Here is a 57,671-nt window from a genome sequence, read left to right as displayed (position 1 = left end):
ATCGGTTCCTAATTTATCGATGTGAATGATGTCGTTATTAGCAAAAGTTCCGATAGCTTCTGTTTCTTTTAAAACACCGAACTTTTCAGGATACATTCCCACCGGACTGTGAGCTGTCATTGCAAATTGATGCCAAAAACCAGATTGTAAAATACCTATTTCGAATAATTGACGGACCATTTCTAAAGAATCAATTGTTTCTTGTGCTGTTTGCGTCGGAAAACCATACATCAAATACGCGTGAACCATAATTCCGGCTTCAGTGAAATTTCGGGTCACTCGGGCAACTTGCGCTACGGTTACTCCTTTTTGAATCAGTTCCAGCAATCGATCAGATGCTACTTCCAAACCTCCAGAAATGGCAATACATCCCGAAGCTTTCAATAACAAACACAAATCCTTTGTAAAACTTTTTTCAAAGCGAATGTTCGTCCACCAAGTCACTGTCAATTTTCTACGAAGAATTTCCAAAGCCAAAGCTCTCATCAAAGCCGGAGGCGCCGCTTCATCTACAAAATGGAATCCGTTTTGGCCGGTTTGCTCAATGAGTTCCTCCATCCTATCGCACAACAATTTGGCGGCAACTGGCTCATATACTTTTATATAATCTAAAGAAATATCGCAAAAAGTACATTTTCCCCAATAACATCCGTGCGCCATAGTGAGCTTGTTCCAACGTCCATCGCTCCACATTCGGTGCATTGGATTTACAATTTCTATAACCGAAATGTATTTATCTAAAAGCAAATCAGAATAATCTGGAGTTCCCACTTCTGACTGTTTGTAATCTTTTTTTGTTGAATTATTTTTATAAACTATTTTTCCGTTTTCAAGAAGAAACGTTCTTTTAAATTGGCCATAATTCGGATTTTGAACATTAGAAATTAATTCTTCTAACGGAACTTCTCCGTCATCAAGCGTAATAAAATCGAAGAATTCCATCACACGAATATCTGCCAAAGAACGCAATTCGGTATTTGGAAATCCGCCTCCCATTGCAATTTTACTCTTTGGAAAATATTTTTTTATAAATTGTGCACTTCGGAAAGCACTGTATAAATTCCCTGGAAAAGGAACCGAAAAACAAACCAATTCAGGTTGCAAATCGCTCATCTTTTCGTTCAAATTTTTTAAAAGAATTTCATCAATATACGTCGGTTCGTTTTGAAGCATTCCATAAAGTTCATCAAACGAATTTGCCGAACGCCCCATTCTTTCAGCATAGCGGCTGAAGCCAAAATTTTCATCAACACATTCGATGATCAGATCCGAAATATCTTCAAGATATAAAGTCGCCAAATGTTTTGCTTTATCTTGAGTTCCCATCGTTCCAAAAGCCCAATCTAATTCTTCCAATTGCGAGAAACGAGAAGCTTCTGGAAGAAAATCTTCCTGGCAGATCAAATGGGAAAGCGTGGGATTTTTTCCTTGCAAAAAAAGAATTACAGAATCAATTGTTTTAAAATATTCTTCTTGCAAAGCCAAAATTCGCTTGGCATTATCTGATTTTTCTATCGTATTTTTTTCTGCTTCCGCAAATAAATCGACCAACCCTTTTTTTGAAAACAATGACAAAATCACTTCAATACCCAAATCAGATTGAAAACACGAAATATTTTTAGTATTTAAAAAACCTTTGATATAAGCCGTCGCCGGATATGGCGTGTTCAGCTGTGTAAAAGGTGGCGTGATGAGAAAAACTGATGTCATTTGCATTTCATAAAGATTGTAAAATTACTCCATATTTTTGATGAAGTCGCAGATTTGCTAATTTTTTTGAATTTGCAATCTGCTTTAAAAACACTTACTTTGTACTCACTTAATTTATAAGAGGAATTTTAAATTATGAAATCAATTATTTTCAGTCTTTTCTTATTGCTTTCGGTTTCCGGTTTTGCCCAAAAGAAGAAGGAAATCCGATTTCTTTTTGCCAAAAATCCTTCAGAAATTAATTTTGAAATTTCGCCAGACAGCACAAGATCTTCGTTTTCGATAAAAACATTTGGAGAAATTTCTACAGGAAAAACCGATTCTGAATCGTCAACTTACTTTGGATTCAGTCATCGAAAAGCGACAACGATTCGATCTTTGCCGTCAGTTGCTTTAGAAGAGTATTATGCTGATCCTTCAAAATATGTCTTGAGCCAACGCATCTATTTGATTGTTCCTTTTACTGACAAAATTTTTGCCATTTGGAAATGCAGTGTTCTGGGCGCAAAATAAAAAACTCCCGATTTCTCAGGAGCTTCTTTTAAAAATTTATTAGAATTCTTCTTTTGAATAAAATTCTTCAACAGATTCTTCTCTTATTTGCTGTTCTTCTTGATACAATTTTTTCAAATATTTTACCATTGCAAAAAATAGAATGACAATTAAGAAAAATATCGTGGCTACAAAATAGGCATTTCCTAAATTAATCGAAATCATTCCAGCGCCAATTCCATCGCCCAGGGATGAAAGCAAATTTACATCACCTGAAGATTTGATCATAATTCCGTAGCTCAAAAGAAAAATAAAACCGACCGTTGAGAATATAATATGAAAAAGTCCTTTTCTTTTTGATTTTGTAAAACTGATGACTAATCCCGAAAGCGCCATTAACAATGGAACTGCCAAAATCACAAAGAATAAAATCTTAGCTGTTTTTTCATCTTTTGTTTGTTTTCCTAAATTCCCTGTTTCTTCGCCCTCTTGAGAAGCATTTTCTTCACTGTCTTCTGACAAAGAATCATTTTCTATTTTGTTATCAAACAGATCTTTGCCCATTTTTTCTTTGATGGTTTTTGCCATTTCGCTTTTTTCCATCTTGTCTTTGACATCGTTTCCAATAACATAATCGAAACCGGTCACTGAAACCAACTCAGTCGTATTGCATTTTATGGTCAAAAACGGAAAGAAAAAACAAATGATAATGACTGTATAACCTGGAATTGGAAGCAGGTCAGAGATTATTTTTAATGCTTTCATAGTTTCGTTTGTAGTTGCTGAAATTTTGATCAAACTTACTAAAAATTTTTATATTAAATTTTCACTAAAGCATCTGTTTGAATGCTGTCTGAAATTGTAAAAAGCCTATTCATTCATTGCTTTTGACTTTATGACTTATTTATAAAATTTTGCCTTTATTTTCTTTATTTTTACAAAAAAATTCAACTATGCCAACCGACTGTATCAGTTACCAAAACTCTGGTTATTTTACTTCACTAATCAATGATTATTTAAATCAGAAACCAGACTTACAGTCGCTTTACAATCGATTTCCTTCTCCTGAAAACTTTAAAAAACAGCTGGTTGAAAAAGCAGAAAATTTCAATTTGGATGCGGATTCCAATAGAAAAACATTGGTTGCAGTTTTAGAAAAACAATACTCCAATTTGAATGTTTCTGACTTGACAAATGTAAATATCAAGTCGCTTTCAAGTTCCAAAACGTTTACGATCACCACCGGACATCAGCTGAATTTGTTTACAGGTCCGTTGTATTTTTTGTATAAAATAGTTTCCACAATTAATCTGACAGAGGAATTAAAACGGAAATATCCCGAATATAATTTTGTTCCTATTTATTGGATGGCGACGGAAGACCACGATTTTGAGGAAATAAATTATTTCAATCTTCACGGAAAAAAAGTGCGCTGGAATGCCGAAAACGGCGGTCCAGTCGGAAGATTATCAACCAAAGGTTTGGATGAAGTTTTTGAAGTTTTTGCTTTAGAATTGGGAATTGGAAAAAATGCAGACTATTTGAAGAATTTGTTCCAAAAAGCCTATGTTGGGCATTCTAATTTGGCAGAAGGGACTCGTTTTTTGGCCAATGAAATCTTTGGAAAATCTGGATTGGTTATAATCGATGCTGATGAATCTGAATTGAAAAAACAATTTGTTCCTTTTGCGAAAGAAGAACTTTTAAAACAGACTTCGCACCAAAAGGTTTTGGAAACTTCTGAACATTTAAAAAACTACAATATTCAAGTAAATCCAAGGGAAATAAATCTTTTTTATATCGAAGATTCTTTCCGCGAGCGAATTATTTTTCAAGATGGATTTTACTATGTAAATAACACAAAACTGAAATTTTCGGAAACTGAAATCTTAGATTCATTAGAAAATAATCCAGAAAAATTCAGCCCGAATGTGATTATGCGTCCTTTATATCAAGAAGTTATTTTACCGAATCTTTGCTACATTGGCGGTGGCGGTGAATTGGCGTATTGGCTGGAATTAAAATCTTATTTCGAAGCTTCCAATGTCACTTTTCCGATTTTGCTTTTGCGTAATTCGGTACTTTTGGCTACTGAAAAACAGGCTAAAAAAGCAGATAAATTAGAATTGTCTTGGGCTAATTTATTTTCAAAACAAGAAGCTTTGATGAATGAGAAAGTCAAAACATTTTCTGAATTTTCAATTGATTTCACATCGCAAAAAGATTTTTTAAGAAAACAATTTGACGATTTGAATGTGATGGCAACTGCGACCGACAAATCTTTTATCGGCGCTGTAAAAGCACAGGAACTGAAACAAATCAAAGGTTTAGAAAATCTGGAAAAACGTTTATTGAAAGCGGAGAAGAAAAAACACGAATCCCAATTGGAGCGAATTGCAGACTTGCAGAACGAGCTTTTTCCGAATCAAAATTTGCAGGAGCGCGTTGTAAATTTTTCAGAGTTTTATTTGGAAAACGGATCGGTTTTGATGGATAAACTGTTTGAAAATTTAAAACCTTTGGAACACGAATTTTTAGTGATTGTCTTGTGATTTTTCAGATCCGGTTCAGAGATTTTTTTTATATTTTTTAAAAAAAATGGGAGTTCTAAATTTTGGCGAATTTATTTGGTACTATAACTAGAGACTGCATCGACAAAGATAGGGTGACGATGCAAAAAAATCACTGGCCTTGCCCGCTAACCCCGATTGCAGGGGAAATCAAAAAAATTTCTTCTTTAGAAATTTTTTATTGAACCGAAAAGCGGGACTGTCTTTTGCTGATAATTCGTGGATTTTCTGTTTCTAAATCTTCTGAAAATTTTCGTATTCTGTTAAAAAACACTACTTTTGCGCCAAATCTAAAAAAAAAATATAATGGCAACGAACAGAACATTCACAATGATTAAGCCTGATGGCGTGGAAAACGGACACATCGGTGGAATTTTAAACATGATCACTGAAGGTGGTTTTAAAATTGTTTCTTTGAAATTGACGCAGTTGACTGTGGCTGATGCTCAGAAATTTTATGAAGTACACGCTGCTAGACCTTTCTACGGAGAGTTGGTGGAGTTTATGTCAAGAGGTCCGATCGTGGCTGCCATCTTGGAAAAAGAAAACGCTGTTGAGGATTTCAGAACATTGATTGGCGCTACTAATCCTGCTGATGCTGCTGAAGGAACTATCCGTAAAAAATATGCAAAATCTATTGGAGAAAATGCTGTTCACGGTTCTGATAGCGACGAAAATGCTGCGCTAGAAGGTGCATTTCACTTTGCTGGAAGAGAGCAATTCTAATTAGAATGGTTTTTTGAATTGAGTATTGAGATTGCTATTGCAGTCTGAAATATATAAAAAAATCCCGATCACTTATGCGATCGGGATTTTTTTATGCTTTTTATTGCGAACCATAAGTTATCTGAAAACGATTTCTTTGACGACATCGCGACGGAATTCTTCGTTGATCATGCGTATAATTTTTTCTTTTCCGTAGCTTAGTTCCTGGCGCAAAACGGCTGAAGTCAATTCAACATACAGGGTGTTCTTTCGAAGCGTCACTTCTTTGGTGTAACTGTTCACGCCGTTTCCCATCAAAGAAATCCACGCCTCTTTAACGGTAATCTGGTCGATGCCAGTTTGCAATTTGTTGGATTGAATAATGTGTTTTAAAACATCGCCAACCGAGTTTTCGTTATTTAGTCTCTTCGCCATCTATAAGGTTGATTGGTGTTGCTTTTTTATAATGGTATTCGATGTTTTGCTGGTTTAAAACAACCATTTTTTCATCAGAAATTGATTTTAATTCTTCTTTCCAAGTGGCATAATCAGTTTTATAGCTCAAGACAATTTTACCGTCATTATCAATCACCTCAAGTGCTTCAGACGAATCATCGGCCAGAAATTTACCGTCCAACTGCGGACTTACTTTTTTACGGAAGCCTTTGTAATCTTTATCAATCTTGAAGAAATCATAAGTCATGTTGATTTTATAGTCCTTTTCAGAACCGTCTGCCAAAATTACTTTTTCAATTTCCCAATACCCGTTTAATTTCTGCGTTTCTTCTTTTGAAACTTTTGCACAAGAAACTAATAATGAGGCCGTAAACAATAAAATCGCTATCTTTTTCATATTCATTTTTAAAAAAATAAATTTACCATTTATTACCTTGATAAAAAAGTTTCTGAATTAAACAATTCACAATTTTTAAAGTGTAATTGGAAAACGAATTTTTATGAAAAAATGACACTTTCAGTAGCATTTGGTTTCTTTTTTTCGAATGCCGTTTTTTGAATTTAAAAATGGGAGAAAACATGAAATTGCTTTCGAAAAAATGCCCAAAACGCACATGGATTTACAATAAGGAGATGGTTGTAATTCGAATACGAAAAGTTGCTGACATTGCCATTTTAGTCTAATCTGATTGCGAGGAATGTTTCGCAAAAAAAAATGCGCTAATCCATTAGCACATTTATTTTTTTATCTTTTTTACTGGAGTCTTTTTCTTTGTTTCCAACTGCTTTTTTTGATTGAAGAAATTCTTTACCGCTATAAAGAAAACCACCCAGCCTAAAAGCGCAAAAAGGTAATATAACGGCTGGATTGTACCTTCGCATATTCTTGCTGTCAAAATTAAAACCACAAACAAGATATAAAGATGTAGCGGTTTTACATTGTATATTGAAAATGCCATTTAACTTTTAGTTTATAGTATATTTCAAACCTAAGCTAACTCTACTAAAAGTTGCTTTATCTGAATTTAGAAGCAAATCTCTATTAGTATCCTTTCTTATTTCGATTCCAAATTTATCATTAAAAACATATCCTACTCCAAAATTTAAAAAAAAGCTATTACTTATTTCAAATAGAAATGTCTCTGTTAAGTATTGTCCGGTACCGTTTGGATATCTTAAATTGTATTTTATATCCCCAGATGGAGTACTGTAACCCATTGAAGCATCTAAAAATATTTTGTTTTTTGAGCTTATAAAAAAATTGTGCCTATATCCTAGATTAAAATTTAAGAAAGTAGATTCTAAAGTAAAATCGCTTCTTTCATTCACAGGATTATTTTGATTTCCAATATGTTTAGAGCTCCCAGAATATTGTTCTAAATCACCTCGAAAAAACACTTCAGATTTCCCATAAGAAAAAACCATTGCTATCTCAGCCCCACCACCAAAATTAGTTTTTGTTAATTTTTCAGAATCTTCATAATTATAATAAACTGAAAAATTTGATTGATTTGCTAAAGCAAATACACTATACTTAAATTTAATTTTTTCTGTTTTTTCTCCAAAAACTTTACTAGATTTCCCTTGACATAAATTAAATCTTTGCACGATTTTCTCAATATCATTTCGAACATATTTTAATTTGATAAAATCATTAAAAGTTAGTTCATCACACTTTAAAATTGTATTTAATTGATTTCGAAATTCGTTATTTTCTTTAATTACATTAGTTTCATTCAAATGGAATTTTTTGTATATAAGTTGCACAATTTCCGTACCTTCACCTACCTGATAAAAAAATCTGGTTTTATTACCATCATAATGTGAATACAAATTACAAGGACCTTCAACTATTACATTTAAAAAAAGAACTTTACTTATAAATATCGGGTCTTTAGAATAACTTTCATAATTTAAACTTTCATCTATATTTACCTTTTTTTTAATAAATTTACTATCTCCCTCAATCCCAAATTCAATTATATCATCAACTTTTAATAATTGAAAATCAGAATCTTCATTAAATTTAAATTTAACTAAAGAAGGATCTTTGAAACTCATATTTTTAAAATAAACTGTGGGTTTTTTCATCATTTTTATTGATGTAGTAACCTGCATTTAAATCTTGTGAATGCAATTGTAAATTTATAAAAATTGTGAATAGAGCTACTAAGTAAATTTTTAATTTCATAAGTCTTTATTTGTTAATTTATGCTAAAGTATTAAATTTAATTAACATTTTTGAATTAAAAAACTTTTATAAAATCATTTAAAGAAAGAATCCACAAATTCATGCTTGTTAAATACTTGCAGATCATCTATTCCCTCGCCTACTCCAATGTATTTAACTGGAATTTGGAATTGATCAGAGATTCCGATAACAACACCGCCTTTTGCAGTTCCGTCCAGTTTTGTTACAGCCAGCGAAGTCACTTCAGTTGCCGCGGTAAATTGTTTTGCTTGCTCAAATGCATTTTGGCCTGTTGAGCCATCCAAAACCAATAAAACATCGTGTGGCGCGTCTTCAAGGACCTTTTGCATCACGCGCTTTACTTTTGTCAACTCGTTCATCAAATTCACCTTGTTATGCAGACGGCCTGCGGTATCAATAATCACCACATCTGCATCTTGAGAAACGGCAGACTGCAACGTATCAAATGCAACGGATGCTGGGTCGCTGCCCATTTGCTGTTTCACGATTGGCACGCCAACTCGGTCAGCCCAAATCTGCAATTGGTCGATTGCGGCGGCGCGAAAAGTATCGGCAGCACCAAGAACGACTTTATATCCGGCTTTGTTGAATTGGTGGGCTAATTTCCCGATGGTGGTGGTTTTACCAACTCCGTTTACACCGACAACCATCAAAACATATGGTTTTTTATCTTTTGGAATTTCAAACTCCGTGGCTTCACCTGAATTGGTTTCTGATAGAAGCCCGGCGATTTCTTCCCGAAGAATTTGGTTCAGTTCGTCAGTTCCCAAATATTTGTCAGCGGCAACGCGTTCTTCGATTCGGGTTATGATTTTTAAGGTGGTGTTCACGCCAACATCTGAAGAAACCAATATTTCTTCAAGATTGTCTAAAACCTCATCATCTACTTTTGATTTCCCGGCAACTGCTTTGGTCAGTTTTGAGAAAAAAGATGTTTTTGATTTTTCAAGACCTTTGTCTAAGCTTTGTTTTGCTTCTTGGCTAAGGTTTTCTTTTTTTTCTGATGAAAATATTTTTTTAAAAAAGCTCATTTTTAATGATTGTTAGATTGTTAGACTACAAGACTTTTTAGACAATCTGAGTCCAGAAGCTAAAAGAAGGAGAAAGCGTTTTTAAATAGGCCCGATTGCAGCGAAAATCCTTTTATGCCGGGGTTCGGCATAAAAGATTGTGGCGGAAAGCAGGAACTACGTTTAAAAATGCCTTGTGTTTGGCTTCTGATAAAACTTGGGACAAATATAAAAATAAAAAAGCTACTTTCGAATGAAAGTAGCTTTTCTATATGCTGTTTTGGTTGAATTATTTCTTTTTCAAGAATTCGTCAACTAATTCAGGAGCCATAACGCTTTCTACGAAAGTATATGCACCAGTTTTTGGAGATTTTACCATTTTGATAGCTTTTGTCAATCTCTTAGAAGCTGTCTGTAACGTTGCAACGGTTTTCTTTGCCATGATTCAAATGTTATTTGATATTTTAATAAAATTCAAATGGGACCATCTGAATTTTTAAAAATCTCTAATTATTACTTAATTTCTTTGTGAACAGTTACTCTTTTCAAGATTGGATTAAATTTCTTAATCTCTAATCTGTCTGGAGTATTTTTTTTGTTCTTTGTTGTGATGTATCTTGATGTACCTGGTTGACCACTTGTTTTGTGTTCTGTACATTCTAAAATTACCTGGATTCTATTACCTTTCTTTGCCATCTTGCTATATAGTTTTTAGGAAGGATTATTTAATAAATCCGTTAGCTTTAGCTTCTTTCAAAACTGCAGCGATTCCATTTTTGTTGATCGTTTTTACTGTAGATGCAGCTACTCTAAGAGTAATCCATCTGTCTTCTTCAGGAAGATAAAAACGTTTTTTAACTAAGTTTACAGAAAATTTTCTCTTAGTCTTGTTCATCGCGTGGGAAACGTTGTTTCCAACCATCGCTCTTTTACCCGTAAGGTCACAAACTCTTGACATTATGCTTATCTTTTATCGTTATTCAAAATCAGGGTGCAAAGAAACGAAAAATAAACCTTTGTTCAAAATAATTATTGTACATTTTTTAAAATTTCTTTCTGAAGCATCTCGAACGCCTTATTTACCGCTCTATCAATGACTTTTTCTCGTGGCTGCCCAAAATTAAATTCTTCAATTATTGTCTCTTTTAGAGAAGAAATTGCGATAAAAACGGTTCCGACCTCACAATCGGTATCGTCTTTTGTCGGACCAGCGTTTCCGGTGATTCCGATGGAATAATCGGTTTTCATGATCTTTTTTACACCTAAAGCCATTTCTTCTGCCACTTGTGCGCTCACGACAGAAAATTCTTCTATTGTTTTTTCAGCAACGTTAAGCACTTCAATCTTCGCTTCTTTGGAATAACTGACCACGCTTCCCTTAAAGTATTTTGACGAACCTGGAATGGACGTAAGCATCTGCGCAATTTTTCCGCCGGTGCAACTTTCCGCCGTTGAAATGGTCTGGTTCTGCTGGGCAAGCATTTTTCCCAAAACAAACTCTAACGTTTCGCTTTCATCAAATCCAACGATAATATCGCCGATAATTTTGGTCAATGAAATGATATTTTCTTCGATCGCTTTCTTCAAGAGCTCTTCGTCGGATCCTCTGGCTGAAAGCCTCAACCGTACTCTTCCTGGGTTCGGGAGATAGGCCAATTTGATAAATTCAGGCAGGTTATTTTCCCAATCTTCAATTCGTTCAGCAACCAGGCTTTCACCTTGCCCGTATGTCAAAATGGTTTTATGGAGGATAAACGGACGTTCGTATTCTTTAATAACTTTTGGAAGAATTTCATTTTCAACCAAGTATTTCATTTCATAAGGAACGCCGGGCAAAGAGACAAAAACAGTGTTTTCTTTCTTCATCCACATTCCTGGAGCGGTACCAACCTGATTGTGCAAAACCGTAGCTTTTGAAGGAACAAGCGCCTGATCTTTATTCATTTGCGAAGCAGGCCGTTTCATCACCCTTTCAATCAAGTCAATGACGTGTGCCTCGACTTTTTTATCCACGATCAATTCGTCTTCAAAATAATCGCAGAACGTTTTTTTAGTCACGTCATCTTTTGTCGGACCCAAGCCTCCGGTAATTATCACCAAATCTACTTGGTTCTGCAACCTTTGAAATGTTTCTAAAATATGATTTCTATCATCCGAAACCGAAAGCACCTCGTGAATTTCAATACCAATCTTATCTAAAGATTTTGCTATAAAAGCCGAATTGGTATCTATAATTTGGCCGATTAAGATTTCGTCGCCAATGGTAACTATTGTTGCTTTCATAGCATTTTTACTTGCAGCTTTTTTTAAATATTAAAATCCTTGCTGATTTCTTTTACTGCTTTTTCTATTTTATCAGCAATACTTTTGTACGTTTCTTTGATTTCCTTCTTTTTCCCTTCGCGTTTTGTCCAATCTTCTACCAAAAGAATTTCTTCAAAAGCGACCGTCATTCCCAATAAATCCAAAGTCGGTTTTATCTTGTGGGCATAACTGTAAGCCAACTTATAATCTTTTTCTTTGATTCCTTTTTTGACATTTTTTAAATCTGCAGGAACTTCAGTCACAAACAAATTAATGATGTCTTGCACGAAGTCACTGTCATTGTCTGAGATTTCGTAAACTTTTGCGAGGTTGTAATGTATAGCCATTATTTTACTTGTATTCTAAATAATTTTTGTCCTTCTAAAAAACCTTCCAAAATATCATCCGGATTTACTTTTGCAACCCCTTCAGGCGTTCCTGTAAAAATAATATCCCCAATTTTTAATGTAAAATATTGCGATACATAAGAAATCAGCTCGTCAATTTTCCACAACATGTGAGTTGCCGTGCCTTTTTGCACAGAATTTCCATTATTGGTCAATTCAAATGTAAGATTTTCTAATGACTTGAATTGCGATTTCGGCAAAAATTCTCCGATAACCGCCGAACCGTCAAACGCTTTCGCTTTTTCCCACGGAAGTCCCTTTTCTTTTAATTGCGCCTGCACGTCACGTGCCGTAAAATCAATTCCCAGGCCAATTTCATCATAATATTTATGAGCAAATTTTGGATCAATGTGCTTACCTACCCTATTTATTTTCACCAAAATCTCCACTTCATGATGAATATCACTACTGAAATCAGGGATAAAAAACGGAAAATTTTTAGGCAAGATTGCTGTATCGGGCTTCAAAAAAATCACAGGTTCCGTTGGTTTTTCGTTCTGTAATTCCTCTATATGTTTGGTATAATTTCTACCGATGCAGATTATTTTCATTTTCTAAAGTTTTCAGGATTCAGCGTTCAGTGCTCAGACATTTCAGTTGCGTCACTGCCAGCCAAAAACTACTTTGTATTTAATTTCCTCAATTTAATTGCCGTCAAAACTTTTTTAGTGTACAACGGAAAATCAGCATTTTGAATCCATCCAAAATAACCTGGTTCAGTTTCAAGAATCTTGTCAACTTTTGCGCCTTTGTGCTTTCCGAAGGCAAAAATCTCCTCGTTATCCTTATCCAAACCAATGAAACCGGCAAAATCTACCGATTTTTTTCGTGTCGTATACTCTGAAAGCGATTTCATATCGTGTGGCAAATCTTCATAACGGTCCAATTGCGACTTCAAAATCTCATAGGTAGCCATCGTATCTGCTTCTGCAGAATGGGCGTTTTCAAGACTTTGTCCGCAATAAAATTTATAAGCCGCACTTAAAGTCCGTTCTTCTTTTTTATGGAAAATGGTTTGGACATCTACCGAAACGCGATTTTTCATGTCAAAATCCACTCCGGCACGCAGCAGTTCTTCCGCCAATAACGGAATATCAAACCGATCTGAATTAAATCCTGCCAAATCAGAGTCTTTTACCATGTTATAAATCGTCTGGGCCAATTCTTTAAAAGTCGGTTCGTTAGCCACTTTTTCGTTGGTAATTCCGTGGACAGCGGTCGTAGCTGCCGGAATCGGCATTTCTGGATTTACCAGCCAAGTCCTGCTTTCTTTGTTGCCGTTGGGAAAAACTTTAAAAATTGATATTTCAACAATCCTGTCCTTACTGATGTCGATTCCTGTAGTTTCAAGATCAAAAAAGCAGATTGGTTTTGTAAGTGTAAGTTCCATTTTATGGGTTTTTGTATGGACTACAAATATAAAAGGTTTTGCGTTTACAATACTTAAATAACCCTTTTTTTATAATCCCTTTAAGACTAAAACAGTAGGGAATTATTTTATATAAGAAGCCAAACTCAAGGCTTTATTTACTTCATTTTCCCGCTTTCTGCAGTAGCTTTTCTCCGAATAAAAATCGGAAGAAAAGGCTACTCCTGACAATCGGGGCTATTTAAAAACATTAGGCTTTCTTTTTACTTTTGGACCAAAATTCTCTCTAAACGATTCTTCTATTTTTTCAGTTGCAGTGTACCACAATAAAGTAAGTCTTAAAAAAAGCCCGAAGATTGAAATTTAACCCCGATAGTGACTTTTTTTTGAGGTCGTTACTTTACCAATAAATAAAAGAACAGCGAGTGGCACCAGCGGGAATTTCATTTAAAGAATGCCTAAAGTTTGGCTTCAAAAAAATTATTCAAAAAACGTTTTCACTTTTTCGGTTTCCAATCGCTTTTTCAGCCAGTCATTGATACGTTTTCGGGCATCGGCAGAAAGTCCTTTTTTATTGGTTTCCATTACCACAATTTTCACCTTATCCCTTTTTATACTGTCTTGAAAAGACACAGTTTCAGAATACGAACACGACTTGATTTCAGGAAAAATTGCCTGGACTTCTGATAAAATTTGCTTCCCAATTTCAGGTTTTGAAATAATGCTGTCGGTCGCTTTTTGTTTTTCTTTCAGCGCCAAATTCAGCCGGTTGATTTCTGTTTTCAACTTATCAATTTGATTTGTATTTTCCTTTCCATCATTTAAAGAAAACCCTTGCTTAAAGAGCAGCTTGGTATTCTCTAAAGAATAAGCATTTGCCCTTTTGGCGATTTCTCGCTTTTCTTTATCCGTTAAACTGCTTCCTCCATAAATTAAAGAAATTTGTCTTTTTTGGGGATCAATTTCATTTTTCAACAGATAACTGCCTTCAAAAACACTGACATCAGCAATAAATTTATTGGCTCTTTCCGTAAATCTTTCGGCTTGCACTAAAGCATATCCAAAATAAATACTAGGAATCAAAGTGACCGCGATGATGAAAGAAGTCCAGCGCACGACTTTCTTTTTCTGGTCTTCCTGAACCAAATTGGTGATCGGAAATTTTAAAAACCGTGAAATCAAAACCGAGGAAATTCCGATAAAAACCGTGTTGATGGTAAACAGATAAAACGCCCCTAAAAAGAAATTCAAATCGCCATTTGCCAAGCCAAATCCTGCCGTACAAAGCGGCGGCATCAACGCCGTGGCAATGGCAACTCCCGGAATTACATTTCCTTTTTGGCGGCTGCTGATGGCTACAATCCCGGCCAAACCACCGAAAAGTGCAATCAAAACATCATAAATAGTTGGACTGGTTCGCGCCAAAAGCTCGGAATGTGCTGTGGACAACGGACTCAACAAAAAGTAAACGGTAGAAGCAAACAGGCTGGCAATTACAGCAAAGACAAAATTCTTGAGAGCTTTTCGGAACAATACAAAATTGTATGTAGCGATGCTGTAGCCCATTCCGTTGATGGGTCCCATCAGCGGCGAAATTAACATCGCACCGATAATTACGGCTGTAGAGTTCATGTTCAAACCGATGGAAGCGATGAAAATGGCAAAGACCAAGATCCAAAGATTGGTTCCTTTAAAGATAATGTCTTTTTCAATATTTTGGTGGATGACGCTGTAATCATCCATTTCTGAAGTCAAGTTGGTATAGGTCAGGAATTTTCTAAGCAAGTTCATTTTTCACTTCTTTAAACAGTTCCTTTAAATGTACGTATTTTTCCTAAAACAAAAAACTCCCGAATCGCTTCGGGAGTTTTTTTATGGATTTCAAATTTTAATAATCTCTGTTTACATCAAACGCTTCCAAGTATTCGGCAACGCGTTTCACGAAGCTTCCTCCTAATGCGCCATCGACAACTCTATGGTCATACGAATGCGAAAGGAACATTTTTTGGCGGATTCCGATGAAATCGCCTTCTGGAGTTTCAATAACTGCCGGTACTTTTCTGATCGCACCCAGCGCCAGGATTCCCACTTGTGGCTGGTTGAGGATTGGAGTTCCGAAAACGCTTCCGAAAGTTCCAACGTTTGTAACCGTATATGTACCGCCTTGCGTATCGTCTGGCTTTAGTTTTCCTGCTTTGGCACGGTTTCCTAAATCGTTAACAGCTTTCGCCATTCCCACCAAGTTCAATTGGTCCGCGTTTTTGATAACGGGAACAATCAAGTTTCCGTTTGGCAAAGCGGCCGCCATTCCAAGGTTGATGTTTTTTCTTTTTATGATATAATCTCCGTCAACAGAAATGTTCATTCCCGGGAAATCTTTTAATGCTTTCGCAACCGCTTCCATCATTATTGGCGTGAAAGTCAGTTTTTCACCTTCGCGTTTTTCGAAAGCATCTTTTACTTTAGTTCTCCATTTTACGATGTTCGTTACATCCACTTCGATGAACGACTGGACGTGGGCCGAAGTTTGAACCGAAGCCACCATATAGCCCGAAATCAGCTTGCGCATTCTGTCCATTTCCACAATTTCGTCACCACCGTTTACAGAAACGGGTGCTGGAGATTGCGCTTTTGGTGCAGGAGCTTGCGCAACTGGCTGTGCTTTTGGAGCCTCCACTTTTTGCTGTTTCCTATCGGCAACATAACTAAGAATATCATCTTTTGTCACTCTTCCGTCTTTTCCAGAACCGCTGATTCCTTCTAATTCAGCTACCGAAACCGCTTCTTCTTTAGCGATATTTTTCACTAAAGGCGAAAAGAATTTTTCTGAATTTGAAAAATCTTGTGGTGTTGCAACTGCTTGTTGCGCACTTTCAACTGTTTTTTCGATTGTGGCCGCAGCTGCCGGAGCGTCGTCTTTTGGCGCTTCCACCACTACGCCGCCTGAAACTTCGATGTAAGCAATGGTCTGACCTACTTTTACGACGTCATCGACATTGAAAAGTATTTCCGACAAAACACCTGAAACTTCTGAAGGCACTTCTGAATCTACTTTATCAGTAGCGATTTCAAGAACTGCTTCATCGGCTTCAATTGGGTCGCCTACTTTTTTTAACCAATTGGTAATTGTTGCTTCTGCAACGCTTTCTCCCATCTTTGGAAGTTTCAATTCAAATTTTGCCATATTGCTAACCTAATGGTGGATTTTTATTTTATCGATGCAAAATTAGTGATAATTTCTAGGTAATACTACGAATTATATAATTTTACAGGATTATATTTTAAATACTTAAACCACAAATTTAATATAATTTTAGGCGATTAAATAGCACGAATCATTAAGTTTTTGCTAAAATTCTTAATGCTAAAAAAATACGCTTAAAATTGCACTACTTCTCCCCTATCATTGCTGCTGTTGCTCCCGATGATGAAATTGGAATTGCCAGGCAGTATTTTAAAGGTGGTGTGCTTGCTTTTTTGTGTTTCTAAAATCGAAATGCATTCTTTAAAGGAGAGCTGATTTTGATCTAAAATCAGTTCGGTTATATTCCTACTCGAAAACGTTTGCGAAAATAATGCTTTTTGGTTTTCTAAATTGTGAAATTCTATGTTTTTTTTAAGTGTATTTTGCAATTTTTCTTTTAAAACAGAATCATTCGAGCAAAAAACAAACTTTTCAGGAATTGATCGGCTTGCTTTTTTTCCTTGGAACATTTTGATGAAAGAGAAAAAAACAATTCCGATTTTCATAAATAACGAGAAAAAGAAGGATGTCCTGAAATGTTTTTTATAAAAGAAGTTCATCGCTTCCTGAAAACGTTTCATATAGGTTCCGTCTTTGACAGTGCTTTCTCCTTTATAATGTATGACCGTGGTTTCATGGAAATAATAGTTCTGTTTTCCGGTTTTCAAAACCATATAGGACAGGTCAATATCATCAGAATACATGAAACAGTCTTCGTCAAAACCGCCTACTTCTTCATAGGTTTCTTTTTTCATTACCATAAAAGCGCCGACCAAAATCTCCACTTTTCCGGTTTGGTTTTCGGTGAGATGCGAAGCATAATATTTTCCGAAGGATTTTATTGACGGAAAAATTTTATACAGACTGCATATTTTGGTAAAAGCCACGAATGGCGTTGGAACGCCACGTTTTGATTCGGGCAGAAAATTTCCGGTCCCGTCGATTAACTTGCAACCTACGATTCCTAAATTTTCTTGTTTTTTGGCAAACGCCAAGACTTTTTCGAAGGTATCTTCGCCAACAACGGTGTCTGGATTTAAGATGCAGATGTATTCACCACGCGCTATTTTTACGCCAATATTATTGCCTTTTGGGAAACCTGAATTTTCTTTGTTTTCAATTAAAATGACTTCCGGAAAACGCTCTTTCATCATCTGGCAACTATCATCTGGCGAATTATTATCGACCACAATAATTTCGGCATTGAAGTTCTGAGTCGCTTTTTGGACACTCAAAACGCATTGCTCTAAGAAATGGCGCACATTATAATTCAGGATAATAACAGATAATTGCATTGGACAAATATAATTGGAAAATGTGTCAAAAGGAAAACTTAGTGTCTTTGAGAATTATCTTTATTTCTCTAATCTGTTTCTAGATAAAATCTTTCTTTAACTTCCTTGCTCGAACTTTCGTCGGTTCCTGAAAAATCGATAAATTCTATTTTTGGCTTGAGGCTTCCTTTTTGCATCGACAGATACATTTTGTGCAAGATAATTTTCTTCCCGTTTACCATAGTTTTCACTTGTGACTTCCCATTTTTATGGATTTCTAAGTACATTTTCTTGTCAGGATAAGAAACCAGGCAGAATTCATAATGGTTTTCTTTTTGCTTTTTTATATCGATTCCGTAAGCGAGATTGCGTTGCATTTTTGTGAGTTCTTCTTTGGCTCCGCCTTTTGTGTACGCTATTTTGTGGATTTTTATAGGCTCAATGCTATTGATTTTTTTATGTTCAAAATTAGCTTCATAAACAAAGGTGTTGTGGTTTTGGGAATGCTGGATGTAAAAAAGATGCGTTGCCGATTTTTCAGGAACCGGATATCCTTTTTGGGCAAAAGCGCTTATTGAAATGCAAAGTATGAGGAAGTAACTATTTTTCATATTTACCTATTTAGCTTTTTACGAATTTACTAAACAATTGCAATTGTAAGTTTTTATTTATGTTAAAGATTATTTACCCAAAATAAATCAGCAACAGACCAAAACTCACTAGCGTTTTTTCTTTTGCTGTCCTGGCGCGTAAGCTTTTGCACTTTTACTTCCAGACATTTTTTTTGCGTGCCCAGGCGATATTTTTCCTGATCTCGATGATGAAATGTGAGTATTGCAACTTACTATTAAAAGGGATATTACTAGCAAAACCGCTACTTTTTTCAATGCCATACAAGTTTTCATAATTTTACTTTTTTTTTCGAATTTACAACCTTTATTCCGTGAATCAATGAATTTATTATTAGTTTATTGAATGCTATCTGCCCAAATATTATAGAAAGTACCCGTCAAAAATTTGAAAGTCAAAAAATTGGCATTAAAAAGCTTACTTTTGCAGAAAAATTACCGCAGTGAATTATTTATCAGTAGAAAACATATCAAAATCCTTTGGCGAAAGAACGCTTTTTAAGGACATTTCGTTTGGAATCAACAAGGACCAGAAAATTGCTTTTATTGCGAAAAATGGCTCTGGAAAAACGTCGATAATGAAAATTATCAATGGTGAAGACGAGTCAGACACGGGCCAAGTAGTGATTCGCAAGGATATTAAGATGTCTTTTTTGTCTCAGGATAATAATTTGCAGGAGGAATTGACGATTGAAGAAAGCATTTTTGCGAGTGATAATGAGACTTTGGACGTGATCCATCAATATGAAAAAGCATTGGAAAATCCGGAAGATGAGGAAGCGTACCAACGTGCTTTTGACCGAATGGACCAATTTAATGCATGGGATTTTGAGACGCAGTTTAAGCAGATTCTGTTTAAATTGAAGCTGGAAGATTTTAGCTTAAAGGTGAAAAATCTTTCGGGTGGACAGAAAAAAAGATTGTCTTTGGCGATTATCTTGATCAACCGCCCCGATCTTTTGATTTTGGATGAACCTACGAATCACTTGGATTTAGAGATGATTGAGTGGCTGGAAAGTTATTTTGCAAAAGAAAATATTACGTTGTTCATGGTGACGCACGACCGTTTCTTTTTGGAACGCGTCTGCAACGAAATCATTGAATTAGACAACGGGAAATTATACCAATATAAAGGAAATTACTCGTATTATTTAGAGAAAAAAGAGGAACGAATTGCTTCGGAAAATTCAAGTGTCGATAAGGCTCAAAACCTTTTCAAAAAAGAATTGGAATGGATGCGAAGACAGCCGAAAGCGAGAACGACAAAGAGCAAATCGCGCCAGGATGATTTTTATGTAATTAAGGAAAAAGCCGAAAGCCGACGTAAGGAAAACAAGGTCGAGCTGGAAATCAATATGGAACGAATGGGAAGCAAAATTATTGAGCTTCACAAGATTTCGAAGAAATTTGGCGACAAGGTAATTTTGGACAATTTCAGTTTTGATTTTCAACGTGGCGAACGTATTGGAATCATCGGTAAAAACGGAACTGGAAAATCTTCTTTCTTGAATTTACTGACCGGAACGATTCCGTTAGACGGCGGAAAAGTGGTTGTTGGAGAGACGATTAAGATTGGATATTATACGCAAAGCGGAATTAATCCAAAGCAAGGACAGCGCGTTATTGATATCATTAAGGAATACGGAGAATATATTCCGTTGACGAAAGGAAAGATCATTTCAGCTTCGCAATTGCTGGAGCGATTTCTTTTTGACGCCAAAAAACAATATGATTTTGTAGAAAAATTGAGCGGTGGCGAGTTGAAACGTCTGTATTTGTGTACGGTTTTGATCCAAAATCCTAACTTTTTGATTCTCGATGAGCCGACGAATGATTTGGACATCGTGACGTTGAATGTTTTAGAGAGCTTTTTATTGGATTATCCTGGATGTTTGCTGGTGGTTTCGCACGACAGGTATTTTATGGATAAGATTGTAGATCATTTATTTGTGTTTAGAGGCGAAGGTGAAATCGAAAATTTCCCAGGAAATTATTCTGATTTTAGAGCCTATGAAGACAGTGCTGATGTGCAACAAAAAGAAGACAATAAGACGGAGAAAAAAGCTTGGAAGCAAAATAATCCGACAGTAAATTTGACTTTTAACGAGCAGAAAGAATTTCAAAAAATTGAACGTGAGATTAAAGATTTGGAAATTGACAAATCTAAAATTGAATTGTTGTTTTCGGAAGGAAAAGTCCCAGATGCTGAAATTGAAAAGAAAGCAAACGAGTTGCAAGTGATTATCAAAAAAATGGAAGATAAAGAGGAAAGATGGTTTGAGTTATCTGCCAAAATGGAAGGGTAATTTCACGCAAAAACACAGAGATTTTTAGAGATTTAAGATATTAAAAAACCGCAACAATTATTTTTGTTGCGGTTTTTTGTTTGTATTATATTACGGGGTTGGATGTCGATTTGCTTGATTTCACTTTTGTATTCTGATGGAAGCAAAATATTTTTTATGACTGAATCCATTTTTACTAATTTACTTATTTTATAAAATTTAATTATTGGTTTTATTGGAGCGAAATTATTATTGAATAGTTTTTTCTTTACAATTTCAGGAACAATTAATTTCTGAACGCCTATTAATATATAGAACCGAATTGTTCCCAAATGCTTTTTATATTGGTGGAACAAATCGATTGTGAAGTTACTTTTCTGTAAATTCTCTTCTAAATGCGAATCTCGAACTGGCAACCAATCGATGTAATTTGCAGGCAATTCTTTCAACTCCATTCGTAATCCTACTCGATAAAAAACATTATAAACCTCTTCTTTTTCAGCATTGGTCAGTTTTCTTTCAAGCAATTCATAGGCAGCAATTGAATAATGAATCAGCATAAAAAGTACGTCACGATAAGCCCAATCAGGTATCACTTTACCTCTACTTTCTTCCACTTTTAAATGGATGTTGTTCATAAAATCAATCGCTTGATTAGCTTGATCCGTTGGCGAAAAAACAATTTTTCTGGCGTAATTAACGGTTGAAAATAATCTTCCCAAAGGATCTGACGGTAATTTCCCAGTATAATACAGCCAATCTACCGCTTTGTTCAATGCAAATTCTGCGGAAGCTCCAGCAAATATAAAAAGGACGGTATCGCTCTTTCCCCAAATTTTTCGAACAATTGAATTTTTCGCTACAAACAGTTCCATAATCTCAGTTGATTTATTTTATACAAAATTACATTTTTTTTATTTCAAAAGTACTTTGTGTTTCAAAGTTTATTAACTTTGTCAAAAAATAAACATAGAAACGATGAAAAATAAACGATTAATTGGCATTTTAGGAACTATCGCAGTCCTTTTATGCATTCCTTTGGTGGCAATGCAGTTCACAAATGAAGTGAATTGGACATTTTCTGACTTTGTAATTGCTGGCGGTTTGTTACTTGGAACCGGACTTTTAATTGAAACTGTTGCCAGGAATATTAAAAACAAAAAAATAAGAATTGGAATTACAGTTGCAATTTTGATTGTACTTGCTCTGGTTTGGGCAGAATTGGCAGTGGGCATTTTCGGAACTCCGTTTGCTGGTTCTTAGCAATAATTTAAATACATTTATAAGAATTTTCAAGCAACCTTAATTGCTTCTTTGAATCTATCCTACAATAGAACTTCCCAATTGATTTATAAATGAAATTAAAATTACTATTTTTAAGTACACTTTTATTTTGCTTCACTTCCACCTTTTCACAAGAAAAAGATGAACGTTCCTACATTTTAAAACTAAATGCAACCTCATTAGTTGATGGTTTTTCATTCCCAACCGTGCAGTTGGCTTTGGAGCGAAAATTCAATAAATCCTTCAGCGTACAAGGAGAATTTGGGCTGCAACTTTATGAATTAGGTCAATCTGTTGATACTGTTTCATTAGATGCTAAAGGCTTTAGGGCAATGGCAGAAGGACGATTTTATTTCCTGAATTATTATAAAAAAGATAAAAACCAGAAAAGAATATCTGATGGTGTTTATGTTGGAATACAACTATTTTATCGTGAAAACCAATTTAGCAGAAATACAAACTACTATTTTGAAGATAGCGAAAATGAAAACTTGTACGAAGATAATTTTGATGTCAAAAAAAATATTTTCGGCGCCAACTTAGCTTTAGGATTTCAGAAACAATTTGGACATTTTGTACTTGAACCCTATATGTATATTGGAATAATGAAACGAGATCTAAAAAACTTTGACCGCAGTTATAATCCTGATTTGGGACATCTTGAAGATAACGGTCCTCACGATTTCTTCGGAGACACTGATATGCACGAATCTTCTGGATACAAAGCTAATTTTTCATTTGGACTGCGAATCGGCTATCGATTTTAAACTAAAAACCACAACCGTTACGTTGTGGTTTTTTATTTATTTCTACCAAGCTATTGGATTGTAATCTTTTAAAAATTTTCCAGACCAATGTTTTCCAGAATTTATTCCGTCAAATAACGGATCCATAACTCTCGCTGCCCCGTCAACAATATCCAATGGCGGTTGAAAATCTTGTTCTTCTTGTTTTCTTTTTGCCAGCTCTGCCGGATCTTCGTCGGTTACCCAACCCGTATCGACCGCATTCATAAATATCCCGTCTTTGGCTAAAGTTCCTGCAGCTGTATGGGTCAGCATATTTAAGGCGGCTTTCGCCATATTGGTATGCGGATGGCGGTCTTCCTTGAAATCTCGGTAGAATTTTCCTTCCATAGCTGAAACATTTATGATGTGTTTTTTGCCTGTGCTGTCTTTTTTCATCACTTCTGAAAGTCGGTTGCACAGCACAAAGGGAGCCACAGCATTCACCAATTGCACTTCAATCATTTCCGTAGTTTCAATTTGGCCCAGTTTCAAGCGCCAGCTGTTTGTTTTTCGCAAATCGACTTGTTGCAAATCGGCATCTAATTTTCCTTCTGGAAAAACTTCCTGCGAAACCAAGGCGTTATCAAAAGAATACGGAATCTGGGATAATTTGGCGGAAGCCCTCAAACCGATTCCCGGTTCGGGTCCGTGCCAAGTTACGGGCATATTTTGGTTGGAAGAAGCGTCGATCGTCAGCACTTTTAATTCTTCCAAACAATTCAAATGGTCTTGTAAAAGGCTTTGCACCTCGGGAGTAAATGCTGAAATCGGAAGCTCTTCATTTTCCATCATATGGGCATAAAATCCGGAAGGGCGCCTCACGGTTTGGGCCGCATTATTGATCAGGATATCCAATCGACCGTATTTTTGTTCGATGAAATTACAGAAAATTTCCACACTGGGAATGTGTCTCAAATCCAATCCGTGGATTTTTAAGCGATGTCCCCAGTCTTTGAAATCTTCCTCTTTCGCAAAGCGAATGGCGGAATCTACTGGGAAGCGCGTTGTAGCAATAACTGTCGCGCCGCCTCGCAAAAGCATCAACGTAATATGGTAGCCAATTTTTAATCGAGAACCGGTGATCACGGCAATCTGCCCGCTGACATCAGCCGTTTGGAAACGTTTTGCGTAATTAAAATCGCCACAATTGCCACACATTGAATCATAAAAATGATGCATTTTGGTGAATTTCGTCTTGCAGACATAGCAGATTTTAGGAACTTTTAATTCTAACATTTCCTTGTTCAATAAATCGTTGGAAGCCATTAATTTTGGAGCCACAAAAACACTTGCTTCACGAGCGGAACGGATTCCCGTTTCCTTTCTGGCAACGCGGTCTCTCGTTTCTTCTTTTCGTTTGGCTAAAGCTTTGGCATCTTTTTTCCTTTTGGCAAACTCTTCTCGGTCTGGTCTTGAAAATTTCCCTGCCGCTTTGATAAGTGCTGTTCTTTGCTCTTTTGGAATTTCAAAAATCTGAGTGGTTTCCGCATTTAATTGTTCTAAAACAGCAATGCATCTGTTGATTTCTTCTAAGGAAATACTGTTTTTTAATTCTAATTCTTCGTTCATTGTCATACTATTGGAATTCATTCTTAAGAGAATTCGACGGTTACAAAGGTAGCTTTTATTTTTTGCCACGGATTATAACAGATTTAATCCCAAAACTTTTTTCATCATTCGTTTTAGACTTTTTAACTTTTGACTTTTTTGTATCTTCGCCACCATGCAACACCTTGTAAAACCGTATTTAAAATTCCTCTGGAAATCCACAAATGCCCACGGAGTCCATTCGCCGTTTGTGTTTGACTTGATTCGAAAATGCTTTTATGACAGCAAAAATCATCCCCAATATAAAGTTTTAGAAAGCTACCGAAATTCGCTTCTGCAAAATAAAAACACAATTGAAGTCACTGATTTTGGAGTTGGTTCACGGGTTTTTAAATCAAACACGCGAGCTATTAATAAAATTGCTGAAAATGCAGGAATTTCTCCGAAAGATGCCCAACTTTTATTTAGAGTTGTAAATTATTTCCAACCAAAAGCTATTTTAGAAATCGGAACTTCTTTAGGATTGGCTACTTCTGCCCTAGCCTTAAATGATTTTTCAGAAGTTACGACTTTAGAAGGTTGTCCTGAAACGGCAAAAGTGTCGCAACAACAATTTGGGGAATTTAATCTAAAAGTTAATTCTGTTGTGACCGAATTTGAAAGTTATCTGAAAACCTTACACCGCACTCCTCAAACCTTACACCTCATCTATTTTGACGGAAATCATTCGAAAGAAGCGACTTTAAACTACTTTAATTTGCTTCTGCCCACTATTTCGAACGAAACCGTTTGGATTTTTGATGACATCCATTGGTCAAAAGGAATGGAAGATGCTTGGGAGATTATAAAAAAACACCCCAAAGTAACGGTCACGATTGACACATTTCAATGGGGATTTGTTTTTTTCAGAAAAGAACAAGCGAAAGAAGATTTTATTGTCAGGACTTCAAAATCGTTCTTTCTCGATAACCTCTTAGGAATAAAAAATCTTTGGGGATTGCTTCACTGATAATTGCTATCACGCTTCTTTCTATTTTTTATTAAGCTTATTGAACTCCTTGAACAGCTCTAATAAATTCATAATCGATTTCACTAAATCATTGGTTTCGATCAATAATGAAAAATACAATTTGGTATTTTTTGGGCTTGTTTCAGTAGTTCTGATTCTTCTGATTTGTTTTGAAATTAATTCGGAAACAGTATCCAAAACAACTTGTTTGTCGTCTAAAATAAGATCGATTTTATTAAAATCTTCCGTTTTAAAGCTGTCTTCTAATAACTGCAATAAATTTTGCAATTGAACATCAATCGTTTTCAAATCACGAATTTGATTGAATTTCAATTGTTTGTGATTGTTATTCACATGCGAATAACTGTTGGCGGTAATAAAGTCAATAGACTGCACCATATCTTGTAAATAACCAAGAATTAAAATGTAAAATTTACTGGCTTCCACCGAATTATCATCCAAGTTTTTGATGAAATAAAACACGTTGCTTTTCAGCTCGTCGATTTCTTTCTCTAACTTCTTCTGGTCCTTTTTATTTTCTTTAAGTTTTGCCAAGTCTTGCAAACTCAGGTTGTCAATCAAATTAGAATATAAGGCACTTGTTTTTCTAAACACTTTTGAAATCTGGGCAGAACTTTCTGAAATCATTTCATTGACATTGGCAATGTCTTCTCTTCTCAAGCTTTTTATTTCATCTTCCGCTATCAACTTTTGCTTGTGTTTTCTAGCGCTTCTGTAAAGCATAATTCCCAATAACAGCAATAAGCCTACAAATGCAAAAACTTCACCTACTTTTAAAATATAGGCCAAGAAAAAGCTCAGTAAAAAAGCAACGATTGCAGTGAAAAACCAACCGCCAATTACTTTAAAAACTCCTGCAATTCGGTATACAGCACTTTCTCTATCCCAAGCACGGTCTGCAAGCGAGGATCCCATTGCAACCATAAATGTCACATAGGTTGTTGAAAGCGGTAACTGCATCGATGTTCCAATAGAAATTAAAATACTGGCCACCATTAAATTAACAGAAGCTCTAACCATGTCAAATGCTGGTTCATCAGCTGACCTTTTTGAGGCTTTTTCTACACTTTTAAACCTGCTGTCAATTTTAATCTGTAATTTTTTGGGTAAAATATAATTGACTCCTTCGCCAATAATAACCCCAAATCGAACAATCCCTCTCGAAGCTATATTGGGAGAAAATTTTTCAACTCCTTCGCCCTGTCTTGAAAGATTAACGCCAGTTTCAATAACACTTTTTGCCTTTTTTGACGTCCAAAGTGTTACTACCATTACAATTCCTGCAAATAATAAAAAGTAAAATGGTGCAACAATGCTATCATCTGCTAAACCTCCCATCATAAAAGCATCGCCCGAGATACCGCTTCCGCTAAAAATTTCATAGGAGTTGAATGCTGCAATTGGCACTCCGATAAAGTTCACCAAATCGTTTCCTGCAAATGCCAATGCCAATGCAAAGGTTCCGACAAGAATGATAACCTTTAAAATATTAATTTTAAGAACGCTTATAAGCAGTTGAGAAAGCAAAAGGAAGAATACAAAATTGATTCCTAAAATAAGCAATTGATGGTGTGTAATCCATTCATATTGGTCTTTACTAATGAATGAAACGCCTTTCAACCCTTTGATTAAAATAAAAAATGTAATGGCTGTTATGGCAACCCCGCCAAAGATGGCTCCAAAATATTTTAATTTTTTGACGTAGTGAAATGTAAATATCAGTCGGGAAACATATTGGACCAAGGCCCCAATTGAAAAAGATAAAACTACAGAAAGCAAAATACTATATACGATTTCGGAAGCTTTTTTAGTGTTGATGTACGTCCCTAAACTGTCAAGAGTGCCATCAGTAGTATATATTTTATAAAGCGCCAAACAAACGGCAGCTCCCAATAACTCAAAAATAATAGAAACTGTGGTAGAAGTTGGCAACCCTAAAGAGTTGAAAACGTCTAATAAAAAAATATCCGCAATCATCACGGCCAAGAAAATACACATAACGTCATTAAAACTAAACATGTGAGGAACAAAAATACCGCTTCGGGCAATTTCCATCATGCCGCTTGAGAACAAAGCGCCTACTAAAACACCTGCACTGGCGACGATCATTGTCGTCTTGAAAGACACTGCTTTAGAGCCAATTGCAGAGTTCAAAAAGTTCACAGCATCATTACTGACGCCAACAACTAAGTCTATAATTGCCAAGACTCCCAAGGCAATTAACATGATTACATAAATCTGTTCCATTTTGTTTTGTAAATTTTATGCAAAAATCCTTTAAGTAATCGGCACTAATGTTAACATAACGTTATTAAAAAACAAAGAAACTATTACATATTTATATAGAATATTTAAAATACCTACGAAATAAGCTCACTTGAAACAAAAAAAGCTATCCAAAATTGGATAGCTTTTTCTAAAAAAATATATTGAAATACATTATTCTTTTGCTTCAGCGTTTTCGTCAGCTTTAGCACCCATTCTTTCCCATTTGAATTTTGGAGCAAATTTCAATTTCAACTCTGCAATCTTAGCATTGTCTTTTGAAGACAATCCTTCTTTTTCAACAGTGTTTTTTCTTGAATCTAATGCTTCATACATTGCTTTGATATAATCAAAATCTTCTCTTGAATAAGAATCTTTGTTTTTATCAAATTCATTGTAAAAATCATTGTAAACCGTCAAGATATTATCTTTGTTTACCCAAGAAAAATCCATTTTTTCTCCGATTTTTCCAGCTTTAAAATAAGCTGCACTTAAAACTTGTTTTCTATCGCCTGTTACGGGAGCCATTCCGTCTGCCTGAGCTGCCATAGATTCCGCTTCTAGCCTTGCTTTTAATTCTGCATATTTAGCTTTTGATCTGTCGACTCTTTCTTGAGCAGCCGTTTTATCTTCTAAAGCGGCAATTTCTGCTTCTGCTTCTGCTGTTCTGGCATTATAATCTGATTCGATAGCCTGCCAATTCGCTTTTGCATCTGCAACAGAAACATTGCTTACTGAGTCAACATAACTTTCATAACGGTCAAAAGTTACTTCAGCCGTTTTTGATTCTTGCTTACAAGAAGCAAATCCTAATGCGATGATTGACGCACTTGCAAATAAATTAATCTTTTTCATAATGGTTGGTTTTAATTAAAATTGTTATTTAAAATTACTTTAAAAAAAAGAATCATCGAAATTTAACTTAATAATTTAGCAATAATTTAATATCTAATCCAAATATTCATAATTTTATCTTAAATCAGTAATTGCCGTAATTTGCAAAAAATTAGTACTTTTAGACCTCAAATAAAAGATATGTCATTAATCAAGATTACCAATATAAAAAGGGACTTCACCCTCGGAAACGAAATCATCAACGTTTTAAAAGGAATTGACCTTACTATTAATAAAGGAGAATATGTTGCATTAATGGGACCATCAGGTTCTGGAAAATCGACGTTAATGAATCTTTTGGGATGTCTAGACACGCCCACTTCGGGACAATATATCTTAAACGGAAACGATGTAAGCCAGATGACAGACGACAATCTGGCCGAAATCCGCAACAAAGAAATCGGTTTTGTCTTCCAGACGTTCAACCTTTTGCCCAGAACAACCGCTTTAGACAATGTGGCCCTGCCCATGATTTATGCCGGATATTCAAAATCAGACCGAAAAGCCAGAGCAACAGAAGTTCTGAAACAAGTGGGACTTGGCGACCGAATGGACCACGAACCCAACCAGCTTTCAGGAGGCCAAAGACAGCGTGTGGCCGTTGCCAGGGCGTTGGTCAACAAGCCGTCCATCATTCTTGCCGATGAACCCACAGGAAATCTGGACAGCAAAACTTCGGTAGAAATCATGAACCTTTTCAATGAAATCCATGCCAACGGAAACACCGTGATCTTGGTGACCCACGAAGAAGACATCGCCGCTTATGCCCACCGGATCATCCGTTTGAGAGACGGCTTGGTCGAAACGGACACCATTAACGAAAACATAACCGTTCACAGATAGAAATAGGATTTCCTTTTTCAGAAGCCCTACATCACGCTTCTTTTAAATGAAATTCCCGCTTTCTGCAGTAGTTTTTTTGAAGAAAAATCAAAAAAAGCTACTGCCGCCAATCGGGGCTATTTTCAAACTTTAGGCTTCTTTTAAATTTGAAGATAAACATTGACCACAAAATCCCAGATTCTAGACATAAAAAAACTTAGCAACTTTGCATCCCAAAGACGCTGCAACTTAAAAAAAATGAAAGTATACACAAAAACAGGCGACAAAGGAACCACAGCACTTTTTGGAGGGGACCGCGTTCCCAAGCACCACATCAGAATAGAATGTTATGGAACTGTTGACGAATTAAATTCCCACATCGGGTTAATACGCGACCAAGACATCAACCCAGGTTACAAAGAAATTTTAATCCAGATTCAAGACCGGCTTTTTACGGTTGGCGCCATTTTGGCAACGCCACCACAAAAAGAGATCTTAAAAAACGGAAAACCACGATTAAATATTCCAAAGATCATTGAAGGCGACATCCAATTGCTTGAAAATGAAATTGATGAAATGGAAAGTGAATTGCCACAAATGACTCATTTTGTGCTTCCAGGAGGCCACACCACCGTGTCATATTGTCACATTGCACGCTGCGTTTGCCGCCGTGCAGAGCGCCTTTCGGTACATTTAAATGAATTAGAACCCACTGATGCCTTTGTCATTAAGTACTTAAACCGACTTTCTGACTACCTTTTTGTACTGGCACGAAAGTTGTCCTACGACTTGAAGGCTGACGAAGTGAAATGGATTCCAACGAAGGAATAATTTCAAATTATGAATTGCGAATTGATTGCAGTGTTTACAAGGCTTTCACCTCATAATTCCTAATTTATAACTCATCACTAAAAAGACGTTCTTACATTTTTTTTAAAATAAAGACAATTTTACTTGACTATCTCAGTAAAAAAATTATTTTTGCATAAATTATAAAATCGACATCAGATGTATTGGACATTAGAATTAGCATCTTATTTAAGTGATGCGCCGTGGCCTGCTACCAAAGACGAGCTTATCGACTACGCTATTAGAGCTGGAGCGCCCTTAGAAGTAGTAGAAAATCTTCAATCTATAGAAGATGAAGGCGAAATCTATGAATCAATGGAAGAAATTTGGCCAGATTATCCAACTGACGAAGATTATCTTTGGAACGAGGATGAATATTAAAAGATAATATCAAATTGAAAAGTCTCTCGCGAGGCTTTTTTTTTGTTTAAATTTACAATCTTATTATAAATAGAAATATATAACAATCATGAGTTTCATCAATAGCATATTAAAAGCTTTGGTTGGAGATAAATCAGAGAAAGACGTAAAGTCAATCATGCCGATTATCGCCAAAATTAGAGCATACGAAGAAACATTGGCCGCCCTTTCTCACGACGAGCTGAGAGCAAAAACCATTGTCTTCAAAGAAAAAATTAAAGAAGCAAGAGCAGATAAAGATGCTAAAATCGCTTCGTACAAATTGGAAGTAGAGAAAATCCAAGACATCGATGCAAGAGAAGACATCTATGCTTGGATCGATGCTTTGGAAAAAGAAGCTTACGATATTTCTGAAAAAACATTGATGGAAATTCTTCCTGAAGCTTTTGCGGTGGTGAAAGAAACAGCAAAAAGATTCAAAGAAAATACAGAAATTTCGGTTAAAGCAACTCCAAAAGACTTGGAACTTTCTGCTACAAAACCGTATATCCAGATTCAAGGCGATAATGCTGTTTGGGCAAACACCTGGAATGCCGCTGGAAAACAGATTACTTGGGACATGATTCACTACGACGTTCAGTTGATCGGCGGAATTGTTTTGCACCAGGGAAAAATTGCTGAGATGCAGACGGGTGAAGGTAAAACGTTGGTAGCAACGCTTCCTTTATACTTGAACGCTTTGACAGGAAACGGAGTGCACCTTGTAACCGTGAATGACTACTTGGCAAAACGTGACAGCACTTGGAAAGCACCTATTTTTGAATTCCACGGAATGACTGTTGAATGTATCGACAATTACCAGCCAAATACCGAAGGACGACGAAAAGCGTATAATGCTGACATTACTTATGGAACAAATAACGAATTTGGTTTTGATTATTTGAGAGATAATATGGCACACACGCCAGAAGAATTGGTTCAAAGAAAGCACAATTTTGCAATTGTCGATGAGGTCGATTCGGTTTTGGTCGATGACGCCCGAACGCCATTGATTATTTCTGGGCCGGTTCCTCAAGGTGACCGCCACGAATTTAATGAATTGAAGCCAAAAGTGGACCACTTGGTGAATTTGCAAAGACAAATGGCCAACGGATTCTTAGCAGAATCTAAAAAACTATTAAAAGAAGGAAACACAAAAGAAGCAGGATTTTTATTATACAGGGCTTACAGAAGTTTACCTAAAAATAAAGCATTGATCAAGTTTTTAAGTGAGGAAGGCGTTAAGCAATTGCTTCAAAAAACTGAAAATCATTACATGCAGGATAACAATCGCGAAATGCACAAGATCGATGAGGCTTTGTATTTTGTAATTGAAGAAAAAAACAATCAAGTGGAGCTGACAGACAACGGAATCAAATTCCTTTCTGGCGATACTGATAGCGATTTCTTCGTTCTTCCAGACATTGGAACTGAGATTGCAAGAATCGAAAAAATGAAATTGGAGAAAGATGCCGAAGCGGAAGAAAAAGAAAAATTATTCCAAGATTTCAGCATCAAGAGCGAGCGTATCCACACACTGACCCAATTATTAAAAGCATATACTTTATTTGAAAAAGATACTGAATATGTGATCATGGACAACAAAGTAATGATCGTTGACGAGCAAACAGGCCGTATCATGGACGGACGCCGTTATTCTGACGGTTTGCACCAAGCGATTGAAGCCAAAGAAAACGTAAAAATCGAAGCGGCTACCCAAACTTTTGCAACAGTTACACTTCAGAATTATTTCAGAATGTACAGCAAATTAGGCGGTATGACTGGAACTGCGGTTACGGAAGCAGCTGAACTTTGGGAAATCTATAAATTGGATGTTGTTGAAATTCCAACAAACAGACCAATGGCTAGAAAAGACAAAGAAGATTTGATCTACAGAAGTACGCGTGAAAAATTCAATGCAGTTATTGAAGACGTAACGAAACTGGCTGAAGAAGGAAGACCGGTTTTAATCGGAACAACTTCGGTAGATATTTCTGAGTTATTGAGCCGTATGCTTAAGATGAGAAATATTCCGCACAACGTTTTGAATGCAAAAATGCACAAGCAAGAAGCACAAATCGTTGAAGAAGCAGGAAAACCAGGTGTTGTAACAATCGCTACAAACATGGCAGGCCGTGGAACGGATATCAAGCTTTCTCCAGAGGTCAAAGCTGCGGGAGGTTTGGCAATTATCGGTACAGAACGTCACGATTCACGTCGTGTTGACCGTCAGTTGAGAGGTCGTGCCGGCCGTCAAGGTGACGTTGGTAGCTCTCAATTTTATGTTTCGCTTGAAGACAATTTAATGCGTCTTTTTGGTTCTGAAAGAGTGGCTAAAGTAATGGACAGATTAGGCCTGAAAGAAGGTGAGGTGATTCAGCATTCGATGATGACCAAATCAATCGAGCGTGCCCAAAAGAAAGTAGAAGAAAACAACTTTGGTGTTCGTAAACGTTTGTTAGAATATGATGACGTGATGAACGCGCAGCGTGAAGTGGTTTACAAACGCCGTCGCCACGCTTTGCACGGAGAACGTTTGAAAGTAGACATCGCAAATATGATGTATGACACGTGCGAATTGATTGTGGAAGACAGCAAAGTAACAAATGATTTCAAAAACTTTGAATTCGAATTGATCCGTTATTTCTCCATTACTTCTCCGGTAACCCAAGAAGAATTTACAAAACTTTCTGCGCAAGAATTGACAGGAAAAGTATACAAGGCAGCGTTGGATTTCTACACAGAAAAAACAGCAAGAAGCGCCAGAGAAGCTTTCCCAATCATCAGCAATGTATATGAAAATGAAAACAACCAATTTGAAAGAATCGTAGTTCCTTTTACGGATGGAATCAAGACGTTGAATGTGGTTACTGATTTGAAAAAAGCATACGAATCTGAAGGAACGCAATTGATTGGTGATTTTGAAAAAAACATCACACTTGCCATTGTTGATGAAGCTTGGAAAAAACACTTGCGAAAAATGGACGAATTGAAACAATCGGTTCAATTGGCAGTCCATGAACAAAAAGATCCATTGCTTATCTACAAGTTTGAAGCATTCAAATTGTTCCGAAAAATGTTGGATAACGTGAATAAAGAAGTGATTTCTTTCTTGTTCAAAGGAGATTTACCGCAACAAAATGCTCCTGCAATTCAAGAAGCAAAAGAAGTGGTCCGTCCAAAAGAAAAATTGACGATTTCAAAAGACGAAATTCCAAATACAGATCAAGCGGCAGCGGTAAACCAAGAAGCGGGACAAACGCAAAGACCTCAGGTAACAGAAACGATTGTTCGCGACCAGCCAAAAATCAACAGAAACGACAACGTTACTGTGAAGCACGTTTTGAGCGGTAAAACGGAAACTATGAAATTCAAAAAAGCAGAAGCACTTTTAGCTTCTGGTGAATATGTTTTAGCGAATGACTAAATAAGTATTGATAATTGAGATTTCAGAATTGAGATTTTCAATTAAATTAGAATCCCCGATTGCAAATTGCTTTCGGGGATTTTTTTTATATTTGATAAACACAAAAAAGTATGAAAGCAATATCACTTCGCCCTTTCATTGGAGCAAAAAACTTCACAATATCCAGAAACTTTTATAGAGACTTAGGCTTTGAAGAAATCGTGCTGTCTAACACTATGTCGGTTTTCAAAAAAGACGAATTTGCTTTCTATTTGCAAGATGCTTACGTCAAAGATTGGATCGACAACACGATGTTATTCTTAGAAGTTGAAAATGCGGAAGAATGCTATCAAGAACTTTCATCATTAAATCTTCCTGCAAAATATGAAGATGCAAGGCTCTCTCCGATTCAGCATAATGATTGGGGAAGCGAGTGTTTTGTACACGATCCGTCAGGGATATTGTGGCACTTTGGCGAATTTTCCAAATAGCAAACATTAATCCCCGAACTGCAGAATTCAGGGAATTATTTTACCTATTTTTGTGCTCCCGAAAAAGCCACACAAATGAAACTGACAAAGGAGCAAATCGCCATAATCAATTCTTCTGGAGACATCAAAATAAACGCCGTTGCCGGTTCTGGAAAAACGACTACGATTCTGGAATACGCGAAAGCACGACCTAAAAACAGCAGAATTTTGTATTTGGCGTTCAACAAATCGGTTCGATTAGAAGCTTCTGAAAAATTCTCGAAAAATAATTTAGACAATGTGACTGTAGAAACAGCGCATTCTTTGGCATACAAACACGTGGTTTTTAATTACAATTATCGTGTTCGGAATCAAGATTATAAAACCAATGAAATCGTTGAGCTTTTAAAATTACAAGGAAATTCAGAAAAACATTTTGAGTTTGTAATTGCCAATCACATCTTGAAATTTGTCGCTTATTTTTGCAATAGCGATAAACGAAAAGTACAAGAATTGAACTATTTGGATATTGTTTTTGATGAAAATGCCAAGAAAGTTGCCCAATCATTTTATGCCCAAATCGAATTACAAACGCGTCATTTTTTAGCCAAAATGGACAAGGGAGAAATTGAAATCACACACGATTTTTACCTGAAAAAGTTTCAATTAGAAAATCCGAAATTGGCTTTTGACTATATTTTGTTTGATGAGGCCCAAGATGCTTCGCCTGCAATGTTGGCTGTTTTCTTGAAACAAAAAGCGACAAAAGTGATTGTTGGCGATACACACCAACAGATTTATGGTTGGCGACACGCGATAAATTCTTTAGAAAAAGCAAAATTCAAGACCTTTCATCTTTCCACAAGTTTTCGGTTTAATCAAGATATTGCCGATTTGGCGATGGGCGTTTTGGATTATAAAACCCATTTTGATAATTCCGATACGATTTCAATTTCGGGAAATGGAACCAATAAAGCGTTTGATTCCAAGGCGATTATTGCTAGAACAAATCTCGGATTGCTTTTGAAAGCGATTGAATATGTGACCGAAAAGAAGAACATCAATGAAATTTATTTTGAAGGAAATATTAATTCTTACACCTATGCAGAGGAAGGTGCGTCGTTGTATGACGTGTTGAATTTGCAGAATAAAAACCGTGATATGATTCGCGACAAGCTGATTCGGGAGATGAAAACGATGAAAGATTTGGAGAAATATATCGAAAGCACCGATGATTCTCAATTGTCGATGATGGTGGAAATCGTGAAAGAATATGGCAATAAAATTCCGGGTATTTTAAAATCCTTGAAAGAAAAACATGTTGCCAACGAAGACAAACACAAGGCCCGAATTATTTTTTCGACGGTGCATCGTTGCAAAGGAATGGAATATGACACCGTGCAGATTGTAAATGATTTTATAACCGAAGACCGATTGATAAAACTGAAACATTCGGGAGAAGATATCAATGTGGCTCGAATGAATGAGGAAATAAATTTGCTTTATGTGGCAGTTACACGAACAAAAAATACGATTCGAATTCCAGAGAAATTAGTTCCGAAGAATTTTCCGGTTTCGGCAAATATTCACCTGATTAAGGAACTTCCTGAAAAGGCAGACCCGAAGAAATATGCTTTTCCAAAAAGAGAAATTTCAGAAACAAAAGCGATTCCGAATTATGTTGAAAAATCGCGCGAAACCAATAAAGATGCGTATCGCCCTTGGACAAGAGAACTCGATGAAGAATTGACCGTTTTGTGGATGGAAGGCATTAATCCGAAAGATTTGGCATTGCATTTTGGAAGAACCAAAAGTGCTATTAATTCGAGGATGAAAAAATTAGAATTGTTTGATTAAAAAAAGGAATAGTTTAATGTTTGAGGTTGAATGTTTTGGAATACTTACTTTTGAAATAAATAAAAAATAGAAAAAAATGGAAAAAATAAAAGAACTTATAAAATTGCTTTTGGCTGATTTCGAATTGGAAAACGAAGAAGAAATCATCGAAAATTTAAAACTGGCCAAAGAAAATCCAGAGGAATATCTAAAAGAAAATGATGCCGAATGGTTGCAAGAATTTGCTCCAGAAGATGCTTTGCAATTTGCAATTACCAATGAAATTTTTGATTTCATTATTATCGGAGATAAAATTGATGAAATCCACGAATTGATTGTGGACGAATTTGAAGGCGATTTTCCGGAATATCCTTATGAATTAAAACTGAACACGACAGATTATCTGCAATGGGTTTCGAAACAAATTGATGAAAATTATCCTGAATTGGAACTGATTGAATTTGGAGACAGTTTTGGAGATTCCATCCAATTGATGTTGGTTTTAAAAGAAGATGTCGCTCGAATTAAAGAGCTTTGTGCTGAATTTATTATTCGATGTAATACCACTGATGAAATTCTAAAAATGTAAAAACAATTTACTTTGAAAATATTTTCGTACATTAAACGTTATTATCTTATACTAAACCAATAAACCCTCATAAATTATGAAAAAAGTATTTAGAATTTTAGGGATTGCTGTATTTGCTGTAGCGATGTCATTTACAACGCCTTCAGAAAAAAAATTGATTGTAATTGATGCGGGGCACGGCGGGCACGACATTGGAGCAACACACGGTTTTCACAATGAAAAGAAAATTACTTCAAACATTGCAAAAAAGATCAAAGGTTTGAATACTGGCGATAAAGTTGAAATTGTTTTGCTTCGTGACACTGATAATTTTAAATCTTTGACTGACAGAGTTGATGAGATTAACAAATTGAATGCTGATTTGGTTATATCACTTCACGTAAACAAAAATGCAAATGAATCAGCAAGCGGTGTTGAAGCGTATGTTAGTGAAGAAAATTCAAAATATGAAGTTTCAAAAGCACACGCCGAAGAATTGGTTTCTATTTTATCAACAGAAAAAATCAAAAGCAGAGGTGTAAAAACCGCTCCTTTTATGGTTTTGAAAAAATCTAAAACAGCCGCAGTAACTTTAGAATTAGGGTTTCTTTCAAATTCAAATGATAGAGAATATTTAATAAGTGATCAAGGTCAAAACGAAATTGCAAGCAAGATTTCAAGTTATTTAAATAAATAATTATATTTATAATTATCTTCTTAAAATCCTTCAATTGTTTCGGCAATGGAGGATTTTTATTTATATTTATGCCTCTCAATAAAAACATTATGAAAAAAATATTTTACACTGCACTTTTAGTTCTTGCTTCTTATTCTGGATTCTCGCAAGATGCCGCTTCGATGAAAGCAGGTGCCCAAGCATTAATTGACAAAACTGTTGCAAAAGATTATAACGCTCTATTGGACATGACCTATCCGAAATTATTTGAATTGGCTCCGAGAGAAGCTGTTTTAGAAAGCTTGAAGTCTACTTTTGATGGAAACCAAGGATTTAAAATAGTGATGCTGCCAATGGCGCCAAATTTTGTTTTTGGACCCATTAAAAAAATTAGAACGCAATCTTTTGCTATAATCGACCATGACAATTCTCTTCAAGTAATCTGGGACGAGCCAATTCCTGCTGAAGAAATAGAAAATTATGTGGGTTTATTTAAGACCAATATGAAAACCGAAAATGTGAGTTATGATGCTGCCAAAAAAACAATGAACATCAAGGCAAAAGCCAAAATGGTCGCAGTAGCTGATGAAACCACAAAAAACAAATGGACGTATTTGACCTATAGTGATCAAATGTTTGCCGTTTTATTTGATGAAAACATCAAAAAACAACTAGGCCTTTAACTAAATTTTTGATTCCCAGAGATATGATTTAAGATGTAATACTTTTCAAAAGACTGGAATCCCTATTCATAATTCATTAATCTAAATCAAAAAAAATGGCAAAAAGTCAAGACGCAAAAAAAACTGCAAAAAAAGAACCTCTTAAGACTGCAAAAGAAAAAAAAGAGGAGAAACGCGACAAAAAAAACAATCCAAAAAGAGATTAATTTCAATCCCCAAAACTATTTTTGGGGATTTTTTTTGCCAAATTTTTCTAAAAAAAAATAAATACCCTTTCATTTAGGATGCTGTTTTTCTACTTTTGTGAAAAAGCCAAAAAAAATATTTTATGGAGTTATACTATTCGTTTTCCGTTCTCATCGTTCTTGCTTCGTTTTTTGCTTACCTCAATATTAGATTTTTAAAACTTCCAGCAACCATCGGTATCATGATCATTGCCATGATATCTTCCATCTTGCTTGTAATTTCAGGAAATATTTTTCCAGACTTATTTTTAAATTTCTCAAAGCTTATAGCTGAATTTGATTTCACGCAAGTTCTTATGGGAGCAATGCTTAATTTTTTGCTTTTTGCTGGTGCCATCCACGTTAATTTGAAAGATTTAAAAGAACAGCGAGCACCAATTATGGTCTTTTCAACCATAAGCGTGATTATTTCAACGGTTGTAATTGGAGTCATTCTGGATTATGTAACCACTTTTATGGCATTAGACGTGCCTTTTATTTATTGCCTTTTATTTGGAGCCTTAATTTCTCCTACCGATCCCATTGCCGTTTTGAGCATCCTGAAGAACGCAAACGTTCCAAAATCTTTAGAAACAAAAATCGCCGGAGAATCTTTATTTAATGACGGTGTTGCCGTGGTTGTTTTTGCCGTAATTCTCCAGTTAGCGCAGGATCCCGCAAGTGATTTTTCGTTACCGCACGTTTCATGGCTGGTAATAAAAGAAGCCTTGGGTGGTTTTCTTTTGGGAATACTTCTGGGTGTTGGCGCTTCTAAAGCTATTCATAGGGTAGATGACTATAAAGTTTCGGTTTTAATCACACTTTCTGTGGTAATGGGCGGTTATTTAATAGCGCATGCAATGCACATTTCTGGACCACTGACCATGGTTGCGGCCGGATTGATCATTGGAAATTTCGGCAGAAAAAAATCAGCAATGTCGCCAGTTACAAAAGATTATTTAGATAAATTTTGGGAACTTATTGACGAAATTCTAAATGCCATCCTTTTCCTTTTTATCGGTTTTGAATTGCTTCTGATTCCAAATATTATAAGCTTCTGGAAAATTGGACTGATCTGTATTGCCATTGTGCTTTTCGCCCGATTTATTTCGATTTGGATTCCTACTAAGATTATTCCTTTCAAGAAAAAATTCGAAAAGTCTACCATCAAAATACTGGTTTGGGGCGGACTTCGAGGCGGTGTTTCGATTGCCTTGGCGCTTTCCATTGCCGAAGGTCCAAACAAACAAGTGATTATTGCAATTACTTATTTTGTAGTGGTTTTTTCAATAATCGTTCAAGGATTGACTATCGGAAAATTAGCCAATAAAATTTTACCAAAAGCAAAATCGGCAAAAGTTTAAAATGATAAACACGAATTCTACGACTTCTTTATTTCGTGGAATTCGTGTTATTTTAGTTATAAATTATCCGGCAACACTTTACCCGGATTCATAATATTTTTTGGATCAAAAACCGTTTTAATTCCTTTCATCAAAAGCAATTGCGTGGTGCTGAAAGCAATATCCATATAGTTTTTCTGAACATAGCCAATGCCGTGTTCGCCAGATAATGTTCCTTTTAAGGCCACTGTCAATTCAAAAATTTTACGAATTCCTTTCGGAATTTCAGTAGTCCAATCTTCATCAGACATTTCTCCTTTTACGATATTTACGTGAAGATTCCCGTCGCCTGCGTGCCCATAACAAACCGATTTAAAACCATATTTGTTTCCGATGGATTTAATTCCTTCCAATAATTTGGGCAATTCATATCGAGGGACCACCGTATCTTCTTCCTTGTAAATTGAATTGGCTTTTACCGCCTCTCCCACTGCTCTTCTCAATTTCCAAAGGGCATTTTTTTGGTCTTCAGAATCAGCAAAAAGAATTTCATCAATATCAAATTGTTCTAAAACTTCGGTAATTTTCTCTGCTTCAGAAAATAAAACATCCGGATAATTTCCATCAACTTCAATCAGCAGATGCGCTTGTACTTCGTCTTTAATAGTCAAACTTACGCCATCCACAAAACGCAACGTCCAGTCAATCGCGTCACGTTCCATAAACTCTAAAGCACTTGGCGTAATTCCGGCCTTAAAAATTTTGGCAACCGCTTCGCACGCTTGGCTTGCATTGAAAAATGGCACTAACATCAAGATATTATGATTGTTTTTCGGAAGCAATTTCATTACGATTTTAGTAATAATTCCGAGAGTTCCTTCACTTCCAACCAGCAACTGTGTCAGATTATATCCCGTAGAATTTTTTAGCGTATTGGCGCCTGTCCAAATAATATCGCCATTGGGCAACACCACTTCCAGATTTAAGACATAATCTTTGGTTACGCCATATTTTACTGCTCTTGCACCACCGGCATTTTCAGCTACATTTCCACCGATGAAACAGCTTCCACGACTGCTTGGGTCTGGCGGATAAAACAAGCTTTTTTCAAGAACAGCTTCTTGCAAAGTCTGCGTCACCACTCCAGGTTCCACAGTCACTTGCAAATTTTGTTCGTCAATGTGAAGAATTTTATTGAAACGATCCATTGAAAGCCCGATACCGCCGTGAATACTCAAGGCACCACCGCTCAAACCTGTTCGTCCCCCAATTGGCGTCACCGGAATTTCATATTGAAAAGCAACTTTCATTATTTCAGAAATTTCTTCAACGCTTCCGGGTTTTAAAACTACGCTTGGCGGAAAAACATAATCTTCCGTTTCATCATGTCCATACGCTTTTCTAGTTTCTTCGTCTAAAAAAAGAAAAGTGGGGCTGACAATCGCTTGTAGTTTTTGGATTATTTCGGTAGATAAAATAGCAGTTTTCATAATAATAATTTCAAGTCGGTAAACGATTTTCAAAAATACTATTTATTTGTGAGTTTCAATTTTAACCAAAAGAAAAATGCCACAGCGTAAAGGATTTATTTTCGGATGATCCGTGAAAAATCGATTAATCTGTGGCAAAAAAATTTTATAGGAAAATCAATAATTAGTAGCCTTTGTTTTTTTATAAATAAAATGGTCCACAGAATATTTTCCGCTTCCGGTTATGAACAAAAGAAGATAGATCAGAAGGTATAAAGAACCTAATTCGCGTTCTGTAAAACCATGAGAACCATGGATGACAAAAACAGCGATGATCATGGTGACAATCAAAGGCACGACCACCAAACGGGTTGCAAAACCAACAAAAAGCAATCCAGAACATACCACTTCAGCAAAAACCGCTAAACCTAGAGAAGCCGAGTGGCCAACGCCAAGCGGATCTGGAAATTGGCTTGTATCTGCCCCTGACATCAGCATTTGCCACTTCCCGATTCCGTGAACGAGCATGAAACAGCTGACTGTGGCTCTGACAAGGAACAGCATGCTATTGGTGAGCCCTTTATTTTGTGCTGTACTGAAAATTTTCATCATTATTTTTGTGGTTTTTTAGGATTAAATTCTTCGCCTAAAATTACAGAAAATTCACAATATAAAAAATCCAGGCCACGTTAAATTTTCTTTTTTAAATTTGGAAGAAATAGTGCTACAATTCCGATTAAGGGCAAGTAAGCACAAATTTCATAGACTCTTTCAATTCCGATGTGGTCAGCAGTATACCCTAAAAGCGCAGAACCTAATCCGCCCATTCCAAAGGCAAATCCGTAGAAAAGGCCAGAAACCATTCCCAGTTTTTTAGGAAGCAATTCTTGTGCATAAACCAAAATTGCTGGAAAAGCGGATGATATTATAATTCCAATTATAACCGAAAGAGTTCCTGTCCAAAATAAATCAGCATACGGCAAGAGCAGTGTAAATGGAGCGGCTCCTAAAACTGAAAACCAGATCACATATTTTCTCCCGAATTTATCTCCTAAAGGACCTCCAAAAAGTGTTCCGACTGCACAAGATGCTAAAAACAAAAATAAATAAAGTTGCGCGTCTTTTACCGAAAGTCCAAATTTTTCAATCAAATAAAAGGTAAAATAACTAGACATACTTGCTGTATAAAAAAATTTCGAAAAAATTATTACAAGTAGAATTATTACTGAAATTACAATTCTATTTTTAGACAAATTGGGAAGCACAATTGCTACTTTTTTCTTTGATCTAAGATTCAAATGTTCGGCATACCATTTTGCAATATGTCTCAAAACAAACAACGCAATCACTGCCACAATCACAAATAAAAGAATGTAACGTTGGTCATTTGGAACTACCAAAAGCGCCACTAACAAAGGACCAATTGCAGTTCCAGTATTTCCTCCTAATTGAAAAACGGACTGTGCCAGGCCTCTTTTTCCGCCAGAAGCAAGGAACGAAATCCGGGAAGCCTCAGGATGAAAAATCGAAGAGCCAATCCCGACTAAAATTACCGAGAGAATAATGACATAAAAATTCGCCGCAAATGAGAGCAAAATGATACCGCAAAGCGTAAAAAGCATGCCGTAAATCTGAGAATACGGCTGTGGTTTTTTATCTGTATAAAATCCGACGAAAGGCTGCAAAATCGAGGCCGCCATTTGATAAGCAAACGTAATCAAGCCGATTTGCGTGAAAGACAATTGATAGCTATCTTTTAAAATAGGGTAAACCGACGGAATCACTGCCTGAAGCATATCGTTCAGTAAATGTGCAAATGCAATCGAAAATAAAATGGGATAAACCGTTTTTTGAACATTTTCTGAACTGGCCGAAGGACCAACATTTAAAGTATCTTTCATAGGTATTCTAATCTGATGCAAAAGTAAGCTACGGATTTGAAATTAAATCTTAAAAAATGATAATTTGTCTGATTTAGAAATTCAGAAGAATTAAATACCAAATCCCCAGCGTTATAAACGAAATCGGGATTCCGAAACCAATCATCATGCTGCTTAATTTTGGTTTTAAGCCGTGGCTTGACGCCAAAATCGCTGCGGTAATCATTGGCGCCATTGCCGACTCTAAAATAGAAACATCCACTTCCATTCCGACGCCTTTTAGAATTAATTTATAGAAAATAAAAAAGAAAAGTGGCGTAAGAATCAATTTAAAAAACAACCCTAGCGCCAAGAAATTATAATGGTGGCTTCGTTTGTCGAATTTCAGTTGCAATCCGACAGCAACCAAAGCAATTGGCGTCACCGTGTTTCCTAATCTTTGGAAAACCGATTGCAAATCATCTAAAAAATCGAAATGAAAAACGTTCATTATTACGGCTAAAAAGAAAGCAATAAACGGAGGGAAAAATAAAATTTTTGAAACAATTGCTTTTGGATTCGGAGTTCCCCTTGAATAAAAAGAAGCCACGATTATTCCAAAAGTCGCCATTACTACAAAGGTTCCGGGTTGATCCACGACGATTGCAGTTTCTAATCCTTTTTTGCCGTAAAGTGCTTCTATAACAGGAAATCCGACGAAAGAAGTATTTCCCAAACCAGCTGTTAAAACCAAGCATCCAATTAGTTTCTTGGACCAGCCGAAGTATTTTCCTAATCCGGCGAAAAACAAATAGGCCAATAAAAAACCAATCCACGCAACCCCAATCGGAAATAAAAGCTGGGTGCTGATTTCAATTTTTGGGATGTAAAACAAAGCCATAGCCGGCAATGAAATATAAATCACGAATTGGTTCAAAACGGTGTGCGAATTAGCCGGAAACGCTTTGGCTCGTTGCAAGGCGACTCCTAAAATCATACAGAGAAATAGTAAGATTATGCTGTCCATAAATATTTTTCAGAAACTTTGCTACTTTGCAAATTCGCGACTTTAAAACTTAATTAAGCCATTTCAGCGTTCCACTTTTTTACTTTGAAATTCAGCAACAAGATAATGAAAAAGCAAACTGATCCACAGAAAAACATTCCAAAAACCATTGGAAAAACCGTTCCATTATGCAAAAGGCTGACCAAAGCCGAAACGCCCGCGCCAGTAATCATTTGGATAAATCCGATTAATGCCGACGCGCTTCCTGCGTTATATGTAAACGGCGCCAAGGCCAAAGCCGTGCAATTGGGAACCAACAACCCTAGCGAGAGTAAAAAAGTAAAAATCATGGCGATCAAAATGCTTGGAGAAAGCAGATCCAATCCGAATAAAGAAAACATCAAAACAGAAATTCCGAGCAACACAAAACTTGCAAAAGTAATCACTTGAAGCGAGGAGTATTTATTCAAGAGCACACGATTCAACTGGCTTCCGATGATGAAACCCATGGCGTTTCCGCCGAAAACCCAACCATACTGCTGTTCTGTAAAGTTGTGGAATTTCATAAAAACAAAAGGCGAACCGCTAATGTAGGCAAACATTCCAGCCATGGCAATGCTACTGGCCAAAGCATAATATAAAAAGGTTTTCTCTTGAAAAACATCGGCATAATCTTTCAAAACGTCTTTCGCTTTTAATGATTTGGCACGATTTGGATTTTTGCTTTCCGGAAGAAAAAAGAAAACACAAACGATCAAAATAAAACTAAAAATGGTCAAGAAATAAAAAATGGTTTTCCACGAAGAAACCGTCAAAACCCAACCCCCGATTGTTGGTGCCAAAATAGGCGCAACCCCAACAATCAACATTAAAATCGAGAAGATTTTTGCCGTTTCAGAAACCGGAAATAAATCGCGAACCACTTCCCTGCTGACCACCATCCCCACGCAACCGCCCAATGCTAAAACTACCCGCATGGTTATCAGCCAGTTTATGGAAGGCGACAAAGCACAACCGATCGATGCCAAAAGAAATAATGAAAGTCCGAAAATTAACGGTTTTTTTCGTCCGAACTTATCGGTAATCGGACCATAAAATAATTGTCCGAGACTGATTCCGATAAAGTAACTTGTCAATGATAATGCGACTTGAGAAATATCTGTGTCTAATGACTTTGCGATAGCTGGAAAAGCGGGCAAGTACATATCGATTGAAAATGGCGCCAATGCTGATAAACCTCCCAGGATAAAAAGCAAGGAGTATTTTTGTTTTGTGGTCATAAAAATTTTGAGATAATTTTGTAGAGCGAAATTAAGGTATGGATATTTGTTGGAGCGGTTTTGTTTCTTAAATAATTCTTAATAAAATTTTCAATCAAAATATATCAACTAAATTTGTAATATAATTTATTACAGTATGATTTCAGGCAAATTCGCCATAACGCTTCACATTCTTACGTTGCTGTCAAAATTCCCAGACGAGTATTTGTCTTCAGAATTTATTGCAAGAAGCATGAATGTGCATCCGGTTTTGGTTCGGAAGGAAATTGCCAACCTGAAGAAAAACAAGGTAGTGGAAAGCAAAGAAGGAAAAAATGGCGGTACGAAATTGTTAAAACCAGCTTCTAACATCAATCTTGATGATATCTTTAAGATGACTTTTGAAACCGTTTCCTTGGGCTACTCTAAAAATGACCCGAATCCGAAATGCCCCGTTGGAAAAGAAATTAATGAAAAACTGGATGAATTGTACTCAGATATCAACCAAAAGATCAGCAAACAATTGAGCGGGATTTCATTGACTGCATTCTCCGATCAGTTCTAGCTCTTTTTTTACCCTAAACTATAACTTTTTTTATTACTTATAAACATACAAATTATGAAAATAGCAATTATCGGGGCCACTGGTTTCCTTGGCACAAGCCTAACTCAAGAATTCACAAACAGAAAACACGAAGTAACCGCAATTTCGAGGTCTGAAAAAGATTCTGACATTGAAAATTTAAAATATGTTGCCGTTGATGTGAACGATATTGAAGCTCTGGCTTCGGTTTTAAAAGGTCAGGATGCCGTTGTGAGCGCCTACAATCCGGGATGGACCAACCCAAATATTTATGCTGATTTCTTGGTGGGCGCAAAAGCCATCCAAGAAGCTGTAAAACTTTCTAGCGTAAAAAGATTAATCACTGTTGGCGGAGCCGGAAGCCTTTTCATCGACGGAAAACAATTGGTTGACGGCCCAGATTTTCCTGCTGACATCAAACCGGGAGCTGTTGCAGCCCGTGAATACTTAGACATCATCAAAGAAGAAAAAGAATTGGATTGGGCCTTTTTCAGCCCGGCAATTGAAATGCACCCAGGAATCACAACAGGAAGAACTGGAAAATACCGTTTAGGAACTGAATCTCCTGTTTTTAATGAAGAAGGAAGAAGTATTCTTTCTGGTGAAGATGTGGCGGTAGTTTTGGCTGATGAAGTTGAAAATCCAAAGCACCACCAAGTTCGTTTTACGGCAGCTTATTAATTAGGCACAAGGTTTTAGTTCTGGGATTTTGATTGAACTTAAACATTTCTCGCAAAGGCGCACGCTCGCACAGCTTATGATTTGAAAGCTTTGCCGCTACGCGACTTTGCGAGATTTTATTTATGCAGCTTTTCAAAACTTAGCAAATTTGCGCCCAGCCACTTTGCATCTTAAAGCCTTTTCGCTACTTTTACTTTTCAAAATCTTAAACGTGTCGAAATCAACTCCACATAAATCTGCCTTGAAAGAAAAAGACGGAATCGAACAGCCTGAAAGTATTGGCAGAGAATCTGTTGCGCAAATTATTCAGTCCAGAAAAAACCAACCTTCTGCTGAAGAATTGATTTCGGGGATTTTGAAAGGAGACAAAACTGCGTTATCAAGAGCGATTACTTTGGTAGAAAGTACAAATCCAAAGCATTTAGAAAAAGCAAATCAGGTCATTCAAGCCTGTTTGCCTTATGCCAATAATTCGGTTCGCTTAGGAATTACAGGCGTTCCAGGTGTAGGAAAAAGTACCTTTATTGAAGCTTTTGGAAAGTTTTTAACTTCCAATGGAAAGAAAGTAGCCGTTTTGGCCGTGGATCCAAGCAGTACGATTTCTCACGGAAGCATTCTAGGCGATAAAACCCGTATGGAAGAATTAGTAAAGGATGAAAATGCTTACATCAGGCCTTCTGCGTCAGGCGAAACGTTGGGCGGTGTTGCCCGAAAAACGCGTGAAACCATTATCTTATGCGAAGCTTGCGGCTTTGATTCGATTGTGATTGAAACCGTTGGCGTTGGCCAAAGCGAAACTGCTGTTCACAGTATGGTTGATTTCTTTTTGTTACTAAAAATTTCAGGGGCCGGAGATGAATTGCAAGGAATCAAGCGCGGCATTATGGAAATGGCCGATGCCATTGTCATCAACAAAGCTGACGGAGATAATATCAAAAAAGCGAATTTCGCCAAAGTGGAATTCAATCGAGCGTTGCATTTATTTCCGGCGAAAAGCTCCGGCTGGCAGCCCAAAGTTGTGACGGCAAGCGCGATAACTCACGATGGAATTTCGAATGTTTGGGAGATGATTTCAGAATATTTAAATCTTACCAAAGAAAACAATTATTTCAACGAAAGGCGCCAAGACCAAAACCAACATTGGCTTTTGGAAACCATCAATGAACAGTTGAAAACCAATTTCTTTAATCATCCAGAAATCAAAAGTTTATTGGAGACAAATAAAAAAGCGGTGCAAAACAATGAAATTTCACCGTTTGCCGCCGCTTCTATTTTACTTGAAAAGTATTTTAAGCCTTAATACAGAAGTCACAGATTTGTTCCAATTAAAAACTGACAACTGCTTTTCGAATACTTATTTACTCCTCATACCTTCCTATTTCGCGATCATAAAATTCGTTAGCCTCCACAATCAAACCTTCCATAACTTCGTTGAGTTCTGCTTCGTCAAGGTCTTCAGCTTCTTCTAAAAACTCGACTTCGTCGTCTTTTAAATTGATTATGAATCGTGGATAGTCCATGTGGATGATAAAAATATCTTCTGGAAAATCAGTGTTGTCTCCTAATAAAAATTTTGGTAATTCCATTTAAGTTATGAATTATGAGTTATGAATTATGAGTTGCTACTTGCAATCTCTTCTTTATTTTCTGAACTTATGATTAGCTTTTTAGTCAAATAATTAAAGCGAATATACAAAAATATGGCGGCAACGGTCAAACCTGCCAAAAGGCCGATCCAGATTCCGGTGGCTTTCAGTTCGGTGAATTTTCCTAAATAATAGGAAATCGGAAAACCAACAACCCAATAGGCCGCAAAAGTAATGTACATCGGAATTTTTACATCTTGCAAACCACGCAAAGCGCCTAAAACCACAACTTGGATTCCGTCAGAAATTTGGAAAATAGCGGCCACTAAAAGCAGTTTTGCTGCAATTGCAATTACTTCTTCATTGTCTAAGGCCAACAGCGTATTGTCCATATTTAAGAAGAAATGAGGCAAAAATTGATGGAAGGCAATAAAGAAAATCGCAAAAATGGTTTCTAAAATTATCGCCAGTAAGAAAATAGATTTTGCCACGACAACCAATTTCTTAAAATCTGACAATCCTTTTTGGTTGCTGACCCGAATCATCGCAGCAACGCTCAATCCCATGGCAAACATAAATGTCGCCGAAGCCAAACTCAGCGCAATTTGATTTGCCGCCTGGCTCGTTTTTCCTAAAGAACCTGAAAGCCAGATGGCTGCCGTGAACAATGCCACTTCAAAAAACATCTGCATTGCCGAAGGCAGGCCTAAATCTACGATTTTTTTCAGCATTGATTTTTTGATATCGTGGAAACTGAAATTCTGGAAATACGCTTTTAATTTACTGTTTTTTGACAAGATCACGTGCATGAAAATCAGCATCATAAATCTTGAAATCACGGTTCCCAAAGCAGCTCCGATAATTCCCATTTTTGGAAAAATCCAAATTCCGTAAATTAAAAAATAGTTCAAGATTACGTGCACGACGTTGGCCATTATAATGGCATACATCGAATATTTGGTCATCGAAAGTCCGTCGGCAAACTGTTTGTAACCTTGATAGACCACCATCGGAATCAATGAAAACGCCACCCAGTCAATATAAGGTCGTGCCAAAACAATCACTTCCTCAGGCTGTCCCATATAATTCATCAAGGGTTTTGCCAAGACAATTACCCCAAACAGGGAAATTCCTAAAATGGTGCATAAAAATAATCCGTGATGGAAAGCCGAACGAATATCGTCGGTATTTTTTGCGGCGTCAGATTGCGCGACAATTGGCGTTATGGCTGTTGAAAAACCTATTCCCAGCGAAATGGCTATAAAAATAAAACTGTTGCCAAGCGAAACGGCAGCCAATTCTGTAGCGCCAAGCTTCCCTACCATTATATTATCTACGATTCCTATCAAGGTATGCCCAAGCATTCCTAAAATAATTGGATAGGCTAACTTTAAATTATAGCCGAACTCTTTTGTGTATTGCTGTATGTTCACGATTCTGTGGAAAATTTGGGACAAAGATACAATCCGTGTGTACTATTTCCACACTTTTAAAGATAATTACGTATTTTTTGTTAAAAACACAATATTTATTAAAATACTGATTACTAAACACTTCATCCATAATTAATCTTTTAACAATACTTTAAAATTTAACATTTGGAAGGGTGGCGTTATTATTGGTAATTTTAATCTACTAACAATTTAATAACCTCTACTATGAAAAGATTAAAATCAATGGCAGCAATTGCCGTGCTATCCTTAACTGTTTTTACAACAAACGTAAATGCGCAAGAAAAAGAAAGTATCATTGGCGATACAAAAAACTATGACCAAGGTTTCCGATTGGGATTCGGGGTAAACGCGGGATATGTATTTGAAGACGCTTATGACTTTGCTTTGGGTGCCGATGCAAGATTGCAATATGACCTTTCAAAAAGAACATCATTAACCCTTACAACAGGTTTTACCAACCTTTTTGTAGGTGAAGAAGGAATCAAAGATTTAGGTTTCATTCCCGTTAAGGCCGGATTTAAAGCTTTTGTTTGGGAAGATCAATTCTATGTTTTAGGTGAAGTGGGTGCTGGTTTCGCGGTAACTAATGGTTATGACGACACTACCTTAATTTTATCTCCAGGAATTGGTTACGCAAACAAATATTTTGATGCGAGTCTTCGTTACGAATATTATAATGATTTCCCAACGCTTCAAGGTCCAGGAAACAACGAAGGAATCGGACAGCTTTCGCTTCGTTTAGCGTACGGATTTACTTTGTAAAAATAAAAAACACAACAAAAAAGCCTTGGGATTCCAAGGCTTTTTTTTATTTCTCATTTTCTAATTCACTTCTGTAAAAATCTAAATTATTTTCTACCTTATCTTCTAATTCCGGAAATTTAATGTCGGTATATTTCAAAAGCGCATCAGAAATAGTCTGCAAAACAATGTGTCGGGCCAGATCTTTGTCGTCTGCGGGAACCACATACCAAGGCGCGTTATCTGAAGAAGTCGCCTCGATAGCTTCGCCATAATAGTCAAAATACTTTTCCCAAAGTTTTCTTTCTTTCAAATCTCCGGGCGAAAATTTCCAGTTGTGTTTTGGCTTTTCCAACCTTCTCAGCAATCTTTGGCGCTGTTCTTCCTTGCTTAAATTTAAGAAAAACTTTAAAATTATCGTTCCGTTGGAAACAATATGATTTTCAAAATTGACAATTTGCTCATACCGTTTCTTCCAAAAATGCTTAGGGATATCATCTACAGAATCAATTCCCGGAATATTTTCATTCAAAATATATTCAGGATGCACTCGCGTGACCAAAACATTTTCATAATGCGTGCGATTAAAAACCGCAAATTTCCCTTTTTCAGGCAACGCAATATAATGGCGCCACAAATAATCGTGCTCCAGCTCCGTTGAATTTGGCGTTTTAAAACTATGGACCACAACGCCACGCGCATTAAAATCCTTGAAAACCTCGCGAATCAAGCTGTCTTTCCCGCTCGTGTCCATTCCTTGAAGGCAAATCAAAACGCTGTATTTATTATGCGCATACATTTTGTCTTGCAATTCGCTTAGTTCTTTTCTGGTCTTTTTGAATTGCTTTTTCATCTCGTCTTCCGTCGCTTTAAATTCAACTTTGGTAGGCAATTGGCTTAATTTCTTTTTGCCTGTAAATTTAAAATCGTCTGTATTTATCGCATCCATATCTTATTTTCGCTTTAATTTTACATAAATGTATATATTTATATCAAAAAACACGTTCTCTACATTACAATTATTTTAATTAGAAGCCCATCCCGCTTTCCGCTGTAATCTTTTTTAAAAACCACTTTTTTTGCTGAAAGAAAATTCAGCTTCCGCTGGTCGCTGTTTTTATTTTGCAAAAAATAGCGCTTTTTAAAAAAGGATTTCCGCTACAATCGGGGCTATAAACAACACTTATGAAAAAATTCACCTTAGAAATATTATTTCAAATCATCGGAATCGGTTCTGCATCGGGTTTGGTGTACAAAGACAATTCCCTGTTTATCATTTCAGACAATGCTTCGGTTTTATACGAATACAACATCGAAAGCAAAAAATTAGACCAACACAAACTTTTGGAAAACAATCCAGAAATTCCAACAGAAAACATTCCGAAAAAGATAAAACCGGATTTTGAAGCCATCACTTCCTTCGGAGAAGACTGCTATATTTTTGGTTCTGGTTCCACGGAGAACCGCCAAAAAATGGTGTATTTTGATTCCAGCCAAAAGCAAAAAGTATCTGAAACTGACGTTTCTGCCTTGTATCAAGTTATGCAAAGTTTTGGAGAAATTAGTGCGGAAGATTTTAATATCGAAGGCGCCGTTTACACTGGTGAAAACTGGTTTCTGTTCAATCGGGGCAACGGAAAATCTTCAAAAAACGGAATTTTCACGATTGGCGGAAAAAATTTATCCGAAGAATTTTCTGTTTTATATAATTCGTATAAACTTCCGAAAATAAAAAAAGTACAAAGCTCTTTCACCGATGCGGTTCGTGTGGACAACAAAATTTATTTCTTGGCGACAGTTGAAGACACAAAATCAACTTATGAAGACGGAGCCGTTTTAGGAACTTTCATCGGAAGATTAGACATCGAAAAAATGAAAATTGATTTTACCAAAAAAATTTCAGATTCGCATAAATTTGAAGGAATCACGGTTTACAAGGAATCGGCAAAAGAAATCGAATTTTTGCTTTGCGAAGACAAAGACAACGCTGATTTGAAGTCAGATATTTTTAGATTAACCTTAGAAAAAAAATAATTTTCTGTTTTAAAAATTATCGTAATTAAGTGTAATTCTACTTATATAATTAAATTGCCTACATCTTCAATCATTTTTTCCTGATTTGATGTAGGCAATTTATACACTATTTGATTCTAAAAATTACTTTTCAATCTCTCTCAGACTATCCATTTTTTTATGTTCTAAGAAACCTTTGATGTCTTCAAAATGTTCTTTGACGCGCTTGTTACCAAATTCAAAAACCTTCGTAGCCAATCCGTCCAAGAAATCCCTGTCGTGCGAAACTAAAATTAAAGTTCCGTCAAAATCACGAAGCGCATCCTTGATGATGTCTTTGGTTTTCATGTCCAGGTGATTCGAAGGCTCATCCAAAATCAACAAATTCACAGGTTCAAGCAATAATTTGATCATTGCCAAACGCGTCTTTTCTCCTCCAGAAAGCACTTTTACCTTTTTTGTGGTATCATCACCGTGAAACATAAATGCTCCTAGAATATTCTTGATTTGCGTTCTAACTTCTCCAACGGCAATATTGTCAATGGTTTCAAAAATAGTAGCATTTTCATCTAATAAGGAAGCTTGGTTTTGGGCAAAATATCCAATTTGGGCATTGTGGCCTACTTCCACAGACCCGCTGTCGATCCCGATTTCTTTCATAATTGCTTTGATCATCGTAGACTTACCTTCTCCATTTTTCCCTACAAAAGCCACTTTATCGCCACGTTCAATGACAATATTGGCGTCTTTGAAAATCAAGTGGTCGCCATAGGATTTCTGCAAATCTTTCACGATTACAGGATAATTTCCGGAACGTGCAGCCGGCGGAAATTTCAGCTTCAATGCCGAAGTATCCACTTCATCCACCTGAACGATTGTCAGCTTTTCAAGCATTTTTACACGCGATTGGACCGCATCCGTTTTCGAGAAAGTGCCTTTAAATCGGTCAATAAAAGCTTGATTGTCAGCAATCATTTTTTGCTGTTCGTCGTATGCTTTCTGCTGGTGAATTCTTCGGTCTTTTCTTAATTCAAGATAATGAGAATATTTTGCCTTGTAGTCATAAATTCTTCCCATTGTCACCTCAATCGTGCGGTTTGTGATGTTATCGACAAACGCCCTATCGTGCGAAATGACCACAACAGCTTTTGCCGAATTAATCAAGAAATCCTCCAGCCATTGAATCGATTCAATATCCATGTGGTTCGTCGGCTCATCTAAAAGAATCAAATCGGGCTTCTGTAGCAAGATTTTTGCCAGCTCGATTCGCATTCTCCAACCTCCAGAAAACTCTGAAGTCGGGCGCGTAAAATCTTTTCTTTCAAATCCTAAACCAACCAAAATCTTCTCCACTTCCGCTTCGTAATTTACTTCTTCAATGGCATAAAATTTTTCGCTCAAGTCAGAAACCCGCTCGATTAATTTCATGTAGTCATCGGATTCATAATCAGTCCTCACGGTCAACTGCTCATTTAAATGATCAATTTCGGCTTTCATCTTAAAAATTTCTCCAAAGGCTTTTGACGTTTCTTCCATTACCGTTGCGTCATCTTTGGTCAGCAAATGTTGCGGAAGATAAGCGATTACAGCATCTTTTGGCGCCGAGATATTTCCGGTGGAAGGTTTGCTTTGTCCCGCGATGATTTTCAGAAGCGTTGATTTTCCGGCTCCATTTTTACCCATCAAGGCAATTTTGTCATTTTCATTTATCGCAAAAGAAACATCGCTGAAAAGTGTTGTACCGCCAAATTGTACTGAAATATCGTTTACTGTAATCATTTTAGATTATTGATTGTTGGATTATTAGATGATTCGATTGCTCGAATTTTGAAGGTGCAAAGATAGCAGAATTAGAGAATTAGACAATTTCAAAAAGGCATTGCTTTGGCTTTTCTCCTTTAAAAATAAAATTTTTGCCTTATATTTAGAGTGAGATTTCCAAATGATGATAAAAACTACTCCCTTCTATACCCGATTGGCACATGTCCTAATTTCAATAATCTGCCTATTTTATTTGGCAATTATTGGCCAAACATTGATTGCGCCGTTGATTTTCGCCTTTTTGTTTGCATTATTGCTTTTGCCGTTTGCCAACGTTTTAGAACGCAAATTCAAATTCTCCAGATCGCTTTCTTCTGTTGCCGTATTAGCAACTTTAGTTTTAGGGATTTCAGCAATTGTTTACCTGCTGTTGAACCAATTGAGCGATTTGACCAACGACCTCCCTGCCTTCAAGGCACAGCTTTTGCAAACCTCCACGCAAATTCAAGATTGGATTTCAGACACTTTTCACGTTAATAATTCGGAACAAATCAACTACATTAATTCAGCAACAAGCGATGCTGTAAGCCAAGGTACATCATTGTTAGGACAAAATTTACTATCGGTTTCGTCTTTAATGCTCTTTTTGGTTTTTATCTTCTTATATACTTTTTTCATCCTTTTGCACCGAAGGATTCTACTCAATTTCTTGGTTTCTCTTTTTAATGACAAGCATTCAGAAACGGTTTATGAGGTGGTTTCCAACATCCAATATATTGTCAAAAAATACATCGTCGGATTATTTCTCCAGATGCTCATCGTTTCGATTTTGGCTTGTGTTTCTTTTGAAATCATCGGAATAAAATATGCTTTTTTACTCGGTCTAATTACCGGGATTTTCAACATCATTCCTTACATCGGAATTTTAGTGGCTACACTGTTAACGGTTTTGCTGACATTTTCAACAATGGGCTCTACCACCGTTCTATTTGTTCTGGCGACTATTTTTGTCATCCATTTGATTGACAGCAATTATATTATGCCAAAAATCGTCGGTTCAAAAGTGAAGATCAACACTTTAACCGCTTTAATCGGATTGGTGTTGGGTGAATTGATTTGGGGAATCAAAGGAATGTTTTTATCGATTCCGATCATTGCTATCTTCAAGGTTGTTTTTGACCGAGTGGAAGGCTTAAAACCTTGGGGATATGTTTTGGGAGAAGACGAATATGTTGCCACGCCCGAAGTTATAGCTGTTGAAGAAATTGAAACTCCTAAAGAGTAATTTTTGGATTTTTTAGTTCATACCAAACTTCTTCGGTTCCATCCAATTCAAAAGAATTGACGAATTTCATCCCTACTTTTTCTAAAATTTTTCTGGAATTTAAATTATCAGAATCTGCGTAGGCATTGATTACCGGAAGTTTCATTTCAGTAAATCCAAAATCCACAAAGGCTTTTGCCGATTCAAACGCATAGCCTTTTCCCCAATGTTTCTGGATAAATCGGTAGCCCAAATCATAAAAAGTTTTGTGCCCGTTGACATTTTTTTCTAATTTTAATCCAGACCAACCGATGAATTCGCCAGTTTCTTTGAGGATCACAGCCCAACGGCCGATTCCGTTTTCAAGATATTGCTGGCGAATGTGTGCGATTGCTTCACGACTTTCTTCAATAGATTTCACAGGTGTTTTACCCAAATATACATGTACTTCGGGATTTGAATCCAGCTCAAACATTCCGGCATCATCAGTCGGAAGCAGTTCTCTCATCAATAAACGCTCTGTTTCTATTGAAGTTTTCATTACTGATTTATTGTACGCTAATTTTAAAATCAGTAATCACCGGATCTGCTTTGCCGTATTTTGACTCGTCGATAAAAAGTTCCACTGCCAAACTGGAAGCCATGCCCAAAACAATATTTGACTGGTTATTATTTTTCATAATCACTTCAATATTAACTTCTTCTAATTTTGTTTTCAAAGCGGTTGCCAAAACTTCACTTCCCGAAAACACTTTCATTAATCCCATTGTAATTTTATTTTTAGTTTATTTTTAAGCTCAATTATTTTATTACCTAAATTGATTATAACAATTAATCTTGCTCCTTTTCTTCTTCTTCCTCCTCAAAATCTTGATCATCCATTTCAAAGAAAACAGGCTCAATCATAATTCTATCTGCAAAACTGTCAATTCTTTCAGTCACGTTTTCAGTGAATAAAATGCGTTGCGTCTTCCCCATCGCTTCTGACATTCTCGCCAATTTGGTATCAAAACGAAGGCGCAAAAGTTCATCCGCATCTTCAATAATGTACATTTTCAGCTGATTCACGTCGAAACCTGCCGAAGCAAACATTTCACTGATTCGGTTTGGGGTTCCTATGAGGACATCAATTCCTAAAGAAATATGGTTTTTATCAAAGTCAATATCGCCTTTATCATGAACGCCATAAACTCTCAAATCAGTATAATTTCCGAATTTTTCAAAGAGAATTTTCATTTCAATCAGCTTCTCTTTGTTTGGAACAATAATCAAAGCTCTCGGCGATTCCTCAAATTCTTTCTCTAATCTTTGGATCACATTGATGACCAAAGTCGTCGTTTTACCTGATTTTGCAGGAGCAATAATTACGCAATCTTGGCCACTTTTAATGGTTGAAAACGTGTCTTGTTGCATTTCATTTGCTTCGGTCAAGCCATTTTCAACTAAAGCTCTTTGAAGGTTTTCGTTTATTTTTCTTAGTTTCATATTTTTAGTTAATTAGGCAATAGCCATTAGCCAACAGTTCTCTCACTTTTGCCTTTTGGCTACTTTCTATTGGCTCTATTTATTTACTAGCAAAAAGCTTCACATCCGTTTCAGATATCTCGCTTCCGCCAAGAATTATCAGTCTTTCGATTACGTTTCTCAATTCACGGATATTTCCGGTCCAATCATATTCTTTTAGCAAATCGATGGCATCGTCAGAAAATTTCTTTTGCGTATTTCCTTGTTCTGTTGCAATTTTATCTGTGAAATGATTGATCAACAACGGAATATCATCTCGTCTGTCATTCAACGCTGGAACTTTTATCAAAATTACCGCCAATCTGTGGTACAAATCTTCTCTGAAACGTCCCTCCTCGATTTCTTTTTTTAAATCTTTGTTGGTTGCCGCAACAACGCGAACATTGACTTTTATGTCTTTGTCCGCACCAACTCTGGTAATCATACTTTCTTGCAAAGCTCTTAAAACTTTAGCTTGAGCCGATAAACTCATATCGCCAATTTCGTCTAAGAAAATCGTTCCCCCGTCAGCCGCTTCAAATTTTCCAGCTCTGTCTTTCACTGCCGAAGTAAAGGCTCCTTTCACGTGGCCAAACAATTCGCTTTCAATCAGTTCTGACGGTATTGCTGCGCAATTCACTTCAATTAAAGGTGCGTTTGAACGATCGCTTTTTTCGTGCAATTGGTGTGCCACCAATTCTTTTCCGGTTCCGTTTGGACCCGTGATCAACACTCGTGCA

58 protein-coding genes (2 of these 58 cut by a window edge) are annotated in these 57,671 nt (G+C 36.4%); 23 read left to right on the top strand and 35 right to left on the bottom strand.

What is annotated here, in order from left to right:
* Positions 1-1,710, bottom strand: partial view of a B12-binding domain-containing radical SAM protein gene (locus EG849_RS06995; RefSeq protein WP_125012360.1) — the 5' portion only. Its footprint begins 483 nt before the window's first position; only the first 1,710 of its 2,193 coding nucleotides appear in the window; it begins with the start codon at positions 1,708-1,710; its stop codon lies off the left edge, out of view.
* A gap of 135 nt (positions 1,711-1,845) precedes the next feature.
* Between EG849_RS06995 and EG849_RS06990 the strand changes: the two genes are divergently transcribed.
* Entirely contained in the window at positions 1,846-2,223 is a 378-nt protein-coding gene (locus EG849_RS06990) for a hypothetical protein (protein WP_125012359.1), read from the top strand.
* Between the two features lie 39 nt (positions 2,224-2,262).
* Here EG849_RS06990 and EG849_RS06985 read toward each other — a convergent pair whose 3' ends face one another.
* Positions 2,263-2,967, bottom strand: a complete 705-nt coding sequence (locus EG849_RS06985; protein WP_125012358.1) for a hypothetical protein — start codon at positions 2,965-2,967, stop codon at positions 2,263-2,265.
* A 188-nt stretch (positions 2,968-3,155) separates the two neighbouring features.
* Here EG849_RS06985 and bshC point away from each other — a divergent pair, with 188 nt between their 5' ends.
* Both bshC and EG849_RS06975 read left to right on the top strand, forming a co-directional pair.
* Positions 3,156-4,754 (top strand): bacillithiol biosynthesis cysteine-adding enzyme BshC, encoded by a 1,599-nt coding sequence (bshC, locus tag EG849_RS06980; RefSeq protein WP_125012357.1) that lies wholly within the window; start codon positions 3,156-3,158, stop codon positions 4,752-4,754.
* Positions 4,755-5,078: 324 nt separating this feature from the next.
* On the top strand, positions 5,079-5,498 hold the full coding sequence (locus tag EG849_RS06975; protein ID WP_125012356.1) for a nucleoside-diphosphate kinase: 420 nt from the start codon (positions 5,079-5,081) through the stop codon (positions 5,496-5,498).
* A 117-nt stretch (positions 5,499-5,615) separates the two neighbouring features.
* Here the strand turns inward: EG849_RS06975 and EG849_RS06970 are convergent, their stop codons facing one another.
* From EG849_RS06970 to EG849_RS06895, 16 genes are all read right to left on the bottom strand, one after another.
* Entirely contained in the window at positions 5,616-5,912 is a 297-nt protein-coding gene (locus EG849_RS06970) for a DUF721 domain-containing protein (protein ID WP_125012355.1), read from the bottom strand.
* Positions 5,893-6,330 (bottom strand): hypothetical protein, encoded by a 438-nt coding sequence (locus EG849_RS06965; protein ID WP_125012354.1) that lies wholly within the window; start codon positions 6,328-6,330, stop codon positions 5,893-5,895. Before EG849_RS06965 ends, EG849_RS06970 begins: the two co-directional genes overlap by 20 nt.
* Positions 6,331-6,670: 340 nt before the next feature.
* Positions 6,671-6,892: a hypothetical protein gene (locus tag EG849_RS06960; RefSeq protein ID WP_125012353.1), complete on the bottom strand. Its 222-nt coding sequence runs from the start codon at positions 6,890-6,892 to the stop codon at positions 6,671-6,673.
* Between the two features lie 7 nt (positions 6,893-6,899).
* Entirely contained in the window at positions 6,900-8,027 is a 1,128-nt protein-coding gene (locus EG849_RS06955) for a hypothetical protein (protein ID WP_125012352.1), read from the bottom strand.
* A gap of 171 nt (positions 8,028-8,198) precedes the next feature.
* Positions 8,199-9,176, bottom strand: coding sequence for a signal recognition particle-docking protein FtsY (ftsY, locus tag EG849_RS06950; protein WP_125012351.1), 978 nt, complete (start codon positions 9,174-9,176; stop codon positions 8,199-8,201).
* 268 nt (positions 9,177-9,444) lie between these two features.
* Entirely contained in the window at positions 9,445-9,597 is a 153-nt protein-coding gene (locus EG849_RS06945; RefSeq protein ID WP_113988621.1) for a DUF4295 domain-containing protein, read from the bottom strand.
* 71 nt (positions 9,598-9,668) lie between these two features.
* The gene (gene rpmG / locus EG849_RS06940) at positions 9,669-9,851 is read right to left on the bottom strand and encodes a 50S ribosomal protein L33 (RefSeq protein WP_056069900.1); all 183 of its coding nucleotides are present in this window, start codon (positions 9,849-9,851) and stop codon (positions 9,669-9,671) included.
* A 25-nt stretch (positions 9,852-9,876) separates the two neighbouring features.
* Positions 9,877-10,113, bottom strand: a complete 237-nt coding sequence (rpmB, locus tag EG849_RS06935; protein WP_125012350.1) for a 50S ribosomal protein L28 — start codon at positions 10,111-10,113, stop codon at positions 9,877-9,879.
* 71 nt (positions 10,114-10,184) lie between these two features.
* Positions 10,185-11,438, bottom strand: a complete 1,254-nt coding sequence (locus tag EG849_RS06930; RefSeq protein WP_125012349.1) for a competence/damage-inducible protein A — start codon at positions 11,436-11,438, stop codon at positions 10,185-10,187.
* A 23-nt stretch (positions 11,439-11,461) separates the two neighbouring features.
* Positions 11,462-11,806, bottom strand: coding sequence for an Hpt domain-containing protein (locus EG849_RS06925; protein WP_125012348.1), 345 nt, complete (start codon positions 11,804-11,806; stop codon positions 11,462-11,464).
* A complete protein-coding gene (locus tag EG849_RS06920; protein ID WP_125012347.1) occupies positions 11,806-12,417 on the bottom strand; it encodes a fumarylacetoacetate hydrolase family protein in 612 nt (203 codons plus the stop codon). The genes EG849_RS06925 and EG849_RS06920 overlap by 1 nt, the downstream gene beginning before the upstream one ends.
* Before the next feature lie 68 nt (positions 12,418-12,485).
* On the bottom strand, positions 12,486-13,256 hold the full coding sequence (locus tag EG849_RS06915) for a 3'-5' exonuclease (RefSeq protein WP_125012346.1): 771 nt from the start codon (positions 13,254-13,256) through the stop codon (positions 12,486-12,488).
* Between the two features lie 459 nt (positions 13,257-13,715).
* Complete coding sequence (locus EG849_RS06910) at positions 13,716-15,026, bottom strand: DUF389 domain-containing protein (protein ID WP_125012345.1); 1,311 nt, start codon at positions 15,024-15,026, stop codon at positions 13,716-13,718.
* Between the two features lie 97 nt (positions 15,027-15,123).
* Positions 15,124-16,419: a dihydrolipoamide acetyltransferase family protein gene (locus EG849_RS06905; protein ID WP_125012344.1), complete on the bottom strand. Its 1,296-nt coding sequence runs from the start codon at positions 16,417-16,419 to the stop codon at positions 15,124-15,126.
* Positions 16,420-16,613: 194 nt separating this feature from the next.
* Complete coding sequence (locus tag EG849_RS06900) at positions 16,614-17,774, bottom strand: glycosyltransferase family 2 protein (RefSeq protein ID WP_125012343.1); 1,161 nt, start codon at positions 17,772-17,774, stop codon at positions 16,614-16,616.
* A 68-nt stretch (positions 17,775-17,842) separates the two neighbouring features.
* Positions 17,843-18,364, bottom strand: coding sequence for a DUF4833 domain-containing protein (locus EG849_RS06895; RefSeq protein ID WP_125012342.1), 522 nt, complete (start codon positions 18,362-18,364; stop codon positions 17,843-17,845).
* Between the two features lie 461 nt (positions 18,365-18,825).
* Between EG849_RS06895 and EG849_RS06890 the strand changes: the two genes are divergently transcribed.
* The gene (locus EG849_RS06890; protein ID WP_125012341.1) at positions 18,826-20,688 is read left to right on the top strand and encodes an ABC-F family ATP-binding cassette domain-containing protein; all 1,863 of its coding nucleotides are present in this window, start codon (positions 18,826-18,828) and stop codon (positions 20,686-20,688) included.
* Positions 20,689-20,720: 32 nt separating this feature from the next.
* On the opposite strand, the gene EG849_RS06885 is transcribed toward EG849_RS06890, so the two are convergent.
* The gene (locus EG849_RS06885; protein WP_125012340.1) at positions 20,721-21,542 is read right to left on the bottom strand and encodes an oxygenase MpaB family protein; all 822 of its coding nucleotides are present in this window, start codon (positions 21,540-21,542) and stop codon (positions 20,721-20,723) included.
* A 103-nt stretch (positions 21,543-21,645) separates the two neighbouring features.
* Between EG849_RS06885 and EG849_RS06880 the strand changes: the two genes are divergently transcribed.
* Both EG849_RS06880 and EG849_RS06875 read left to right on the top strand, forming a co-directional pair.
* Entirely contained in the window at positions 21,646-21,930 is a 285-nt protein-coding gene (locus EG849_RS06880) for a hypothetical protein (RefSeq protein ID WP_125012339.1), read from the top strand.
* A gap of 92 nt (positions 21,931-22,022) precedes the next feature.
* The gene (locus tag EG849_RS06875; protein ID WP_125012338.1) at positions 22,023-22,718 is read left to right on the top strand and encodes a hypothetical protein; all 696 of its coding nucleotides are present in this window, start codon (positions 22,023-22,025) and stop codon (positions 22,716-22,718) included.
* A gap of 42 nt (positions 22,719-22,760) precedes the next feature.
* Here the strand turns inward: EG849_RS06875 and EG849_RS06870 are convergent, their stop codons facing one another.
* Positions 22,761-24,314 (bottom strand): SDR family NAD(P)-dependent oxidoreductase, encoded by a 1,554-nt coding sequence (locus tag EG849_RS06870; RefSeq protein ID WP_125012418.1) that lies wholly within the window; start codon positions 24,312-24,314, stop codon positions 22,761-22,763.
* 148 nt (positions 24,315-24,462) lie between these two features.
* On the opposite strand from EG849_RS06870, the gene EG849_RS06865 reads away from it, so the two are divergent.
* Positions 24,463-25,296, top strand: coding sequence for an O-methyltransferase (locus EG849_RS06865; protein ID WP_125012337.1), 834 nt, complete (start codon positions 24,463-24,465; stop codon positions 25,294-25,296).
* A gap of 21 nt (positions 25,297-25,317) precedes the next feature.
* Here EG849_RS06865 and EG849_RS06860 read toward each other — a convergent pair whose 3' ends face one another.
* Entirely contained in the window at positions 25,318-27,564 is a 2,247-nt protein-coding gene (locus tag EG849_RS06860) for an inorganic phosphate transporter (RefSeq protein ID WP_125012336.1), read from the bottom strand.
* A gap of 192 nt (positions 27,565-27,756) precedes the next feature.
* Entirely contained in the window at positions 27,757-28,437 is a 681-nt protein-coding gene (locus EG849_RS06855) for a hypothetical protein (RefSeq protein WP_125012335.1), read from the bottom strand.
* 180 nt (positions 28,438-28,617) lie between these two features.
* On the opposite strand from EG849_RS06855, the gene EG849_RS06850 reads away from it, so the two are divergent.
* From EG849_RS06850 to EG849_RS06800, 10 genes are all read left to right on the top strand, one after another.
* Entirely contained in the window at positions 28,618-29,319 is a 702-nt protein-coding gene (locus EG849_RS06850) for an ABC transporter ATP-binding protein (RefSeq protein ID WP_125012334.1), read from the top strand.
* Positions 29,320-29,556: 237 nt separating this feature from the next.
* Complete coding sequence (locus EG849_RS06845) at positions 29,557-30,129, top strand: cob(I)yrinic acid a,c-diamide adenosyltransferase (protein ID WP_125012333.1); 573 nt, start codon at positions 29,557-29,559, stop codon at positions 30,127-30,129.
* Between the two features lie 177 nt (positions 30,130-30,306).
* Positions 30,307-30,528: a DUF2795 domain-containing protein gene (locus EG849_RS06840; RefSeq protein ID WP_022828503.1), complete on the top strand. Its 222-nt coding sequence runs from the start codon at positions 30,307-30,309 to the stop codon at positions 30,526-30,528.
* An 88-nt stretch (positions 30,529-30,616) separates the two neighbouring features.
* A complete protein-coding gene (gene secA, locus EG849_RS06835; protein ID WP_125012332.1) occupies positions 30,617-33,973 on the top strand; it encodes a preprotein translocase subunit SecA in 3,357 nt (1,118 codons plus the stop codon).
* 110 nt (positions 33,974-34,083) lie between these two features.
* Positions 34,084-34,443, top strand: coding sequence for a VOC family protein (locus EG849_RS06830; protein ID WP_125012331.1), 360 nt, complete (start codon positions 34,084-34,086; stop codon positions 34,441-34,443).
* Positions 34,444-34,518: 75 nt separating this feature from the next.
* The gene (locus EG849_RS06825) at positions 34,519-36,279 is read left to right on the top strand and encodes a UvrD-helicase domain-containing protein (protein ID WP_125012330.1); all 1,761 of its coding nucleotides are present in this window, start codon (positions 34,519-34,521) and stop codon (positions 36,277-36,279) included.
* A 76-nt stretch (positions 36,280-36,355) separates the two neighbouring features.
* On the top strand, positions 36,356-36,847 hold the full coding sequence (locus tag EG849_RS06820; RefSeq protein WP_125012329.1) for a hypothetical protein: 492 nt from the start codon (positions 36,356-36,358) through the stop codon (positions 36,845-36,847).
* Between the two features lie 76 nt (positions 36,848-36,923).
* Positions 36,924-37,523 carry an N-acetylmuramoyl-L-alanine amidase family protein gene (locus EG849_RS06815; protein WP_125012328.1) on the top strand — a complete coding sequence of 200 codons (600 nt, stop codon included), beginning with the start codon at positions 36,924-36,926 and terminating at the stop codon, positions 37,521-37,523.
* An 89-nt stretch (positions 37,524-37,612) separates the two neighbouring features.
* Positions 37,613-38,185 (top strand): hypothetical protein, encoded by a 573-nt coding sequence (locus EG849_RS06810; protein ID WP_125012327.1) that lies wholly within the window; start codon positions 37,613-37,615, stop codon positions 38,183-38,185.
* Positions 38,186-38,513: 328 nt separating this feature from the next.
* The gene (locus tag EG849_RS06800; RefSeq protein WP_125012325.1) at positions 38,514-39,773 is read left to right on the top strand and encodes a cation:proton antiporter; all 1,260 of its coding nucleotides are present in this window, start codon (positions 38,514-38,516) and stop codon (positions 39,771-39,773) included.
* Positions 39,774-39,829: 56 nt separating this feature from the next.
* On the opposite strand, the gene EG849_RS06795 is transcribed toward EG849_RS06800, so the two are convergent.
* From EG849_RS06795 to EG849_RS06775, 5 genes are all read right to left on the bottom strand, one after another.
* Entirely contained in the window at positions 39,830-41,242 is a 1,413-nt protein-coding gene (locus EG849_RS06795; RefSeq protein ID WP_125012324.1) for an FAD-binding oxidoreductase, read from the bottom strand.
* Between the two features lie 156 nt (positions 41,243-41,398).
* The gene (locus tag EG849_RS06790; protein WP_125012323.1) at positions 41,399-41,833 is read right to left on the bottom strand and encodes a DoxX family protein; all 435 of its coding nucleotides are present in this window, start codon (positions 41,831-41,833) and stop codon (positions 41,399-41,401) included.
* A 77-nt stretch (positions 41,834-41,910) separates the two neighbouring features.
* Entirely contained in the window at positions 41,911-43,122 is a 1,212-nt protein-coding gene (locus tag EG849_RS06785; RefSeq protein WP_125012322.1) for an MFS transporter, read from the bottom strand.
* 73 nt (positions 43,123-43,195) lie between these two features.
* Positions 43,196-44,107, bottom strand: a complete 912-nt coding sequence (locus EG849_RS06780) for an AEC family transporter (protein ID WP_125012321.1) — start codon at positions 44,105-44,107, stop codon at positions 43,196-43,198.
* Positions 44,108-44,160: 53 nt separating this feature from the next.
* Entirely contained in the window at positions 44,161-45,366 is a 1,206-nt protein-coding gene (locus EG849_RS06775) for a multidrug effflux MFS transporter (protein ID WP_125012320.1), read from the bottom strand.
* A 136-nt stretch (positions 45,367-45,502) separates the two neighbouring features.
* Between EG849_RS06775 and EG849_RS06770 the strand changes: the two genes are divergently transcribed.
* From EG849_RS06770 to meaB, 3 genes are all read left to right on the top strand, one after another.
* The gene (locus tag EG849_RS06770; RefSeq protein WP_125012319.1) at positions 45,503-45,910 is read left to right on the top strand and encodes an Rrf2 family transcriptional regulator; all 408 of its coding nucleotides are present in this window, start codon (positions 45,503-45,505) and stop codon (positions 45,908-45,910) included.
* A gap of 54 nt (positions 45,911-45,964) precedes the next feature.
* Positions 45,965-46,609, top strand: a complete 645-nt coding sequence (locus EG849_RS06765; protein ID WP_125012318.1) for an NAD(P)-dependent oxidoreductase — start codon at positions 45,965-45,967, stop codon at positions 46,607-46,609.
* A 211-nt stretch (positions 46,610-46,820) separates the two neighbouring features.
* A complete protein-coding gene (gene meaB / locus EG849_RS06760; protein ID WP_125012317.1) occupies positions 46,821-47,909 on the top strand; it encodes a methylmalonyl Co-A mutase-associated GTPase MeaB in 1,089 nt (362 codons plus the stop codon).
* 58 nt (positions 47,910-47,967) lie between these two features.
* Here meaB and EG849_RS06755 read toward each other — a convergent pair whose 3' ends face one another.
* Together EG849_RS06755 and EG849_RS06750 are read right to left on the bottom strand one after the other, a co-directional pair.
* Complete coding sequence (locus tag EG849_RS06755) at positions 47,968-48,195, bottom strand: hypothetical protein (protein ID WP_125012316.1); 228 nt, start codon at positions 48,193-48,195, stop codon at positions 47,968-47,970.
* Between the two features lie 26 nt (positions 48,196-48,221).
* Positions 48,222-49,628 carry an MATE family efflux transporter gene (locus EG849_RS06750; RefSeq protein ID WP_125012417.1) on the bottom strand — a complete coding sequence of 469 codons (1,407 nt, stop codon included), beginning with the start codon at positions 49,626-49,628 and terminating at the stop codon, positions 48,222-48,224.
* Between the two features lie 225 nt (positions 49,629-49,853).
* Here EG849_RS06750 and EG849_RS06745 point away from each other — a divergent pair, with 225 nt between their 5' ends.
* Positions 49,854-50,411: a hypothetical protein gene (locus tag EG849_RS06745; RefSeq protein ID WP_125012315.1), complete on the top strand. Its 558-nt coding sequence runs from the start codon at positions 49,854-49,856 to the stop codon at positions 50,409-50,411.
* Between the two features lie 46 nt (positions 50,412-50,457).
* On the opposite strand, the gene EG849_RS06740 is transcribed toward EG849_RS06745, so the two are convergent.
* A complete protein-coding gene (locus tag EG849_RS06740) occupies positions 50,458-51,339 on the bottom strand; it encodes a PPK2 family polyphosphate kinase (protein ID WP_125012314.1) in 882 nt (293 codons plus the stop codon).
* A 236-nt stretch (positions 51,340-51,575) separates the two neighbouring features.
* On the opposite strand from EG849_RS06740, the gene EG849_RS06735 reads away from it, so the two are divergent.
* On the top strand, positions 51,576-52,424 hold the full coding sequence (locus EG849_RS06735; RefSeq protein WP_125012313.1) for a DUF6929 family protein: 849 nt from the start codon (positions 51,576-51,578) through the stop codon (positions 52,422-52,424).
* Between the two features lie 123 nt (positions 52,425-52,547).
* Here EG849_RS06735 and EG849_RS06730 read toward each other — a convergent pair whose 3' ends face one another.
* Complete coding sequence (locus tag EG849_RS06730) at positions 52,548-54,182, bottom strand: ABC-F family ATP-binding cassette domain-containing protein (protein ID WP_125012312.1); 1,635 nt, start codon at positions 54,180-54,182, stop codon at positions 52,548-52,550.
* A 166-nt stretch (positions 54,183-54,348) separates the two neighbouring features.
* On the opposite strand from EG849_RS06730, the gene EG849_RS06725 reads away from it, so the two are divergent.
* Complete coding sequence (locus EG849_RS06725; RefSeq protein ID WP_125012416.1) at positions 54,349-55,449, top strand: AI-2E family transporter; 1,101 nt, start codon at positions 54,349-54,351, stop codon at positions 55,447-55,449.
* On the opposite strand, the gene EG849_RS06720 is transcribed toward EG849_RS06725, so the two are convergent.
* The 4 genes from EG849_RS06720 to EG849_RS06705 form a co-directional block, all read right to left on the bottom strand.
* Complete coding sequence (locus EG849_RS06720) at positions 55,439-55,969, bottom strand: GNAT family N-acetyltransferase (RefSeq protein ID WP_125012311.1); 531 nt, start codon at positions 55,967-55,969, stop codon at positions 55,439-55,441. The genes EG849_RS06725 and EG849_RS06720 overlap by 11 nt on opposite strands.
* Positions 55,970-55,976: 7 nt before the next feature.
* A complete protein-coding gene (locus EG849_RS06715; RefSeq protein ID WP_125012310.1) occupies positions 55,977-56,195 on the bottom strand; it encodes a putative signal transducing protein in 219 nt (72 codons plus the stop codon).
* A 64-nt stretch (positions 56,196-56,259) separates the two neighbouring features.
* Positions 56,260-56,913 carry a DEAD/DEAH box helicase gene (locus EG849_RS06710; RefSeq protein ID WP_125012309.1) on the bottom strand — a complete coding sequence of 218 codons (654 nt, stop codon included), beginning with the start codon at positions 56,911-56,913 and terminating at the stop codon, positions 56,260-56,262.
* A 79-nt stretch (positions 56,914-56,992) separates the two neighbouring features.
* Positions 56,993-57,671, bottom strand: partial view of a sigma-54-dependent transcriptional regulator gene (locus EG849_RS06705; RefSeq protein ID WP_125012308.1) — the 3' portion only. Its footprint extends 485 nt past the window's final position; the window shows 679 of its 1,164 coding nt (coding positions 486-1,164); its start codon lies beyond the right edge, outside the window; its stop codon occupies positions 56,993-56,995.

The organism is Flavobacterium macacae (genome assembly GCF_003865365.1).
Classification (GTDB): domain Bacteria; phylum Bacteroidota; class Bacteroidia; order Flavobacteriales; family Flavobacteriaceae; genus Flavobacterium; species Flavobacterium macacae.
Note: the sequence above shows the minus strand (reverse complement) of the source record. Positions and strands in the feature narration are given on the sequence as shown.

Bases quoted from the DNA above. Each gene is read 5' to 3' on its own strand.
- EG849_RS06925 (WP_125012348.1), bottom strand. From the start codon at position 11,806: ATGGCTATACATTACAACCTCGCAAAAGTTTACGAAATCTCAGACAAT.
- EG849_RS06710 (WP_125012309.1), bottom strand. From the start codon at position 56,913: ATGAAACTAAGAAAAATAAACGAAAACCTTCAAAGAGCTTTAGTTGAA.
- EG849_RS06880 (WP_125012339.1), top strand. From the start codon at position 21,646: ATGAAAAATAAACGATTAATTGGCATTTTAGGAACTATCGCAGTCCTT.
- EG849_RS06815 (WP_125012328.1), top strand. From the start codon at position 36,924: ATGAAAAAAGTATTTAGAATTTTAGGGATTGCTGTATTTGCTGTAGCG.
- EG849_RS06790 (WP_125012323.1), bottom strand. From the start codon at position 41,833: ATGATGAAAATTTTCAGTACAGCACAAAATAAAGGGCTCACCAATAGC.
- secA (WP_125012332.1), top strand. From the start codon at position 30,617: ATGAGTTTCATCAATAGCATATTAAAAGCTTTGGTTGGAGATAAATCA.
- EG849_RS06970 (WP_125012355.1), bottom strand. From the start codon at position 5,912: ATGGCGAAGAGACTAAATAACGAAAACTCGGTTGGCGATGTTTTAAAA.
- EG849_RS06960 (WP_125012353.1), bottom strand. From the start codon at position 6,892: ATGGCATTTTCAATATACAATGTAAAACCGCTACATCTTTATATCTTG.
- rpmB (WP_125012350.1), bottom strand. From the start codon at position 10,113: ATGTCAAGAGTTTGTGACCTTACGGGTAAAAGAGCGATGGTTGGAAAC.
- EG849_RS06735 (WP_125012313.1), top strand. From the start codon at position 51,576: ATGAAAAAATTCACCTTAGAAATATTATTTCAAATCATCGGAATCGGT.
- EG849_RS06975 (WP_125012356.1), top strand. From the start codon at position 5,079: ATGGCAACGAACAGAACATTCACAATGATTAAGCCTGATGGCGTGGAA.
- EG849_RS06785 (WP_125012322.1), bottom strand. From the start codon at position 43,122: ATGAAAGATACTTTAAATGTTGGTCCTTCGGCCAGTTCAGAAAATGTT.
- EG849_RS06740 (WP_125012314.1), bottom strand. From the start codon at position 51,339: ATGGATGCGATAAATACAGACGATTTTAAATTTACAGGCAAAAAGAAA.
- EG849_RS06840 (WP_022828503.1), top strand. From the start codon at position 30,307: ATGTATTGGACATTAGAATTAGCATCTTATTTAAGTGATGCGCCGTGG.
- EG849_RS06770 (WP_125012319.1), top strand. From the start codon at position 45,503: ATGATTTCAGGCAAATTCGCCATAACGCTTCACATTCTTACGTTGCTG.
- EG849_RS06885 (WP_125012340.1), bottom strand. From the start codon at position 21,542: ATGGAACTGTTTGTAGCGAAAAATTCAATTGTTCGAAAAATTTGGGGA.
- EG849_RS06905 (WP_125012344.1), bottom strand. From the start codon at position 16,419: ATGGCAAAATTTGAATTGAAACTTCCAAAGATGGGAGAAAGCGTTGCA.
- EG849_RS06910 (WP_125012345.1), bottom strand. From the start codon at position 15,026: ATGAACTTGCTTAGAAAATTCCTGACCTATACCAACTTGACTTCAGAA.
- EG849_RS06820 (WP_125012329.1), top strand. From the start codon at position 36,356: ATGGAAAAAATAAAAGAACTTATAAAATTGCTTTTGGCTGATTTCGAA.
- EG849_RS06825 (WP_125012330.1), top strand. From the start codon at position 34,519: ATGAAACTGACAAAGGAGCAAATCGCCATAATCAATTCTTCTGGAGAC.
- bshC (WP_125012357.1), top strand. From the start codon at position 3,156: ATGCCAACCGACTGTATCAGTTACCAAAACTCTGGTTATTTTACTTCA.
- EG849_RS06955 (WP_125012352.1), bottom strand. From the start codon at position 8,027: ATGATGAAAAAACCCACAGTTTATTTTAAAAATATGAGTTTCAAAGAT.
- EG849_RS06720 (WP_125012311.1), bottom strand. From the start codon at position 55,969: ATGAAAACTTCAATAGAAACAGAGCGTTTATTGATGAGAGAACTGCTT.
- EG849_RS06810 (WP_125012327.1), top strand. From the start codon at position 37,613: ATGAAAAAAATATTTTACACTGCACTTTTAGTTCTTGCTTCTTATTCT.
- EG849_RS06715 (WP_125012310.1), bottom strand. From the start codon at position 56,195: ATGGGATTAATGAAAGTGTTTTCGGGAAGTGAAGTTTTGGCAACCGCT.
- EG849_RS06830 (WP_125012331.1), top strand. From the start codon at position 34,084: ATGAAAGCAATATCACTTCGCCCTTTCATTGGAGCAAAAAACTTCACA.
- rpmG (WP_056069900.1), bottom strand. From the start codon at position 9,851: ATGGCAAAGAAAGGTAATAGAATCCAGGTAATTTTAGAATGTACAGAA.
- EG849_RS06865 (WP_125012337.1), top strand. From the start codon at position 24,463: ATGCAACACCTTGTAAAACCGTATTTAAAATTCCTCTGGAAATCCACA.
- EG849_RS06915 (WP_125012346.1), bottom strand. From the start codon at position 13,256: ATGGAACTTACACTTACAAAACCAATCTGCTTTTTTGATCTTGAAACT.
- EG849_RS06730 (WP_125012312.1), bottom strand. From the start codon at position 54,182: ATGATTACAGTAAACGATATTTCAGTACAATTTGGCGGTACAACACTT.
- EG849_RS06985 (WP_125012358.1), bottom strand. From the start codon at position 2,967: ATGAAAGCATTAAAAATAATCTCTGACCTGCTTCCAATTCCAGGTTAT.
- EG849_RS06900 (WP_125012343.1), bottom strand. From the start codon at position 17,774: ATGCAATTATCTGTTATTATCCTGAATTATAATGTGCGCCATTTCTTA.
- EG849_RS06990 (WP_125012359.1), top strand. From the start codon at position 1,846: ATGAAATCAATTATTTTCAGTCTTTTCTTATTGCTTTCGGTTTCCGGT.
- EG849_RS06755 (WP_125012316.1), bottom strand. From the start codon at position 48,195: ATGGAATTACCAAAATTTTTATTAGGAGACAACACTGATTTTCCAGAA.
- EG849_RS06930 (WP_125012349.1), bottom strand. From the start codon at position 11,438: ATGAAAGCAACAATAGTTACCATTGGCGACGAAATCTTAATCGGCCAA.
- EG849_RS06775 (WP_125012320.1), bottom strand. From the start codon at position 45,366: ATGACCACAAAACAAAAATACTCCTTGCTTTTTATCCTGGGAGGTTTA.
- EG849_RS06860 (WP_125012336.1), bottom strand. From the start codon at position 27,564: ATGGAACAGATTTATGTAATCATGTTAATTGCCTTGGGAGTCTTGGCA.
- EG849_RS06895 (WP_125012342.1), bottom strand. From the start codon at position 18,364: ATGAAAAATAGTTACTTCCTCATACTTTGCATTTCAATAAGCGCTTTT.
- EG849_RS06725 (WP_125012416.1), top strand. From the start codon at position 54,349: ATGATAAAAACTACTCCCTTCTATACCCGATTGGCACATGTCCTAATT.
- EG849_RS06870 (WP_125012418.1), bottom strand. From the start codon at position 24,314: ATGACAATGAACGAAGAATTAGAATTAAAAAACAGTATTTCCTTAGAA.
- EG849_RS06845 (WP_125012333.1), top strand. From the start codon at position 29,557: ATGAAAGTATACACAAAAACAGGCGACAAAGGAACCACAGCACTTTTT.
- ftsY (WP_125012351.1), bottom strand. From the start codon at position 9,176: ATGAGCTTTTTTAAAAAAATATTTTCATCAGAAAAAAAAGAAAACCTT.
- EG849_RS06965 (WP_125012354.1), bottom strand. From the start codon at position 6,330: ATGAAAAAGATAGCGATTTTATTGTTTACGGCCTCATTATTAGTTTCT.
- EG849_RS06765 (WP_125012318.1), top strand. From the start codon at position 45,965: ATGAAAATAGCAATTATCGGGGCCACTGGTTTCCTTGGCACAAGCCTA.
- EG849_RS06945 (WP_113988621.1), bottom strand. From the start codon at position 9,597: ATGGCAAAGAAAACCGTTGCAACGTTACAGACAGCTTCTAAGAGATTG.
- EG849_RS06920 (WP_125012347.1), bottom strand. From the start codon at position 12,417: ATGAAAATAATCTGCATCGGTAGAAATTATACCAAACATATAGAGGAA.
- EG849_RS06850 (WP_125012334.1), top strand. From the start codon at position 28,618: ATGTCATTAATCAAGATTACCAATATAAAAAGGGACTTCACCCTCGGA.
- EG849_RS06795 (WP_125012324.1), bottom strand. From the start codon at position 41,242: ATGAAAACTGCTATTTTATCTACCGAAATAATCCAAAAACTACAAGCG.
- EG849_RS06780 (WP_125012321.1), bottom strand. From the start codon at position 44,107: ATGGACAGCATAATCTTACTATTTCTCTGTATGATTTTAGGAGTCGCC.
- EG849_RS06875 (WP_125012338.1), top strand. From the start codon at position 22,023: ATGAAATTAAAATTACTATTTTTAAGTACACTTTTATTTTGCTTCACT.
- EG849_RS06745 (WP_125012315.1), top strand. From the start codon at position 49,854: ATGAAAAGATTAAAATCAATGGCAGCAATTGCCGTGCTATCCTTAACT.
- EG849_RS06855 (WP_125012335.1), bottom strand. From the start codon at position 28,437: ATGAAAAAGATTAATTTATTTGCAAGTGCGTCAATCATCGCATTAGGA.
- EG849_RS06800 (WP_125012325.1), top strand. From the start codon at position 38,514: ATGGAGTTATACTATTCGTTTTCCGTTCTCATCGTTCTTGCTTCGTTT.